General features: G+C 72.9%; 45 protein-coding genes, 1 tRNA gene and 3 pseudogenes (1 of these 49 only partly in view). 30 read left to right on the plus strand and 19 right to left on the minus strand.

Annotated elements, in window-relative coordinates; translation table 11 throughout:
• Window positions 1-627: 627 nt before the first annotated feature.
• On the plus strand, window positions 628-1989 hold the full coding sequence (locus ACFWWQ_RS07475; protein WP_384591664.1) for an esterase/lipase family protein: 1362 nt from the start codon (window positions 628-630) through the stop codon (window positions 1987-1989).
• A gap of 131 nt (window positions 1990-2120) precedes the next feature.
• Here the strand turns inward: ACFWWQ_RS07475 and ACFWWQ_RS07480 are convergent.
• A pseudogene (locus ACFWWQ_RS07480) lies at window positions 2121-2414 on the minus strand (glycosyltransferase family 2 protein); the annotation flags it as partial.
• A 57-nt stretch (window positions 2415-2471) separates the two neighbouring features.
• Between ACFWWQ_RS07480 and ACFWWQ_RS07485 the strand changes: the two are divergent.
• The 4 genes from ACFWWQ_RS07485 to ACFWWQ_RS07500 all read left to right on the plus strand — a co-directional run bounded on the left by ACFWWQ_RS07485 (window position 2472) and on the right by ACFWWQ_RS07500 (window position 5037).
• The gene (locus ACFWWQ_RS07485) at window positions 2472-3173 is read left to right on the plus strand and encodes a DUF3987 domain-containing protein (protein WP_384591667.1); all 702 of its coding nucleotides are present in this window, start codon (window positions 2472-2474) and stop codon (window positions 3171-3173) included.
• A gap of 249 nt (window positions 3174-3422) precedes the next feature.
• Window positions 3423-3599, plus strand: coding sequence for a helix-turn-helix transcriptional regulator (locus tag ACFWWQ_RS07490; RefSeq protein WP_384592194.1), 177 nt, complete (start codon window positions 3423-3425; stop codon window positions 3597-3599).
• Window positions 3600-3661: 62 nt separating this feature from the next.
• Window positions 3662-4177: a hypothetical protein gene (locus tag ACFWWQ_RS07495; RefSeq protein WP_384591670.1), complete on the plus strand. Its 516-nt coding sequence runs from the start codon at window positions 3662-3664 to the stop codon at window positions 4175-4177.
• Window positions 4147-5037: a tyrosine-type recombinase/integrase gene (locus ACFWWQ_RS07500; RefSeq protein WP_384591673.1), complete on the plus strand. Its 891-nt coding sequence runs from the start codon at window positions 4147-4149 to the stop codon at window positions 5035-5037. Before ACFWWQ_RS07495 ends, ACFWWQ_RS07500 begins: the two co-directional genes overlap by 31 nt.
• Before the next feature lie 140 nt (window positions 5038-5177).
• Here ACFWWQ_RS07500 and ACFWWQ_RS07505 read toward each other — a convergent pair.
• Together ACFWWQ_RS07505 and ACFWWQ_RS07510 are read right to left on the minus strand one after the other, a co-directional pair.
• Window positions 5178-5265, minus strand: a tRNA-Ser gene (locus tag ACFWWQ_RS07505).
• 43 nt (window positions 5266-5308) lie between these two features.
• Complete coding sequence (locus ACFWWQ_RS07510; protein ID WP_384591677.1) at window positions 5309-6994, minus strand: trypsin-like peptidase domain-containing protein; 1686 nt, start codon at window positions 6992-6994, stop codon at window positions 5309-5311.
• A 388-nt stretch (window positions 6995-7382) separates the two neighbouring features.
• On the opposite strand from ACFWWQ_RS07510, the gene ACFWWQ_RS07515 reads away from it, so the two are divergent.
• From ACFWWQ_RS07515 to ACFWWQ_RS07525, 3 genes are all read left to right on the plus strand, one after another.
• Entirely contained in the window at window positions 7383-8231 is an 849-nt protein-coding gene (locus ACFWWQ_RS07515; RefSeq protein WP_384591680.1) for a glycerophosphodiester phosphodiesterase, read from the plus strand.
• 53 nt (window positions 8232-8284) lie between these two features.
• A complete protein-coding gene (locus ACFWWQ_RS07520; RefSeq protein ID WP_384591683.1) occupies window positions 8285-9136 on the plus strand; it encodes an ATP-binding protein in 852 nt (283 codons plus the stop codon).
• Window positions 9137-9503: 367 nt separating this feature from the next.
• Window positions 9504-10472 carry a DUF5926 family protein gene (locus ACFWWQ_RS07525; protein WP_384591686.1) on the plus strand — a complete coding sequence of 323 codons (969 nt, stop codon included), beginning with the start codon at window positions 9504-9506 and terminating at the stop codon, window positions 10470-10472.
• Window positions 10473-11106: 634 nt separating this feature from the next.
• On the opposite strand, the gene ACFWWQ_RS07530 is transcribed toward ACFWWQ_RS07525, so the two are convergent.
• Window positions 11107-11811: a bifunctional DNA primase/polymerase gene (locus ACFWWQ_RS07530; RefSeq protein ID WP_384591689.1), complete on the minus strand. Its 705-nt coding sequence runs from the start codon at window positions 11809-11811 to the stop codon at window positions 11107-11109.
• Between the two features lie 872 nt (window positions 11812-12683).
• Here ACFWWQ_RS07530 and ACFWWQ_RS07535 point away from each other — a divergent pair.
• Together ACFWWQ_RS07535 and ACFWWQ_RS07540 are read left to right on the plus strand one after the other, a co-directional pair.
• The gene (locus ACFWWQ_RS07535; RefSeq protein WP_384592197.1) at window positions 12684-14219 is read left to right on the plus strand and encodes a SpoIIE family protein phosphatase; all 1536 of its coding nucleotides are present in this window, start codon (window positions 12684-12686) and stop codon (window positions 14217-14219) included.
• A 66-nt stretch (window positions 14220-14285) separates the two neighbouring features.
• A complete protein-coding gene (locus ACFWWQ_RS07540; RefSeq protein ID WP_384591692.1) occupies window positions 14286-15749 on the plus strand; it encodes an aminopeptidase P family protein in 1464 nt (487 codons plus the stop codon).
• Window positions 15750-15844: 95 nt separating this feature from the next.
• Here the strand turns inward: ACFWWQ_RS07540 and ACFWWQ_RS07545 are convergent, their stop codons facing one another.
• Window positions 15845-16123, minus strand: a complete 279-nt coding sequence (locus tag ACFWWQ_RS07545) for a DUF1876 domain-containing protein (RefSeq protein WP_384591695.1) — start codon at window positions 16121-16123, stop codon at window positions 15845-15847.
• A 100-nt stretch (window positions 16124-16223) separates the two neighbouring features.
• Window positions 16224-16901: a TetR/AcrR family transcriptional regulator gene (locus ACFWWQ_RS07550; RefSeq protein ID WP_384591698.1), complete on the minus strand. Its 678-nt coding sequence runs from the start codon at window positions 16899-16901 to the stop codon at window positions 16224-16226.
• A gap of 460 nt (window positions 16902-17361) precedes the next feature.
• Here ACFWWQ_RS07550 and ACFWWQ_RS07555 point away from each other — a divergent pair, with 460 nt between their 5' ends.
• The 3 genes from ACFWWQ_RS07555 (at window position 17362) to ACFWWQ_RS07565 (ending at window position 20348) form a co-directional block, all read left to right on the plus strand.
• A complete protein-coding gene (locus ACFWWQ_RS07555) occupies window positions 17362-18663 on the plus strand; it encodes a glycosyltransferase 87 family protein (RefSeq protein WP_384591701.1) in 1302 nt (433 codons plus the stop codon).
• A gap of 398 nt (window positions 18664-19061) precedes the next feature.
• Window positions 19062-19736 (plus strand): DUF4232 domain-containing protein, encoded by a 675-nt coding sequence (locus ACFWWQ_RS07560; RefSeq protein WP_384591704.1) that lies wholly within the window; start codon window positions 19062-19064, stop codon window positions 19734-19736.
• Between the two features lie 168 nt (window positions 19737-19904).
• Window positions 19905-20348 (plus strand): hypothetical protein, encoded by a 444-nt coding sequence (locus ACFWWQ_RS07565; protein WP_384591707.1) that lies wholly within the window; start codon window positions 19905-19907, stop codon window positions 20346-20348.
• Between the two features lie 187 nt (window positions 20349-20535).
• Here the strand turns inward: ACFWWQ_RS07565 and ACFWWQ_RS07570 are convergent, their stop codons facing one another.
• Entirely contained in the window at window positions 20536-20997 is a 462-nt protein-coding gene (locus tag ACFWWQ_RS07570; RefSeq protein WP_384591710.1) for an ATP-binding protein, read from the minus strand.
• Window positions 20998-21243: 246 nt separating this feature from the next.
• Between ACFWWQ_RS07570 and ACFWWQ_RS07575 the strand changes: the two genes are divergently transcribed.
• The 11 genes from ACFWWQ_RS07575 to ACFWWQ_RS07625 all read left to right on the plus strand — a co-directional run bounded on the left by ACFWWQ_RS07575 (window position 21244) and on the right by ACFWWQ_RS07625 (window position 35129).
• The gene (locus ACFWWQ_RS07575; RefSeq protein WP_384591713.1) at window positions 21244-22119 is read left to right on the plus strand and encodes a hypothetical protein; all 876 of its coding nucleotides are present in this window, start codon (window positions 21244-21246) and stop codon (window positions 22117-22119) included.
• A gap of 167 nt (window positions 22120-22286) precedes the next feature.
• Window positions 22287-23042 carry a YcnI family protein gene (locus ACFWWQ_RS07580; RefSeq protein ID WP_384591716.1) on the plus strand — a complete coding sequence of 252 codons (756 nt, stop codon included), beginning with the start codon at window positions 22287-22289 and terminating at the stop codon, window positions 23040-23042.
• A 77-nt stretch (window positions 23043-23119) separates the two neighbouring features.
• The gene (locus ACFWWQ_RS07585; protein ID WP_384591719.1) at window positions 23120-23767 is read left to right on the plus strand and encodes an SCO family protein; all 648 of its coding nucleotides are present in this window, start codon (window positions 23120-23122) and stop codon (window positions 23765-23767) included.
• On the plus strand, window positions 23767-24318 hold the full coding sequence (locus ACFWWQ_RS07590; RefSeq protein WP_384592200.1) for a copper chaperone PCu(A)C: 552 nt from the start codon (window positions 23767-23769) through the stop codon (window positions 24316-24318). The genes ACFWWQ_RS07585 and ACFWWQ_RS07590 overlap by 1 nt, the downstream gene beginning before the upstream one ends.
• A 150-nt stretch (window positions 24319-24468) precedes the next feature.
• Window positions 24469-26925: a FixH family protein gene (locus tag ACFWWQ_RS07595; protein WP_384591722.1), complete on the plus strand. Its 2457-nt coding sequence runs from the start codon at window positions 24469-24471 to the stop codon at window positions 26923-26925.
• On the plus strand, window positions 26925-28292 hold the full coding sequence (gene efeB, locus ACFWWQ_RS07600; protein WP_384591725.1) for an iron uptake transporter deferrochelatase/peroxidase subunit: 1368 nt from the start codon (window positions 26925-26927) through the stop codon (window positions 28290-28292). The genes ACFWWQ_RS07595 and efeB overlap by 1 nt, the downstream gene beginning before the upstream one ends.
• Before the next feature lie 143 nt (window positions 28293-28435).
• Complete coding sequence (gene pheA, locus ACFWWQ_RS07605; protein ID WP_384591728.1) at window positions 28436-29362, plus strand: prephenate dehydratase; 927 nt, start codon at window positions 28436-28438, stop codon at window positions 29360-29362.
• A gap of 742 nt (window positions 29363-30104) precedes the next feature.
• On the plus strand, window positions 30105-31394 hold the full coding sequence (gene serS, locus ACFWWQ_RS07610) for a serine--tRNA ligase (protein ID WP_384591731.1): 1290 nt from the start codon (window positions 30105-30107) through the stop codon (window positions 31392-31394).
• Window positions 31391-32224 (plus strand): HAD family hydrolase, encoded by an 834-nt coding sequence (locus ACFWWQ_RS07615; protein ID WP_384591734.1) that lies wholly within the window; start codon window positions 31391-31393, stop codon window positions 32222-32224. The genes serS and ACFWWQ_RS07615 overlap by 4 nt, the downstream gene beginning before the upstream one ends.
• Before the next feature lie 512 nt (window positions 32225-32736).
• Entirely contained in the window at window positions 32737-33447 is a 711-nt protein-coding gene (locus tag ACFWWQ_RS07620) for a FadR/GntR family transcriptional regulator (RefSeq protein WP_384591737.1), read from the plus strand.
• A 368-nt stretch (window positions 33448-33815) separates the two neighbouring features.
• On the plus strand, window positions 33816-35129 hold the full coding sequence (locus tag ACFWWQ_RS07625) for a CynX/NimT family MFS transporter (protein WP_384591739.1): 1314 nt from the start codon (window positions 33816-33818) through the stop codon (window positions 35127-35129).
• Window positions 35130-35293: 164 nt separating this feature from the next.
• Here the strand turns inward: ACFWWQ_RS07625 and ACFWWQ_RS07630 are convergent.
• From ACFWWQ_RS07630 to ACFWWQ_RS07655, 6 genes and pseudogenes are all read right to left on the minus strand, one after another.
• Window positions 35294-35752 (minus strand): annotated as a pseudogene (locus ACFWWQ_RS07630) (adenosylcobinamide amidohydrolase); the annotation flags it as partial.
• A 345-nt stretch (window positions 35753-36097) separates the two neighbouring features.
• Window positions 36098-36217 (minus strand): annotated as a pseudogene (locus ACFWWQ_RS07635) (adenosylcobinamide amidohydrolase); the annotation flags it as partial.
• A gap of 456 nt (window positions 36218-36673) precedes the next feature.
• The gene (locus ACFWWQ_RS07640) at window positions 36674-37441 is read right to left on the minus strand and encodes an ABC transporter permease (protein ID WP_384591742.1); all 768 of its coding nucleotides are present in this window, start codon (window positions 37439-37441) and stop codon (window positions 36674-36676) included.
• Between the two features lie 152 nt (window positions 37442-37593).
• Window positions 37594-38505, minus strand: a complete 912-nt coding sequence (locus ACFWWQ_RS07645; RefSeq protein WP_384591745.1) for an ABC transporter ATP-binding protein — start codon at window positions 38503-38505, stop codon at window positions 37594-37596.
• A gap of 55 nt (window positions 38506-38560) precedes the next feature.
• Window positions 38561-39517, minus strand: coding sequence for an ABC transporter permease subunit (locus ACFWWQ_RS07650; RefSeq protein WP_384591748.1), 957 nt, complete (start codon window positions 39515-39517; stop codon window positions 38561-38563).
• Window positions 39507-40610, minus strand: a complete 1104-nt coding sequence (locus ACFWWQ_RS07655) for an ABC transporter ATP-binding protein (protein ID WP_384591750.1) — start codon at window positions 40608-40610, stop codon at window positions 39507-39509. Before ACFWWQ_RS07655 ends, ACFWWQ_RS07650 begins: the two co-directional genes overlap by 11 nt.
• Window positions 40611-41004: 394 nt before the next feature.
• On the opposite strand from ACFWWQ_RS07655, the gene ACFWWQ_RS07660 reads away from it, so the two are divergent.
• The 3 genes from ACFWWQ_RS07660 (at window position 41005) to ACFWWQ_RS07670 (ending at window position 45470) form a co-directional block, all read left to right on the plus strand.
• Window positions 41005-41871 (plus strand): M24 family metallopeptidase, encoded by an 867-nt coding sequence (locus ACFWWQ_RS07660; RefSeq protein ID WP_384591753.1) that lies wholly within the window; start codon window positions 41005-41007, stop codon window positions 41869-41871.
• A gap of 56 nt (window positions 41872-41927) precedes the next feature.
• On the plus strand, window positions 41928-43766 hold the full coding sequence (locus tag ACFWWQ_RS07665) for an SDR family oxidoreductase (RefSeq protein WP_384592203.1): 1839 nt from the start codon (window positions 41928-41930) through the stop codon (window positions 43764-43766).
• Between the two features lie 504 nt (window positions 43767-44270).
• A complete protein-coding gene (locus tag ACFWWQ_RS07670; protein ID WP_384591756.1) occupies window positions 44271-45470 on the plus strand; it encodes a MerR family transcriptional regulator in 1200 nt (399 codons plus the stop codon).
• Between the two features lie 92 nt (window positions 45471-45562).
• On the opposite strand, the gene ACFWWQ_RS07675 is transcribed toward ACFWWQ_RS07670, so the two are convergent.
• Together ACFWWQ_RS07675 and ACFWWQ_RS07680 are read right to left on the minus strand one after the other, a co-directional pair.
• Window positions 45563-46882 (minus strand): carotenoid oxygenase family protein, encoded by a 1320-nt coding sequence (locus ACFWWQ_RS07675; protein ID WP_384591759.1) that lies wholly within the window; start codon window positions 46880-46882, stop codon window positions 45563-45565.
• 4 nt (window positions 46883-46886) lie between these two features.
• Complete coding sequence (locus tag ACFWWQ_RS07680; protein WP_384591761.1) at window positions 46887-47474, minus strand: hypothetical protein; 588 nt, start codon at window positions 47472-47474, stop codon at window positions 46887-46889.
• A 115-nt stretch (window positions 47475-47589) separates the two neighbouring features.
• Between ACFWWQ_RS07680 and ACFWWQ_RS07685 the strand changes: the two genes are divergently transcribed.
• Entirely contained in the window at window positions 47590-48207 is a 618-nt protein-coding gene (locus tag ACFWWQ_RS07685) for a PadR family transcriptional regulator (protein WP_384591765.1), read from the plus strand.
• 45 nt (window positions 48208-48252) lie between these two features.
• On the opposite strand, the gene ACFWWQ_RS07690 is transcribed toward ACFWWQ_RS07685, so the two are convergent.
• The gene (locus ACFWWQ_RS07690) at window positions 48253-48816 is read right to left on the minus strand and encodes a hypothetical protein (protein WP_384591768.1); all 564 of its coding nucleotides are present in this window, start codon (window positions 48814-48816) and stop codon (window positions 48253-48255) included.
• Window positions 48817-48930: 114 nt separating this feature from the next.
• Entirely contained in the window at window positions 48931-49830 is a 900-nt protein-coding gene (htpX, locus tag ACFWWQ_RS07695) for a zinc metalloprotease HtpX (protein WP_384591771.1), read from the minus strand.
• Between the two features lie 311 nt (window positions 49831-50141).
• Between htpX and ACFWWQ_RS07700 the strand changes: the two genes are divergently transcribed.
• Both ACFWWQ_RS07700 and ACFWWQ_RS07705 read left to right on the plus strand, forming a co-directional pair.
• The gene (locus ACFWWQ_RS07700) at window positions 50142-51056 is read left to right on the plus strand and encodes an LLM class flavin-dependent oxidoreductase (protein WP_384591774.1); all 915 of its coding nucleotides are present in this window, start codon (window positions 50142-50144) and stop codon (window positions 51054-51056) included.
• A 116-nt stretch (window positions 51057-51172) separates the two neighbouring features.
• Window positions 51173-52249 (plus strand): HAD hydrolase family protein, encoded by a 1077-nt coding sequence (locus ACFWWQ_RS07705; RefSeq protein WP_384591777.1) that lies wholly within the window; start codon window positions 51173-51175, stop codon window positions 52247-52249.
• Window positions 52250-52350: 101 nt separating this feature from the next.
• Here the strand turns inward: ACFWWQ_RS07705 and ACFWWQ_RS07710 are convergent, their stop codons facing one another.
• Together ACFWWQ_RS07710 and cydD are read right to left on the minus strand one after the other, a co-directional pair.
• Window positions 52351-54096 carry a GAF domain-containing sensor histidine kinase gene (locus tag ACFWWQ_RS07710; protein WP_384591780.1) on the minus strand — a complete coding sequence of 582 codons (1746 nt, stop codon included), beginning with the start codon at window positions 54094-54096 and terminating at the stop codon, window positions 52351-52353.
• A gap of 127 nt (window positions 54097-54223) precedes the next feature.
• Window positions 54224-56943: the 3' portion of a thiol reductant ABC exporter subunit CydD gene (gene cydD / locus ACFWWQ_RS07715; RefSeq protein ID WP_384591783.1), read on the minus strand. It continues 949 nt past the right edge of the window; only the last 2720 of its 3669 coding nucleotides appear in the window; its start codon lies beyond the right edge, outside the window; its stop codon occupies window positions 54224-54226.

Genomic DNA, 56943 nt, shown 5'->3' on the forward strand with positions numbered 1-56943 from the left:
GAGCTTCCTCGCCGGCCTCCACCTGCGCGCCTCGATGATCTGGGTTACAGACCTCATCCGGAGCACCCGGTGATCACGACTCGATACGCGCCCTAACAGCACACAACAGCCCTCATTCGCCCCTGAGCCTGCTCCACTGGTGCCACCGGCACCACTTCCAGCCTGCCTGGTCCTAGGGAACACGCCACCCGGGCTCGCCCGTGCGCTCCGTCCCAGGCCGACCAAGGAAATCGACCTCTCCTGTGCCACCGTGCACACCTACAGATGGATGGCCTCGCACCAGGCTTCCTGGGGCGCACACGAGGCACGCCCGTTCCCAGCCATCTCACCCAATTTCCCACCTGACGCAATATCAGCTTCTGGCACACGCTTCGCCCGAGTAGCCTCATCTCGCCATGCACCCGACATCTCAATTCTCCGAGGTGCCGAAGGCCATCGAGGGGGACGGCCACCTTAAGTGAACCCCGAAACCATCGAGGCCACGGTTAAAGTTCCCAGCGCTTTAGACCTCCATCCTGCCTTCACCTTTCGGGAATCCCACCTCCTCCCCGAATACATGAAAAGCACCCCAGGGAGATTCCTGCAACCGCAATCCACACTGTAGCCGAACCCAGGAACAGAGGAAACGTGAAACCGAATTCGCGATTAAACCGGATCCTACTCGCCACCTTAATGGCGATCGCAACATCCTTCGGGATTGCCCCCAATGCGATCTCCGCAGGAAAGGCAGCCGACAAGCTCTCCAACCGACCCGTCATCTTCGTCCACGGCTGGCACGCTGACTCCAAAATCTGGGGAACGGCAATCAGCAAAGCCCGAAGCTTCGGATACAAGGAAAACGAGCTATTCAAATTCGACTACCGTCACGAGAGTAATTGGGGTAACCATAATACCCCTATCGAATCCCTCGCCGACGAGCTCGACCAGTTCATCAAAACAAACGATCTAGTGAACAGTTCACCCGACGGGAAGATCGACATCGTCGCCCACTCGATGGGCGGATTAGTCGCCCGCGCCTACCTGATTCAGGGGGGCGAGGAGACCACGGCACACCTAGTCACTCTGGCGACCCCCAACCACGGCACTGCGCTGGGCAACCTCTGCCCCACCGGCGCCTGCGGCACCCAAGCAGCAGAAATGGCAGCTGGATCCGGCTTCCTCCGGTGGCTGAACCGTGTGCCGGAATCGTACGGGAACACTCGGTATGCGACCTTCCGGTCGAACGTCGGCGACGAACCCCTTGAGGCGGCACTTTCGCCCTACCCCTATGCGTGCGACAAGGTCGTCTACGGCGTGGACGATGACGGCGAACGATCAGCCAGGCACACCGGCAAGACCAGCATCCTCAAGGGTGCGGACAACTTCATCTCCCCCTGTATCGGTCACGATCAGATCCAGAATGACGACTGGACGATCAACACCGCGCTCCACCGGATCTCGGACTCTGACGGCGCCCACACACCCAAAGCCGCCCAAGTCCAGTGCGGGGACCTAACTGAGCGCTGGGGCAAGGGCCAATGGCCCCGACCGAACGGATGGGTCTCCGCTCATGCCCAATCGTGCGTGGTCGCGGCCGGAGAAAGGAACTCTCACACCAGGTCCGCTTACACCGAGCTTCAAATTCGCGGCTGTGGATACTACGACAGCCCGGCAGGCATAGCATGGTGGTATGCAGGCGTTGGCAACGTGAATTGCGATGTGAATGCCACGGGGATTCTGTGGCGCAACGGAACCTGGGGTGCACACAACCAGCCAAAAGTCAGCAAACACGAGCGCTGGCTACAGGTCCGCACCGACAGCGCTCCGGCCGATACAGGGTCCAAAGTGGCAGGGGAATGGACCTTTAGCGCCGGCGTTCACGCCCAGTATTCCAGCGAATGGGACGTAAAGGATTGCCCTTCCGAGACGCCGTCGATGATCGTAGGGCAACAGTCTAGTTCGAACACCCGGTTGCACGGGATATCTTTGCAGTGTCCCGCGCGATCCTAACCGAGCCAAGAGGCGCCACCAGGAATGCATACGAGCTTTACCGCACCGCCTCGGAAGCAATAGCAAGAGATACCGACAAAGGGGCTCACCGCGGCGGTGAGCCCCTTTGTCGGTATCGGAATCGCTACGCTTCAGCCTTCAAATCGCCAATTCCCCATAGCCGCCAATGCCCGAGCCCGCGCCTGCACCACCGCGAACCGGGCCTCCCGCTCCCGCTCATCGGCGTGCGCCGGCTGGCTCGTGACCTGTCCGGGCCACTTCCGGTAGAGCAGCCCGGTCTCCGCGGAGAACCAGCCCCGGGCAACGGCACTCAGCGCCAGCAGGAGGCCAGTGTCCTCCGACGCCGGCAGGGCCATCCAACCGCCCAGGGCCAGGAGCAGATCACGGCGAATGCACAGCGTCGCCGGATGCACCTGCGCGCGGAAGGCTCCAGCCTGCCCGGCGTCCTGCGGCAGGCATGGGGCGGCGACTCCCTCGGCTCGATGGTCCGCGACTCGCTCAAGGCGACCGATCCGCATATCGCGATCCTGGGACACATCACCCCGGAAGAGTTCCGGGCCAAGATGCAGGACTCCGAGATGGCCGGCGGCACGTACAACCGCTTCCTGCCGATCTTCTGCCACCGCAACCTGATCCTGCCCGGGTCGCGAGGCGCCAGCGCCGAGTTGATCACCAACCTGGCCAGCGGATGGCGCACGGTCCTCGCCGACGCCTCCCGCATCGATGAGGTCCAATTCAGCGACTCCGCATGGGAGTTGTACTGCGACCAGGTCTACCCGGCCCTGAGCGACGACTCGGCCGGTGGCGTCATCGCGCAGTTCACCGCCCGTGCCGCCCCGTACGTCCAGCGCGTCGCCATGGTCTACGCCCTGTGCGACCACACGGCCACCATCTCCGAAGCCCACCTGCGGGCCGCGTGGCAACTCCTCAACTACGCCCGCGCATCCGCCGTCCACCTCCTCGGCGGCACCACCGGCGACCCCAAGGTCAACAAACTCGCCGAAGCCGTCCGCACGGCCGGCCCCGACGGCCTCACCGCCGACCGCATCCGCCGCCTCTTCAAGAACACCACCCGCCCCGAACGCGACCGCCTCGTAGCCCAGTTGCTCGACCTCCCCGGCTACACCCGCTTCCAGAAGCCCACCGGCGGCCGCCCCACCACCATCGTGAAGTACGCGGGCTGAGAACGGTAAGGGCGGTAGCGGCGGTAAGCGTCCTGACCTGCGGAAACCGTGGAGCGAAAAGCGGTGCGGTCGGCGGTGCGGTAAGCCCGCCGCCCCCTCGGAGCGGCCTTACCGCACCGCTCACCGCCCCCATACCGCCCACTCGAAACCCCAGGTCAAACGGCTTACCGCCGCTACCACCCTTAACGCCCCCGCCTCACCGCGCTCTCCCCCTCGACGAGAGGAGCACCGCCCTTGCCCAAGGCCGAGATGCTCAAGCTCCCCGAAGCCCTCACCGAGCTCAACATGTCCCGCGCCGCGTTCTACCGCATGCGCGCCCGTGGCCTCGGCCCCCGAATCGTCAAGTTGCCGAACGGACAGCTCCGTATCCGCCGCGCCGACCTCGACACCTGGCTGGTCGACCACGAAGAAGCTCCCGCCGCCTGACCCCCGCTCTGTGGGCCCGGCCCGCATGGCCGGGCCCATTCCGTTGTCAGGAGAACAACTCAGTGCTGACATTCGAATTCACGGTCTACACCATCCGGGAAAGGGCGAACCGCCCCAAGCCATTTCAGCTTCGCTGGAAAGTGGGCCCGCGAACTCACTCAAAGAGCTACAAGACAAAGACGCTTGCCGACGGACGTCGCTCCCAGCTGATGGCAGCGGCACAGCACGGCGAACAGTTCGATGTCGAAACCGGGCTTCCGAAGTCCGAACTGGAGGCGTCAAAGCCCAAGCTGACCTGGCTCGACCATGCAACGGATTACGCCCGGATGAAATGGTCCGAAGCAGCATCAGCGAAGGGCCGGGCCACCCGCGCCGATGCGCTCGCGGCCGTCACCGCCGCTCTGGTGCAGGACATGCGAGGAGCACCCGCACCGGCCGTACTGCGCCGTGCACTGACCGGCTACGCGTTCAACTTCTCCGAGCACCGTCCGCCACCTCCCGACCACCTCGCCGCGGCGCTCACCTGGCTTTCGGAAAGTCTCTCCCCATGCCATCGCTGGAGGACGACTCCGAGGTGATCCGTATCGCCTTGAAGGCGTTGAGCACACGGCTCGACGGCAAGAAGGCCGCAGCGACGACCATCACGAACCGCCGTACGGTCTTCAACAACGCTCTCCGGTACGCCGTGGAACGAAAGCTGCTCACTGCCAATCCGCTACCGTCCATCGATTGGTCTCCGCCGCCGACGGACGACGAAATCGACTTGCGGTACGTCCCCAATCCACAGCAGGCGAAAACCCTGATCGACGACATCGGGACGCTCGGCCCCCGCGGTGAACATCTCCAGGCGTTCTTCGCATGCATCTACTACGCGGCTACCCGACCGGCTGAGGCCATGAATCTCCGGAAGTCCGACTGCACCCTTCCCGAAACCGGATGGGGTGTCCTGCTGCTCTCGGGTAGCGCGTCCCGAGTCGGAGCCGCCTGGACCGACGACGGCGAGTCCTACGAAGAACGCGGCCTGAAGCACCGGGCACGGTCCTCCGTCCGCGACGTGCCCATACCGCCGGAGCTGGTGAAAATCCTCCTCGCCCACATCGAGCGGTTCGGCGTGGCACCAGACGGCCGGCTGTTCCGGGCCTCAGAAGGCGGGGTTGTGCTCAGCAAGGAGTACTCGGAGCTCTGGCAGAAGGCACGGAAGGCGGCCCTCACCGAGACGCAGGTGCTGCACCACTTCGCCGAGGTGCCGTACACCGGCCGTAAGGCGGGCATCTCGTTCTGGATCGCTTCCGGCGTCGATCCGACCGAAGTCGCCCGCCGCGCTGGCCACAGCGTGGCCGTCCTGCACAAGTTCTACGCCAAGGTCCTGGACGGCAGACGGGAGCACGCCAACGCCCTGATCGAGCAGGCCATGCGTGCGGCCGAGGCCGCGGACTGAGCCGAATCCTGGTCCACGGCTGGTCCACACAGGCTGATCCCGCGCGGGACATCCGTGACGCAGGGTGAGACACCAAGCAGAAGGGAGGGGCTCCGGGTTTCCCCGAAAGCCCCTCCCACCTGCATGTTCACTGACCTCTGCGGAGGCTGTGGGATTTGAACCCACGGTGAGGGGTTACCTCACGACAGTTTTCAAGACTGTTCCCTTAGGCCGCTCGGGCAAGCCTCCCCGCGGCAGCGCCGGGGCGGTGCCGCGGGGTCAGGGTAGCGCGTCACTTGTCTCCTGTGCGTTGGCCCAGGGTGACTTCGGCGGTGTGCTCCTTGCCGCCACGCTGGAAGGTCAGGGTGATCTTGTCGCCGGGCTTGTGCTGCCAGATCTCGCTGATCAGGGTGGGGCCGCTGTCGATGACGGTGTCGTCGAGCTTGGTGATCGTGTCGCCGGGGCGCAGGCCCGCGCGGTCCGCCGGGCCGTTCGGGGTGACGGAGTCGGAGCCGCCGTTGCCGGTCTCGGCGATGGTCGCGCCATTGCCGGTGTCCTTCATCGAGACCTGGACGCCGATCTGCGGATAGACCGGCTGGCCCGTACGGATCAGGTCCTGGGCGACGCGGCGGGCCTGGTCGATGGGGATGGCGAAGCCCAGGCCGATGCTGCCGGACTGTTCGCCCTCGCCGCCCATGCCGCCGTTGCCGGCCGACTGGATCGCGGAGTTGATGCCGATGACGTTGCCCGCGGCGTCCATCAGGGGGCCACCCGAGTTGCCGGGGTTGATGGACGCGTCGGTCTGCAGGGCGCTCATGTACGAGGCGCTGGAGCCGCCACCGTCGCTGGAGGCCACCGGGCGGTTCTTGGCGCTGATGATGCCGGTGGTGACGGTGCCGGAAAGGCCGAAGGGCGCGCCGATGGCGATGGTGGCGTCGCCGACCTGCACCTCGGAGGACTTGCCGAGCGGCAGCGGGTTCAGCTTGGCGCCCGCGGCGTTCTTCAGCTTGATGACGGCGACGTCGTAGCCCTGGGCGCGGCCGACGACCTCGGCGGCGTACTTCTTGCCGTCGGAGAACGTCGCGGTGAGCTTGCCGCCGTCGGCGGCGCTGGCGACGACGTGGTTGTTGGTGAGGATGTGGCCCTGCTTGTCGTAGACGAAGCCGGTGCCGGTGCCGCCCTCGCCGGTCGCGCCCTGCGCCTCGATGGTGACGACGCTGGGCAGCGCCTTCTGCGCTATCCCGGCGACGGAGGTGGGCTTGCGGTTGAGCGCCCCGGCGTCGCCGGGCGCGGAGACCGTCGTCGAGGAGTGATCGTCGCGGCCCGCGGCCCAGAAGCCGATGCCGCCGCCGACGCCGCCCGCGACCAGCGCGGCGACCAGGACCGCGGCGACGAGACCGCCGTTGCGCCGCCGGGGCGGCTGCCCGTCCGGGGCGCCCCAGCCGTTGCCGCCGCCACCGCCGCCGTACGGGGGCTGCTGCGCGCCCCAGCCACCGCCGCTGCCGTACGCGGGCAGCTGGGTGGTCGGCTCGCCGCCGGGGGCGCCCGGAGCGCCGTACGCGCCGGGGGCGCCCGGGCCGGAGGCGCCGGGCGCGGCAGGCCCCGGCTCACCGGGGTGCCCGGCCGGGCCGTGTGGCGGTTCCTGCCCGGAGGCGACGGGCCCGGAGGGGATGGGCCCGGAGGGGATGGGCCCGGAGGGGATGGGCCCGGACGCGGCGGGTCCGGATGCCGCGCCACCGGGCGCCGCACCCCCCGTCGCCGCACCCCCGGGCGCCACGGATCCGGGCTCCCCACCCGGGGCACGCTCACCCGCCCCCGGGGCGAACCCGGGGGCCGGGGGCGCCGCGGGCGGGAGCGGGGTGCCCGGGGCGGCAGCCGGGGCGGCGGAGGCGGACGTGGGTGCGCCGTCCGACGCCCGGGGCGCCGTTTGCGGCTCGGCCTCCGGCGGGACGGAAGCGCCCTCGTTCTCGGTGCTCACAGCTCTCTCCTCGCTCACGACTGTGCCGGCCCGCGGCCCGCCCCTGGGAGGCCCGGTCGGCCGGGGCGCCTTCTGGCGCTCCGGGCGTCCGGGCCTCCGTAGTACGGGGCCGGGCTCCGGTGTCCGGACGTTTCCGGTCCTCGGTGCCGGGGACGCGCCTGTGGGACCGCGAACCGGGCTCCAGGATTCCGGATCCCGGCGGTCCGGGCGAGTCCCGGCCGGACGGGCGAACCTCTGCCTCAGCCTTTCCCACCGTGCGTCAGCGCACCGTAAGGCGAGGCTGTGACCGTCCCTTCATCCTTGATGCCGGGCCCCGACGGCGCATCCCCTGTAGCCGCCCCCGGTCAGCGCGGGGCGGCCCCGGGACGGCGAATGGCACGATAACGCGGTGACCTATGTACGCCCCGCCCAGGACGCCCGTCCGGGCCGTCCCGCCCCTTCCATCGTCGCCCACCGGGGCGCGTCCGAGGATGCCCCGGAGCACACGCTCGCCGCGTACCGGAAGGCCATCGAGGACGGCGCGGACGCCCTGGAGTGCGACGTCCGGCTCACCGCGGACGGCCACCTGGTGTGCGTGCACGACCGGCGGGTGAACCGCACGTCCAACGGACGCGGCGCCGTCTCCGCCCTGGAGCTGGCCGATCTCGCCACGCTCGACTTCGGCTCCTGGAAGGCCGGGGCGGACGAGCCGGAGGCGCCGGACCGGCGGTACGCGGACCCGGAGCGGACGGGCGTGCTGACCTTGGAGCGGCTGCTTGAGCTGGTCGCAGACGCGGACCGGCGCGTCGAGCTGGCCATCGAGACCAAACACCCCACCCGCTGGGCCGGACAGGTGGAGGAGCGGCTGGTCACCCTCCTCGGCCGCTTCGGGCACACCGCGCGGCCCGGGCGCCCGGTGGCGGAGCCGCCCGCGGTCCGGGTGATGAGCTTCTCGGCCCGTTCGCTGTACCGGGTGCGGGCCGCGGCGCCGGAGATCCCGTCGGTGTACCTGATGCAGTTCCTCACGCCGCGCTACCGCGACGGACGGCTGCCGCCCGGTGTCACCATCGCCGGCCCCGGTATCCGCATCCTCCGCGCCCACCCGGAGTACGTCGACCGCGCCCACCACGCCGGGCACCGCGTCCATGTGTGGACCGTCAACGAGCCCGAGGACGTCGCGCTCTGCCGCGATCTCGGCGTGGACGCGGTCATTACGAACCGCCCGAAACAGGTACGAAACCAGCTCGACCTCGGGTAGCCGCCCCCCTTGCGCGTGCGCCCGCGCCTGCGCCCTGTGGGCCCACATGTCGGATGCGTCACTGCTCGGTATGTGGCCGGTTTCCGGTCCAGTCCATTGGGGAATTCATCCCGTGGCGTGGGGCAAAGGAGGTCTCGGGGGTGGCGTTGATGGTGGCACAGGAGGTGCCGACGTCGTCGATCATGGCCGTACCCCATGGTCCGGCGGGCGTGGGTATGGCCAGGCGGCGCATGCGCGGCGAGCTGTCGGCAAGAGGAATTCCGGACACTGTTATCGATGATGCCGCGCTGGTGCTGTCCGAGCTGTTGAGCAACGCCTGCCGGCACGCCCGCCCGCTGGGCGCGAAGCATCTGCCGGACGCGGTCCGTGGCAGCGCCGGGCGTACGGGCAGCGCGTACGGGTCGTGTCACGAGGGCCGCGGCTACGGGCCGCGCCAGGAGGGCGCCGCATACGGGCCGGAGGACGACCGCGGGGGTACACCGCCCGAGGCGGTGCTCGCCTCCTGGCGGGTGGACGACCGGGAGCGGCTGACGGTCGCGGTCACCGACGGCGGCGGGCCGACCCGGCCCCGTCCGGCCACGCCCTCGGTCACCGCCCGCGGCGGCCGGGGCCTGGCCATCATCCGTTCGCTCTCCCGCGACTGGGGCGTGCGCGAGGTGATCGAGGGCGAGACCACGGTCTGGGCCGAGCTGTCGCTGCGGGACGCCTTCGCCGACCGCGTCGCACTGACGCCGGCGGCCACGACGCCCGCCGCCGTCCCCGCCCAGACGCCGGGCCCGGAGGCCGCCTACGCGGAATTCCCCGCTCCGGCCGCCCTGTCCGGCCTGCCGGGCCTGCCCGAGCTGGCGGGCCTCGCCGACCTCTCCGCCTTCCCGGATCTGGACGACCCGCTGCCGCCGCGCTGAGCGGCGGGCGGGAGGCGCCCCGGGGCCACGGGCCGCCGGACCTCGACGCCCCGCACCGCCTCGACGCGCACCCGGCCGCCCGGCCCCCGAGGGACGTACCGCCCGGCCCCGCGCACGTACCCCGCCCCCGGCGTGCGCCCCGCGCCACGCGCCCCCGGAACGCCCGCGCCCGCCCCGGGCCGATCCGCGCCCCTGCGCACCCCACGCCACAGCCGCCCCGTACCGCCCGAATCCGGCCACACCCCGCACCGTCCCTCGCGACCCGCGCCGTGGCGCGGGCTCGGCCGACGCGCCTGCGCGCGTACTCCTCTAGGCTCGCGCCGACACGCGTCCACACGCACCGGATCGACCAGGAGACACCGCCGCCATGGCCAAGAAGCGCCGCCCCCAGCCCCAGGCCGCCGCACGTTCCCCCCATGACGGGCCGGTGCCGGTCGTCGGTGCCCGGGAGCCCTGCCCGTGCGGTTCCGGCCGCCGCTACAAGGCTTGTCACGGCCGGAGCGCGGCGCAGGCCGTCACCGAGCTGGTGCGGCGTCCCTTCGAGGGGCTGCCCGGCGAGTGCGACTGGGTCGCGCTGCGCGAGCTGGTGCCCGCCGCGACCGCCCCGCTGACGCTCAAGGGCGGGCTGCCCGAGGGCGTGCCGTCGGTGACGTTGGCGACGGTGCTGCCGATGGCGTGGCCCGCGCTGCGCCGGGACGACGGTTCGGTCCTGATCGGGCTGCAGAACGACACCTCCTCGGGCGACCTCAGCCGCGACCTCGCGGACACCCTGCGGCGGGCGCTGGCCGCCGAGCCGGGCACCCCGGTGGCCGCCGGCCGGCCCGCCGCCGACGGCCCGCGCCTCCAGGACCTGCTGGACACCGAGGCGCCCTTCGCGCCGGAGGTGCACACCGGGTTCGAGTTCTGGGTGGAGAACGCGGAGCAGGCGACCGGCGAGGTCGCCGCGTCCCTGGAGCGGGCGAACGCCGCCGCCCTGCCCACCGCCCGGATCGCCGGTCTGGAAGGTGCCTACTGGTGCGAGGCGCCCGGCAAGAACCACCTGCGCTGGGTCACCGCGCACCCGGAGGAGCGGCTGCTGGACGCGCTCGCCCGGCTGCACGCCGCCGGGGAGTCGTCGCTCGGCGAGGACACCCGGCTGGTCGGCTCGTTCCGCGCCCACGGGCTCGTCGTCCCGGTGTGGGACCTGCCGTCGTCGATGAGCGCCGAGGACGTCACGGCGCCGGCGGTCGCGTTCGGTGAGCGGCTGGCGAAGGCGCTCGCCGACGAGACGCCGCTGACCTCGGAGGAGCGCCGGGCGCGTGGCGGTCTCACCAACCGTCAGGTCACGCTGAGCTGACAGTGACCACCCCGGGCGCCTCTGACGTGACTCCCATCACACCCCCTCTCCTTCCGGGTAAAGAGGCGTCCGGAATCCCGCGATCGAATTTGCGAACCGCCGATCTCTTGTTACGGTTCTAGGAGCCCGGTCGCTGGTGCATCCCCCGTCGCCAGCGACCGGGCGCTTCCATGTCCGCGGCCGGGTGTTCCGTCCCCGCCGCCCCGCGCCTCCCGCCGCCTTGATCGGCCGCCCGGCACCCCTCCCCCCAAAGCCCCGCCCCGTACGGCCCGTACGGCGCTTCCGCGGCCGCGCGGGCGCCCGAATCACCCCAAGGTGTCGCGGAGTTACCCCGTGCCGCAGACGGCGGCGTACGGCCGCGAGGCCGGCCGGGGCGGCAGGGGGCCGGACGTACGCCACAGGGCTGGGCGAACGGGACTCCAGCAAGCTGACAGAACGTCAGCTACCGCTCATACCGCAGGTTTTCCTGGCATACCGCTGCGCCATCCGGGTGATTTCCGTGGCGGGTCGCCGGGGCCGGGCCGTCCGGGGCCGTGGGGCCGCCGCGCGCCGTCCTCCTGACAGCTCTCCCCCGGGGCCGTGGGGGCGCGCGCACCGCACGCGCGCGCCCTTCAGAGGCCGCGGGCGCCCCGCCTCAGTAGGCGAGGCGGCTGCCGTCCGGGGTGCGGTTGCTCGCCGTGACCAGGGCGTCGACGACGGTGGCCACGTCGGGGAGCCAGGGGGCCGCGGAGGTAGCGGCGGGGGCGCGCTCCCAGCGGACCGCACCAGCGCCGGCCTGCGAGGGCGGCAGCACCAGATAGCCGCCGTCGCCGTGGAACCGCAGCGAGCTGGGCACCTCGTCCCGCGAGTGCAGCAGCTCGCCCAACTCCGCGAGGTCGTACGGCTCGACGAGCAGCGAGACGCGGGTGGGGGTGGCGACGACCGGGCCGAGGCGGACGCCGAAGTGGTCCAGGGCAGCCAGCGCCCGGGCACCGGCGGTGGCCGGGAGGCTCACCGCGCACGGCGCGCGGCCGCCGGTGGCGAGGACGACCGGGGCGTCGGGCCGGTTCGTCCACCACCAGCGGACCATCCGGGCATCGGTGGTCGCCGCGAGCAGTCCGGGCTCGAAGGGGTGCCCGCCCGGTACGACGCACCCGGCGTCGGGACAGCTGCACCGTGGAGCCGCGCGTTCACCGCGTCCGGACCGGGTGCCGGGTGGCCGGGCGCCGGAGCGGAGCCGTACGCCGGGCACCACCGGCCACTGCCATTCGGTGGCGCAGTGGAGCGCCGCGCCGACCAGGGCCGACTTCCCGGTGCGCCGGAACAGGTACTTGCGTCGCTTTCCGAGGATCTCGCGCATGAGCGCTCGTTCCTTTCGTTAACGCCGAGGGTTGCGTCCATCGCACTACATGCCGGTTCGTCCCGCTGCGCGGCGCATGGTCGTCCTGGTAGCCCGGCCCGGGGCCGGTCACGCCACGTGGAGCTTTGGTCGCCGCGTTGTCGAAGGGGCAGCGCATCACGCCGTACGCCGAGCGTGGAACGTGGCGGGAGGTGACGCGCCGGGGGCGCTTGCGGTGCGGTGGTGCGATCTCGCCACTTGTGGGTGCGTCGCGGTCGTCGTCCGTAATGACGCCCGTGCCTGCCGGTGGGTTCCGGTGCGGCCCCAACTGGCCCCGCATCTCTCGGAGTACGTACCCGCCATCGTGCATATGACGCGCTGCCGATCGCGGCCAGTCGACCCCAAATCACCTTATGCAGGGCCGTTTTCAGGCCATACGAAGAGTCCGAACGGGGGCCGCAAACCCTCGCGGAACAGTGCTGGACATCACATCTCCGGTCCGTGTAGATGTGGAGGCATGGAGAGCTGAGCGGCACGATATGGGGGTTTGCGATGCTATTCCGGGCAGCGAATGGGCGGCAGGGCCGCGCAACATCGCTCAACAAAAGGCTGCATTTCCCACCCCGATCGGCGCTGAGCTGGGGAAACGGCCGAACCGTCGGACGCCGCCGCTCGTGAGCGCCTCCCACGTCCCGAAAGTGGCCGGAATCGATCCTTCTTGTTCCGGACACGCGCAGACTGCCGCCGCCCCCGCGGCGCCCCCGGCCGTGGAGCACTCCCCCAGCGCCGACGCATCACCCGGACCGGACGCCCCCGAAGCTCCCGGCGCCGCCCGCCCGGCCGCCCCCGCCGAGGCCACGCCGCTCGACCGGATCGCCGTCGTCCAGGACCGGCTGGCGGGCTGGATCTCCGGGCTGACGACCCTCCATGACCTCACCGAACGGCTCGCGCGCACCCGGACTCCGGACGCGGCGCTCCATGAGGTGCTGCGGGCCGGTGCCGCCCTCGTCGGCGCTCCTCGGGGCCTGCTCGTCCTCGAACCGGCCGACGGGCTCGGGCCCGTCACCACCGTCGGCCTCGGCCTCGGCCACGCCGAGCTGGGCCAGCTCGAAACCGTCCCGCGCACCGCTCTGGCGTACGGCCGCCTCCTCGACGGCCTGCCGGAGCCGGAGCCCGCCACCGGGCCGGGCACCGCACCCGCCGCCCTGCCCGGCCCCACGCCCCCGGCGCACGACGAGCCCCCGCACGCCCCCGGCGCCGAAGCCGTCCCCGTACCCGACGGCCCGCCCGACGCCGTACCCGTACGCCCCGGCCCCGTGCCGGCCGCCGACAGCGAGCCCGCCCTCGGGCGCCCGGAGAACCCGGACGGCACGGAACTCCCCGCCGTCCCTGGCCACCCCGGTGTCGCCGAGCCCGATGTCCTCGGGACCCCGGGGCTCGATCCGCGGGTGCGGGAGGTCGCGGCCCGCCTCGGGTACGCGGCCAGCTACGCCGTGCCGCTGGACGCCGCGCCCGTGGGGCGGCTCGGGGTCGCCGTCTGGCTGTACGACGAACCGGCCGAGCCCGACGATCACCGCCGCCACCTGCTGGGCCTCTACCGCGCGTACGCCGCCGAGCATCTGGCCCGCGTCCTGGAGTTGCACCGGCAGCAGAAGGCCGCGGCGGCGCTCACCGAGGGGCTGCTGCCGCACCGGCTGCCCCGGGTGCCCGGTATCCGGCTGGCGGTGCGGCACGCCGCCGGGCCGCGCGGCGGCGGTGACTGGTTCGACGCGCTCCCGCTGCCGGACGGCGCCCTCGGGCTGGCCGTCGGCTCGGTGTCCGGGTCCGGGCCCGAGGCGGTCGCCGCGATGGGGCAGCTGCGGGCGTCGCTGCGCGCGTACGCGGTGATGGAGGGCGAGGATCCGGTCGCCGTCCTCTCCGATCTGGAGCTGCTGCTGCGGCTGACCGAGCCGGCCCGCTCCGCCACCTTGCTGTTCGCCTTCATGGAGGCGCCGGGCGGTGCGTCGTCCGGTGCGCCGGGCGGCCCGGTGGCGGGGGCCGGCGGAACGTTCCCCCGCACGCTCACCCTGGCCGGGGCCGGGCACTGTCCGCCGCTGCTCACCGGGGAGCACCGCACCGAGTTCGTCGAGACGTCGCTCTCCGCGCCACTGACGATGCTGGCGTGCTGGGAGGCGCCGAGCGTGGAGATCTCGCCGTCGCCCGGCGAGACGCTGCTGCTCTACAGCGACGGGCTGCTGCACCGCACCGGCGACTCCACCGACCGCGCCTTCGCCCGGCTGCGCGCGGCCGCCGCCGGGGCGCCCCGGGCCGTCCGGCAGGACCCCGAGGCCCTCGTCGACCACATCCTGGCCCGCCTGCTGCCCCAGGGGCTCGACGACCCGGCCTCCCCGGAGGACGTCGTCCTGCTCGCCGCCCACTTCGAGGCGTGAGCCCTCTGGACCCGTTTCGGTCCGCACATACGATGGAGCGCGGTTCAGTCTTTACAAGGAGGCACCGTGACGGACGAGCTCACCCCGGAGACCCCGGACGACGACGAGCAGCCGATCAAGCAGCGCAAGAACGGCCTGTACCCGGGCGTTTCGGATGAGCTCGCCGCGAGCATGCAGAGCGGCTGGGCCGACACCGAGCTGCGCGACCTGGAGCCGGTCGAGCAGGCGCCGAACGCCGCGCGCCGCCGCGCCGCGCTCTCCGCGCGCTTCCCCGGCGAGCGCCTGGTGATCCCGGCGGGCAATCTCAAGACCCGCTCGAACGACACCGAGTACGACTTCCGCGCGTCGACGGAGTACGTCTACCTCACCGGCGACCAGACCGAGGACAGCGTCCTGGTGCTGGAACCCCGCATCGGCGAGGACGGCCACGACGCGACGATCCACCGGCTGCCCCGCTCCAACCGTGAGAACGGCGAGTTCTGGCTCGACGGCATGGGCGAGCTGTGGGTCGGCCGCCGCCACAGCCTGGACGAGGCCGAGGCGCTGCTCGGCGTCCCCTGCAAGGACGTCCGCGAGCTGGCCGCCGCGCTGACCGAGGCGACCGGCCCGGTCCGCGTCGTCCGTGGCCACGACGCCGGTATCGAGGCGGCGCTGCGCGACAAGGTCACCGCCGAGCGGGACGAGGACCTGCGCGTCCACCTCTCCGAGGCGCGTGTGGTGAAGGACGACTTCGAGGTCGGCGAGCTGCAGAAGGCCGTCGACTCGACCGTCCGCGGCTTCGAGGACGTCGTGAAGGTCCTGGACAAGGCCGAGGCGACCTCCGAGCGGTACATCGAGGGCACCTTCTTCCTGCGCGCCCGCGTCGAGGGCAACGACGTCGGCTACGGCTCGATCTGCGCCGCCGGTCCGCACGCCACCACGCTGCACTGGGTCCGCAACAACGGCCCGGTCCGCTCCGGTGACCTGCTGCTGCTCGACGCCGGTGTGGAAACGCACAGCCTCTACACCGCGGACGTCACCCGCACCCTGCCGGTCAACGGCCGTTACACCGAGCTTCAGCGGAAGATCTACGACGCGGTGTACGAGGCCCAGGAGGCCGGTATCGCCGCGGTGAAGCCGGGTGCGAACTTCCGCGACTTCCACGACGCCTCGCAGCGCGTCCTGGCCGAGAAGCTGGTCGAGTGGGGCCTCGTCGAGGGCCCGGCCGAGAAGGTGCTGGAGCTGGGTCTCCAGCGCCGCTGGACGCTGCACGGCACGGGCCACATGCTCGGCCTCGACGTCCACGACTGCGCCGCGGCCCGCACCGAGGCGTACGTCAACGGCACGCTGGAGCCCGGCATGGTGCTGACCGTCGAGCCCGGTCTGTACTTCCAGGCGGACGATGTGACCGTCCCCGAGGAGTACCGCGGCATCGGCGTCCGGATCGAGGACGACATCCTCGTGACGGCGGACGGCAACCGGAACCTCTCCTCCGCGCTGCCGCGCCGTTCCGGGGACGTCGAGGCATGGATGGCCGAACTGCGCGGCTGACCTGCCCGTATCCATCCGTACACGCCACGGCCGGTGGCCCCGCACGTCGGGGGCCACCGGCCGTGGCGCGTGTACGGCCCGCGAGCCCGTGGGGTTCAGACCGCCAGCGGGTGCGACGTCCGTCCCGACGCCTGGTCGATCTCGCCGTGGGCCTTGGTCAGCAGCCGCATCGCCAGTTCGTTGAGGGCTCTGGCCGCCGCGACCTCCTCGCCGACGCGTGGCTGGTTGGAATCTGCCGGGTGACGGCTGGCGTAGCCGTGCGCCCGTACCTCCTGGCCGTCCGGTAGCCGGACCAGTGCCGCGGCGCGGGTGCGGTGGGTGTCCTCCTGGAACTCCATCTCGATGTGCCAGCCGACCACGGTGTTCACCGTCATGACGCTCACCTCCGGGGAGTCTCCTCTCCTTCCAGAGTGCCCCCGTCCGGCCTGCCCGTCAGTCCGTACGGCCTGCTCGTCAGTCCGTACGGCCTGGCCGTCAGTCCGTACGGGCCGGGCCTGACTCCGTACGGTCCGTGCGCTGCCGTCCGGCGACGGGCGTCGCGCCGCCCCCGCGGTACGCACCGGCCAACGTCGCCGCCCAGACCGCGGTGGCGGTCGACTCGGCGAGGTCCGCGTCGACGGGCCCGCGGGCGATGAGGATGCGGTAGTAGAAGGGCGCGCCGATCGCGGACATCACCGCTTCCGGGTCGGTGTCGGGGGGCACCTCGCCGCGCTCGATGGCGCGCCGCACCAGCGCTCCGGCGATCCGCAGCCGGTCGTGGAAGAAGTCGGCGAGCACGGTGTCGGCGCGGGAGCTGCGGGCGGCGGAGGAGACGACGGCTTCGACGAGGCGCCGCATCGGCGCGGCGGTGTAGAAGGTGCCGATGCGGCGGGCGAGCAGCCGCAGGTCCTCGGGGAGGCTGCCGGTGTCGGGGAGCGGGATGCCGGCGGACGCCTCGGTGAGCAGTTCGCAGACCAGTCCCTCGACGGAGCGCCAGCGCCGGTAGAGCGTCGCGAGGTGGACTCCGGAGCGCTGGGCGATGCGTTCCATGCTCAGCGCGGCGAATCCGCCCTCGCTCAACTCGGCCTGTACGGCGTCGAGTACGGCCGCGCGGGTGCGGGCGGTGCGTCCTCCGGGGCGGGTCTCTCCCGGCGGTTGCTGCGCGGGGGTCACAGGGGCTCCGTATTGCGGTGTGGGGTCATGCCACGTATGGTCCGGGAAACACTAACGCGAGCGATTTCGCGTTAGTGTGCGAGTGTCGTTCTTACAGGGACGGGGGCACGGCGGGGGATGCCCTCTCGCCCTGTGAGACGGCGCCACCCCCCTTCTCCGCTCGGCCTTTCCCGGGCGCTCCGGGCACCTTTCACGGCATGACGACTCTCACATGGCGTCCAGGCGCAGTCGCATGATGCAATCGGGCGGGCGTCAGGACCACAGGGCCGGATTGTGCGGCACTTTGTCCGATTCGCACGTACACACCATGCGTATACCTCTTGCGTATACCTGGCGTTTATAGTTGCGGTATGACCCTCCCTCTCCCCCCACTCGGCATGCGCATGACCTGCGCCCGCCGAGCTGCCCGGCCCGCCCCGTCCGTTCCCGGCCCCCGGGCCCGCCGAGAGGCAGGCCACTGATGGCTACGGACACCACGCACCCCGACGGCACGGCGGCGGCCCCCACCCGCCGCGGTGGCTGGCGCTGGGACTGGCCGGTCCTCGCGGGCTGCGCCATCGCGGGTCTCAGCGTCGGACTGGCCTCCCCGCCGAACACCTCGCAGCAGGCATGGGGCCTGTGCAGCGCCGCCGGTTACGCCATCGCCGCGATCATCGCCGCCTGCTCCGTCCGCCGCTGGGGGCGCCTGCCCGCGATCGTCTCCGTCGTCGGCGCCGGTCTGGTGCCGCTGCTCTATCTGACGGTGATCGACAAGGAGCAGATGGAGGTCGGTGTCATCCAGCGCGGTACGGCGCTGCTCCTGACGTCCGGGACGCCGTACAACGCGGACCCGCACACCGTCCCGCAGTTCAACCCGTACCTGCCCGGTATGTCGCTGTTCGGCATACCCGACGCGCTGTTCGGCGACAATCCGCTGACCAGCGCGCGCCTCTGGTCCCTCATCGGTTTCCTGGTGGTGGTCCTGTGGGCGGTCCGCGTCCTGACGAAGGACCGCGGCCCCGTCCCGCTCGCCACGCCCGGCGGCGTCACCCCGAGCACCGGCGCCCTGTGGCTCATCGCCTGCCCCGTTCTCATCCTGCCGCTCACCATCGGCGGCGTGGACCCGCCGGTCATCGGCCTGATCGTGCTGGCCCTGGCGTTCCTCCAGCGGGACCGGCCGGGCGCCGCGGGCCTGGCGCTCGGCGCCGCCTCCGCCCTGAAGTGGACGGCGTGGCCGGCGATCCCGGTGGCGCTGGCGCTGCTGTGGGTGACGAAGGGGAAGGGCGCCGCCGCCAAGTGCGCGGCCGGTTCGGTCGGCCTCGCGGCGCTGGCCGCGCTCCCCGCCGCGCTGATCGACTTCTCCGCGTTCCTCCAGAACGCGATCCTCTACCCGCTCGGCATGGGCGAGGCCAACTCCACGGCGCAGAGCCCGCTGCTCGGCCACCTGATCGTGCTGCTGATGCCGGAGAACGGTAAGACGGTGACGGTCGCGCTGATCGGCGTGAGCGCCATCGGCGTCGCGGTGTCGCTGCTGGTCCGCCCGCCGCGGACGGTCATCGCCGCCGCCGACCGCCTCGCCATCGGCCTCCTCCTGGCGATCGTCCTCTCCCCCGCGACCCGCCTCGGCTACGCGATCTACCCGGTCGTGCTGATCTTCTGGCCCCGCTTCGCGGCGGCACTGGCCCCGGCCACGGACCTGAAGATCCCGCGCCAGACGTCGGACGAGCCCGCGATGAGTACGGCTACGGATCCCGGTACGAGCGCCGAACCCGCCACGAGCTGACGCACCGCGTACGAAAGGGCCGGGCCCGGGGATCTGCCCCCGGGCCCGGCCCTTTTGCGTACGCCCGACTGCCGCTCGGAACCGCTCAGACCGTGAGCGTCCCGCCCTTGACCGCCGTCACGAACCGGCCCCACGCACGGGCCCCCACCACGCTGTAGCTGCTCTTCCGCCAGCGGGCACCGCTGAAGTCATTCCTGCTTGCCGAGCTTCGCGTCGTCGCGGCGCATTCGGCGGAGGGCGCGGTACGTGCGGGCGGAGGCGTCGGCCCCTGGTAAGTCCGGGTGACGCCTCGCACCTTCACGGCGCCTATCACCCGTACGTATTCCGCGGACATGACACGCTCGACGCCGAACGGCGCTCCCCCGCCATTCTTCTGCCGAGCCCCACGAGGACCACGTATGCCCTTCCGCCTCCGCCGCTCCCTCGCCCTGGCCGCCGTCGTCGGCGCGACCGTGTTCGCCACCACCGCCTGCGACTCCGGCGCGGACGACCCCGCCGCCGCCGTACAGCGCAGTGACGCCGGGTCACCTGCCGCCGGTTCGCCCGCCGTCAGTTCATCCGCCGTCAGTTCATCCGCCGCCGGGGCGCCGTCCGCGTCCGAGGACGGCCAGGCGCCCGCGTCACCCGACGCGGGCGGCGACGGCGATTCCGGCGAGGAGGCGGGCGACGCCTGCACCACCGACAAGGTGCAGCTGGAGTTCGCGGACGCCGGGGGCACCCGCCCGGCGGTCCTCCTCAAGGTCACCAACATCTCGGACGCCACCTGCACCGCCTACGGCTTCCCGTCCGTCGGCACCCCGGGCGCGCAGGCGCCCGTCGCCGCCGCTCCGCGCACCGACGCCCGCGCCACGGTCGGCCTGGACCCGGGCGAGACCGCGTACGCCGCCCTGCTCCTCCCCGAGAAGGGCGCGCACCCGCGCCATGCGACCTCGTTCACCCTCGGCCTGCGCGGCAAGGACGGCGACCCGTTCGACGCGACGGCCGCCCTGAAGGCGCCCGGCGAGGGCCTGACCGTCAACGATTCCTCCCGGGTCACGGCCTGGCAGGCGGACCAGGAGGACGCGCTCGACTGACGCCGCCGTCCCCCCGTACGGGTCGGTCAGGGCCCTACGGGGAGGTCACCGCCGTAGCGGCCCGGTCGCCGAAACCCGACTCGGCGAGGTTCGCCCGAACGGCGGCACCCGAGTGGTGGCCGCGGGCCGTGCCCGGGACGGTGGGCGTAACCGAACAGAGGAGCGGTCATGGCGCATACGGCGACTCCGCACAACCGCACGCAGCACGGCGGCGAACCGGATTCCACCACCCGCGCATGGGCGGTCGGCGGCACGGTGTTCGCGGGGATCATCCTGATCGTCGGCGGTGTCCTCGACATCCTCAAGGGCATCACCGCGCTCTCCTCCGACGCGATCTACACGACCGTCAACCAGTACGTGTACCGGTTCGATCTGAACACGTGGGGCTGGGTGCTGCTGGCGCTCGGCGTCGTCGCCGTCATCACCGGGCTCGGGCTGCTGACGGACGCGATGTGGGCGCGGATCCTGGGCGTGATGATGGCGTCCCTCAGCCTGATCGCCAACTTCATGTGGCTGCCCTACCAGCCCCTCTGGGCCATCGTCTCCATCGCCCTGGCCGCCTGGGTCATCTGGGCGCTCTGCGCCCACCGACCGCAGCATCCGACGCTCTGAGGTGGGGTTCTTGGCCTGAGGCTGCTCGCCCCGGGGCTGCTTTCGTACGGTGCCCGCCCGCGTTCCGCGTGGCGGGCACCGGTGCGTGTGTGTGGGGCGGGCATCAAGCAGACGCGATGGAGGAGGAGTTAGCGACGGCGAGGAAGCCGAGCCGGAGCCGGGAGCGCCACCGGCGGCGCCGGATGCGCTACGACGCCATGGGAAGCGCCGCCCCCTCGCGCCACTTGAGGATCTTGTCGAAGCTGACGACGGCGCCTCTTCGGCCGGTGCCGGTGGCGTAGCAGACGTGGTCGGTGAGGGCCTCGATGAGGAAGAGGCCGCGGCCGTCCTCGGCGTCGGCGGGGGCGGGGGGCGGGGTGAGCAGGGCCGGGTCGGCGGGGCGGGGGGCGCGGACGAAGCCGGGGCCGGAGTCGCTGACCTCGATGTGGCAGGTGTCGCCGTCGATGTACGCCGTGACGCGGTAGTCGGAACCGTCCTCGTCACCGCCGTGTTCGACGGCGTTCGCGCACGCCTCGGAGAGGGCGACCGACAGGTCGTAGCAGATGTCCGGATCGACCCCGGCAGTCTCCATCGCCCCCAGAAGCAGTCGCCGGGCAAGCGGCACGCTGGCCGGTTCCCGGCGCAGATGGAGTGACCACCACATGCTCATCGCTCCAGCCTCCTGGCCGCGGCTCGACATACCGTTACGTATTGCCGCCGTAGGAGCGACGTAAGCATGCGCGGGGCGGCACACCGCTCGTTCGGCGGATGCGGAGTACCGAGCGCGCCGTGTAAGTGCGCTCCGGTGTATGCGCCCCCGCGCGCCCCGGCGTCCCCCGGTGGGCCCCCCTCAGGCGCCCCCGCGCGTCGACCTGCCGTAGGCCGTCGGTGAGGCGGGTGGGATGATGGCGCCGCCATGACTGCCCCCGCCCGCCACGCGCGTGCCGCCGCCGATCTGCGGCTGCTGAGGGCCGCGGTGTTCACCGCGGTCTGCGTCGTGCTGTCCGCGGCCGGGCACATGGCCGGATCCCTCGCCTCCGTCCCGGTGTGGACGCTCGCCGCCGGGTGCGCCGTCGTCCTCGTCGTCACCGCGCCGCTGGCCGGACGGGAACGTTCCCTGCCCGGCATCGCCGCGGCGCTCACCGTCGGACAGCTCGCCCTGCACGCGCTGTTCGCCGCCGGGCAGCACTGCGCGGCACCGTCCGTGGCGGCCGACGGGCGGCTCGACGACGCCACCGTGATCGCCCTCGCCCGCCGCCTGACCTGCGGTCTCGACGGCGTACCACTCGGCGGCGACACGGCGCACCGCATCGTCGCGCAGAACGGTTTCGACCCGTCCGACCCGCGCACCGCAGAGGCGCTGGGCACCGGCGGCGCGCACGGCATGACCGGCATGGCCGGGATGGATCACCTCGCGGGCGCGCCGATGGCGCACTCCGTGCTGCCGTCGCTGCCGATGCTGCTCGGCCACCTCCTCGCCGCGCTGGCCGCCGGGTGGCTGCTGCGCCGCGGCGAGGCGGCGCTGTGGCGGCTGGTCCAGCTGTCCGCGCCGGTGGCGCACGAGGCCGCGGCGCAGGCGCTGGCCGGGGCGCTGCGCTCCGCGCTCGCGCTCGTCCGGGCCCTCCTCGCCGGACTCCCCGGCCACCGCACCGGCCCCTCGGCACCCCTCCCCCACGCGGCGGGCCCGTCCGGGCCGGAGGATCCCGCACTCCAGCACAGCGTCGTCCGGCGGGGCCCGCCCGCCGCGGCCCCGGGGCACGTCCGCACCGCCGGATACGCCCTCGCGGCCTGACACGCGCGCAGCACCCCGCCCACCGGGCCGGACTCCCGCGCCGTCACCGCCTGCGCCGAACCTTCCCATTTGACGCTTTTGACGCTTTGGGTGTCGACGCCGCTCCGTCGACGCCCGTGACGCTGATGTGGAGACATTTCGCCATGGCTTCTGAGATGACACCTGAGATGACATCTGAGACGACTTCGGACACGAACCCGGGCACGAACCCGGGCACGCCCTCGTCCGCGCCGGGCCGCGCCCGCCGGATCGCTCGGCGGCTGCCGGTGCTCGGCGGGCTCGCGGCGGGCGGTGTGCTGCTGCTGGCCGGGCCCGCGTTCGCGCACGTCAGCGTGCAGCCCGGCACCGCCGAGCAGGGCAGCTACGCGACGATCAACATCAAGGTGCCCAACGAACGTGACCACGCCTCGACGGTCAAGGTCGAGGTGGACCTGCCGTCCGACCACCCGCTGGCGTCCGTCATGCCGCAGCCGGTGCCGGGCTGGAAGGTCGAGGTCACCGAGGCCAAGCTGGCCAAGCCGCTGGAGATGCACGGCGAGAAGATCGACAAGGCGCCCTCGAAGATCACGTGGACGGCGGACGGCAAGGGCATCGCCCCGGGCCAGTTCCAGCAGTTCCCGCTCTCCGTCGGCCAGCTGCCCGACCACGCCGACCAGGTCGTCTTCAAGGCGCTCCAGACGTACGACAACAAGGAGGTCGTGCGCTGGATCGAACCGGCGAAGAAGGGCGCCCCGGAGCCGGAGAACCCGGCGCCGGTCCTCGCCCTCACCGCGCCCGCCGGTGACGCCAAGCCCGCCACCACCGCCGCCGCGGACGCCGCCGGCAGTGACACCACGGCCCGGGTCCTCGGCGTCGTCGGCATCGTCGTCGGCATCATCGGAGTCGGCGTCGGCGTATTCGCCGGACGCCGCCGCACCGCCTGACCGCCTGACCGCCTCCGGGCCGGCGTCCGCACGACGTCGGCCCGGCCCCCCGTTCACCGACCCCCGGACATATCGCTATGCGTGGAAAGACCCTGATCGCGGCCGTCCTCACGGCCGCCGCCGCCCTCACCCTGACCGCCTGCGGGCCCGACGACGGCGGCGACAAGCCCGTGGCGTCGGTCTCCGGCGCCACCGCCAAGCCGATCGTCACGCTCGACGACCCGATCGAGAAGCCGGACCTCACCCTCACCGACTCCGACGGCAAGCCGTACGACCTGCTGGCGAAGACCAAGGGCCACCCGACCCTCATCTACTTCGGCTACACCAACTGCCCCGACGTCTGCCCGCTGACGATGGCCAACATCGCCGTCGCCGTGAAGCAGCTGCCCAAGGCCGAACAGGACGATCTCCGGGTCCTGTTCATCACCTCCGACCCGGAGCGCGACACCCCGCAGGCCCTCAAGAAGTGGCTCGGCGGCATCAACAAGAACTTCACCGGCCTGACCGGGAAGTTCGCCGACATCCAGCGCGGCGCCCGCGACGTCAGCATCGGCATCGACAAGCCGGTGGTGAAGAAGAACGGCGACGTGATCTCCACACACGGCGCGCAGGTCCTGATGGCCTCCCCCAAGGACGACCGCATCCACTGGATGGGCATGCAGGACGCCACCGCCGACAACTACACCTCCGCACTCCCGAAGCTCATCAAGGGGCAGAACCCGTGATCCGCCGCACCCTCACCGCCACCGCCCTCGCCGCCGTCTGCGCCCTCGGCCTCGCCGGATGCGGCGGCTCCGGTACGTCAGCCACGTCCGGCAAGTCCGACGCCGCGGGCAGAGCCCCGCATCTGAAGGTCTCCGGCGCGTACATGCCGCAGCCGGTCACCGACAAGATGGCCGGGGCGTTCCTCACCGTCGAGAACACCGGCGGCGCCGACAAGCTCACCTCCGTCACCAGCGATCTCTCCGACGACGTCTCCCTGCACACCACCAAGGGCAACGCCATGGAACACGTCAGCTCCCTGCCTGTTCCGGCGGGCGGCGCGCTGAAGCTGGCCAGCGGCGGCGACCACGTGATGTTCATGGGCCTCAAGCACAAGCCCGCCGAGGGCGAGAAGGTCACCGTCGAGCTGCACTTCGCCAAGGCCGGCGCCATCACCGTCGAGGTACCGGTGAAGTCCGCGACGTACCGGCCCGGCACCGCCGCCACCGGCGGACACGACGCGGACTCCGGCCACTCCGGTCACGCGGACCACTCCGGGCACGTCCACAAGTAAGCCGCCCCGGGGCGCACCGGCCGGGCCGCCGCCCTCGGGCGCACCGGCCCGGCCGCCCTCGGGCCCGGGTACGACCGCTCCGTACCCGGGCCCCGCGCCCGCACCCGGGCCTCGCGCCCACGCACTCCACGAACACGAAGGGGAGCATTCATGACGACGCCCACCGGCACCGCCGCCGCCCGTCCCCGCCCCGGTGCCGCCCGGCTCCGGCGGCCGGTGGCCGCGCGCCTGCTGGCCGTCGCCGTCGCCCTGTGCGGTCTGCTGCTCGCCACCGCCGCACCGGCCCAGGCCCACGCGGCGCTGACCGGCAGCAACCCGGCCCAGGGCGCGGTGGTCGCGCACGCCCCCGAGCAGGTCACCCTCAGCTTCTCCGAGGGCGTCGCGATGGGCGACGACTCCGTACGCGTCCTCGACCCGCACGGCACCCGCGTCGACCGCGGCAAGCTCCGCGACCTGTGCAGCGGCGAAACCGTCAAATACGGCACCGGCCTGCCGCCCGGCCTGCCCCACGGCACCTACACCGTCGCCTGGCAGGCGGTCTCCGCCGACAGCCATCCGGTCTCCGGCGCGTTCACCTTCTCCATCGGCGCGCCGTCCGCCACCAAGGCACCGCTGCCGCAACAGGAAGCGGGCGGCGGCCTGGTCGGCGCGCTCTACGGCATCGCCCGCTACCTCGCCTACGCCGGGTTCGTCCTGCTCTTCGGGGGCGCCGCGTTCGTTCTGGCGTGCCGCCCCGCCGCCGCGGGCGTCCGCTCCGTACAACGCCTGACCGTCCACGGCGGCTGGGTCCTCCTCACCGCCGCCACCCTCGCCCTCCTCCTGCTCCGCGGCCCCTACACCGGCTCCGGCGACCTCGCCGACCTCACCGACCTCGACGCTCTCCGCGCCGTCCTGCCGACGAAGACCGGCATCGCGCTCACCTCCCGGCTGCTGCTCCTCGCGGGCGCGGCGCTGTTCGTCACGGTGCTCTTCGGGGCGTACGAGCGGACGCGGGCGGCCGCGGCGGACGGTGCGGGTCCGGGCTCGGAATCGGGCTCGGAATCGGGCTCGGAATCGGGCTCGGAATCGGGCTCGGAATCGGAATCGGACGATGCGGTACGGGCCCCGGGTGGCGCGGGCGGTACGGGTGACGCCCCGGGCGACGCGGCGCAGGTCCGGGGCGTCACCCCGGGCGGCCCGGCGCAGGCCCGGCTCCGGCGGCACACCGTCGGACTCGCCGTGGGCGGCACGCTCCTGGCCGCCGGGACCGCCGCGACCTGGTCGTTCGCCGAACACGCCTCCACCGGGCTGCAGCCGGGCCTCGCCATCCCCGTCGATCTGCTGCACCTGCTCGCCGTCGCCGCCTGGCTCGGCGGCCTCGCCGCCCTCGTCGTCTCCCTGTACTGGGGGCCGCCGGTGGAACGCGCCGCCGTCCGCCGCTTCTCCCGCCTCGCCTTCGCCTCGGTCCTCACCCTGGTGGCCACCGGCCTCTACCAGTCCTGGCGCCAGGTCGGCACCGTGCACGCCCTGACCAGCACCTCCTACGGGCAGCTGCTCATGCTCAAGGCGGGCCTGGTGATCCTGCTGGTGGGCCTCGCCGGGGTCTCCCGCCGCTGGACGGGGCGCCTGGCGGAGCGGGCAGCTACGGAGACGGGGGCGGGCGCCGAGGCCGGTGCGGCGGGAGTGGCGGAGGCCGAGGCCGCCGAGGCGGCCCGTACGGTTCCGGTTCCCGGCCAGGCGTCGGCGCCGGAGGTGGAGTCGGAGGTGGAGTCGGGCGCGGCTCCGGGCGCGGCTCCTAGCGCAGCTCCGGGCGCGGCTCCGGGGCCGGCCTCGGCTTCTGCCCCGGAGCGCACCGCGCCCGACGCGCTCCCCGCGCCCGCGCTCCGGGACGCCCCCGACACCGACCCCGAGGCGGCCGACCCCGACCCCGTACGGGAGCCCACCCCGGCCCCCTCGTCCCCCGGCGCCGAACGCCCCTCCTCCCCCGGACCCGACCCCGTAGGGGCGACCGAACAGACCCCGGACGCCACCCCGGAGACCGCGGCCCCCGACCCCGTAAGGGCCGCCCAACTCGCCCGGCAGCGGTCCGCGTTGAGCACCGCCCGGGTCAAGCGGCTGCGCGACGGCGACCCGCAGCGGATCGGGCTGCGCCGTTCGGTGCTGGCCGAGGCGGGCGTCGCCGTCGTCGTGCTCGCCGTCACGACCGTGCTGACCGGCACCGAACCGGCCCGCACCGAAGCCGCCCTCCAGGCCGCGTCCGCCGGGCGGTCCCCCGACGCCAACCAGCCCCAGGTGCTGACCATCCCGTTCGACACCGGCGGCCCGCACGGCAAGGGCACCGCCCGTATCGACCTCGACCCCGGCCGCGCCGGAGGCGGCAACCAGCTCCGGGTACGGATCTCCGACCCCTCCGGGGCCACCATGGACGTCCCCGAGATGAAGGTCTCCTTCACCCTGAGCACCCAGCACCTCGGACCGCTCCCGGTGGCCGCCACCCCCACCGACAAGGGCCACTGGCGCGCCACCGACGTCCAGTTGCCCGTCCCCGGCCGGTGGCAGCTCTCCCTCCTCGTCCGGACCTCCGACATCGACCAGGTGACCGAAACCAGGAACGTGAAGATCGACTGATGAGCACGAAGAAGCCGCACGGCAACCGCGAAGCGACCCCGGACGCGAAGGCCGTCCCCCCGCAGACCCCGCGCCCCGGAACGGTCCCGTCCGCATCGGCCGCCCCGGACGCGTCCCCCACCGACGCCGGGCCCACCGTGGAGCTGTCCCGCCGCCGCCTGCTCGGCACCGTCGGCGCCGCCGGAGCTGCCGGACTCGTCGTCGGCGGCGCCGGGGGCGTGATCGGCGCGTCCGCCGCCCGCGGCGACGCCCCCGCCCCGCTCACCACCGTCGGCACCACCCGCGTCCCCTTCCGCGCCGACCGCGCCGCCCACCAGGCGGGCATCACCACCCCGCTCCAGGCCAGCGGCCACCTCCTCGCCTTCGACCTCGCCCCCGACGCCGACCGCAAGGCCGCCGCCGCCCTGCTGCGCCGCTGGACCCGCACCGCCCAGGACCTGATGGAGGGACGCGCCCCCGCCCACGACACCGCCGTCGCCGCCGACGCCGGGCCCTCCTCCCTCACCGTCACCTTCGGCCTCGGCCACTCCTTCTTCGACCGCACCGGCCTGACGAAACAGCGCCCCGTCCCACTCGACCCGCTGCCCGACTTCTCCGCCGACGCCCTCGACGCCCGGCGCAGCAACGGCGACCTGTGGCTCCAGATCGGCGCCGACGACGCCCTCGTCGCCTTCCACGCCCTGCGCACCCTCCAGAAGGAAGCCGCCCCCACCGCCCGCCTGCGCTGGCAGATGAACGGCTTCAACCGCACCCCCGGCGCCACCGCCCGCCCCATGACCACCCGCAACCTCATGGGCCAGCTCGACGGCACCAACAACCCCAAGCCGTCCGACCCGGACTTCGACGCCCGCATCTTCGTCGGCCGCGACGCCGACGCCACCTGGATGCGCGGCGGCTCGTACGCCGTCGTCCGCCGCATCCGGATGCTCCTCGACGACTGGGAACAGCGCCCCCGCACCGACCAGGAGAAGATCATCGGGCGGCGCAAGGACACCGGCGCACCCCTGACCGGCGGCGACGAGACCACCCCCATGCGCCTCGACGCCAACCGCCCCGACGGCCTCCCCGTCATCCCCGCCAACGCCCACGCCCGCATCGCCGCCCCCGAGTCCAACCAGGGCGCCGCCCTGCTCCGCCGCCCGTTCTCGTACCACGACGGCTTCCGCGACGACGGCGCCCCCGACGCCGGGCTCCTCTTCATCTGCTGGCAGGCCGACCCGCTGCGCGCCTTCACCCAGATCCAGCGCAAACTCGACCGCGGCGACGCTCTCTCCCCCTTCCTCCGCCACGAGGCCAGCGGCCTGTACGCCGTCCCGCCCGCCCCGGAGTCCGGCGGATACGTGGCCCAGCCCCTGCTGGAGGGCTGAACCGGCCTCCGATATCCACAGGGTGGCGGCAGGCGGCGGCCGCCCTGTGGACACCGGCCCGGCCCACGCCACGGGCTCGGTATCGTGACGGCACAGGGAGATCGGCGGGGCGTCCCCCGCAAGAACGCGAGGGAGACACCCGCATGTCGGCCAGTCGCTACACCTATCTCGGCCCGGCGGGCACCTTCACGGAAGCCGCGCTGCGCACGCTCCCCGAGGCGGCCACCCGCGAGCTGGAGCCGATGGTCTCGGTACCCGCCGCCCTCGACGCCGTCCGCAGCGGCGAGGCGGCCGCCGCCCTCGTCCCCATCGAGAACTCCGTCGAGGGCGGCGTCACCACCACCCTCGACGAACTCGCCTCCGGCGAACCCCTGATGATCTATCGCGAGGTGCTGCTGCCGATCGCCTTCGCGCTGCTGGTCCGCCCCGGCACCGCCCTCGCCGACGTCAAGACCGTCACCGGCCACCCCGTCGCCCAGCCGCAGGTCCGCAAGTGGCTCGCCACCCAACTCCCGCACGCCGCCTGGGAGTCGGCTGCCTCCAACGCCGACGGCGCCCGCCTCGTCCAGGAGGGCCGCTACGACGGCGCGTTCGCCGGTGAGTTCGCCGCCGCCACCTACGGCCTGCAGCCGCTGGTCACCGACATCCACGACGCGCAGAACGCCGCCACCCGCTTCGTCCTCGTCGGCCGCCCGGCCCGCCCCGCCGCGCCGACCGGCGCCGACAAGACCTCGCTGGTCCTGTGGCTGCGCGCCGACCACCCCGGCGCGCTCCTCGAACTCCTCCAGGAGTACGCGGTCCGTGGCGTGAACATGATGCGCATCGAATCCCGGCCGACCGGCGAGGGCATCGGCCGGTACTGCTTCTCCGTCGACTGCGAGGGCCACATCACCGACCGGCGGGTCGGCGAGGTCCTGATGGGCCTCAAGCGGATCTGCCGCGGCGTCCGCTTCCTCGGCTCGTACCCCCGAGCCGACCAGGTCCCGGCCACCGTCCGCCCCGACATGACCGACGCCGCCTTCACCGACGCCGCCGACTGGCTCAACCGCTGCCAGGACGGGCGCCCTTAAGGGGCCGGATTCCTGGCGGGGGCAAGGCGGCCGGATCGGTGATTCCGGCCGGCGCCGGGAGGCCGTACGGGCCTCCGCCCGGCGCCCTCACCACGGGCGTTCCACCCTGCTGTGGACTATCCACAGAGTTATCCACAGGCGAGCTTCGGTGCCTGTGGGTAACCCCTCGCGGGATTCGGACAGAATCGACAAATCACTCTACCGATCCCAGACCCCACCACGCCGCCCCACATCGTCGCGACCCGCGCCGCGTCACCCCTTTTTCCGTGATCAGCCCTTTAGGGCTAGGTAACACCACACGAAAGAGTGCGTGAAGAAGGTTTGGAAGCCCCATCCGCCGCAGGTGATTCATCGCCCGGAGGGTGAAGTTCCGAGTTCCACAGATCTCACACACAGCCTGTGGATAAGAGTGCCCACACCCCCCATGCCTGTGGACAACTCAGCTTTTCCCCACAACCCGGACCCGGAAATCACCACCCCACGACGCACATCACCCGACGGACGCCACCCCGGGGACCTCTGCACCACCCCCGGAAAACTGCCACCACGCGACATACACGACACCCCGCCCTCCCCGGCCGGAATGCCGCCCGAATTCCCTCCACCATTCCCGCCCCATCGCCCCTCCCAAAGGCTCCGCACGGCCACCCCTCCCCGCGAAATAAACAGCCCAAAGCAGACATTGCGACATGCGCGGGAATATCGCGTCGAGCCCCGCCGCCCGCCCCGGTAGCCTGAGAGGGTGATTGACCTTCGCCTGCTCCGTGAGGACCCCGACCGTGTGCGCGCCTCCCAGCGCGCCCGTGGAGAGGACGTCGCACTCGTCGACGCGCTTCTCTCCGCCGACGAGCGGCGCAGGTCGTCCAGCGTCCGCTTCGACGAACTGCGCGCCGAACAGAAGGCGCTCGGCAAGCTGATCCCCAAGGCCACCGGCGACGAGAAGGCCGTCCTGCTGAAGAAGGCCGGCGAACTCTCCGCGGCCGTCAAGGCCGCCGACGCCGCGCAGGACGAAGCCAAGGAAGAGGCCCAGACCCTCCTCCGCCAGCTCGGCAACCTCGTCCACCCCGACGTCCCCGTCGGCGGCGAGGAGGACTTCACCGTCCTGGAGACCCACGGCACCATCCGCGACTTCGCCACCGAGGGCTTCGAGCCCAAGGACCACCTGGAGATCGGCGAACTCCTCGGCGCCATCGACGTCGAACGCGGCGCCAAGGTCTCCGGCTCGCGCTTCTACTACCTCACCGGCATCGGCGCCCTGCTGGAACTGGCCCTGGTCAACGCCGCCATCGCCCAGGCCACCGCCGCCGGATTCACCCCGATGCTCACCCCCGCGCTGGTCCGCCCCCGCGCCATGGAGGGCACCGGCTTCCTCGGCCAGGCCGCCGAGAACGTCTACCACCTGGAGAGGGACGACTACTACCTGGTCGGCACCTCCGAGGTCCCCCTCGCCGCGTACCACATGGACGAGATCCTCGAAGCGAACCAGCTCCCGCTGCGCTACGCAGGCTTCTCCCCCTGCTTCCGCCGCGAGGCCGGCACCTACGGCAAGGACACCCGCGGCATCTTCCGCGTCCACCAGTTCGACAAGGTCGAGATGTTCTCGTACGTCACACCGGACGACGCGGAGAACGAGCACCGGCGCCTCCTCGACTGGGAGAAGCAGTGGCTGACCGGCCTGGAGCTGCCGTTCCAGGTCATCGACGTCGCCACCGGTGACCTCGGCGCCTCCGCCTCGCGCAAGTTCGACTGCGAGGCATGGATCCCTACTCAGGGCAAGTACCGCGAGCTGACCTCCGCCTCGAACTGCAACGAGTTCCAGGCCCGCCGGCTCTCCGTCCGGATGCGCGAAACCGTCGACGGCAAGCCGAAGGTCCAGCCGCTCGCGACGCTCAACGGCACGCTCTGCGCCGTCCCCCGCACCATCGTCGCGATCTTCGAGAACCACCAGCAGGCCGACGGCTCCGTGCACGTCCCGGCGATGCTCCGCCCGTACCTGGGCGGCCGCGAGACCCTGGAGCCCACCTCCAAGTGACCGCCTCCGGACCGGCCCCCGCGCCCGCCCTGCCCTACCAGCTCATCGCGACGGACCTCGACGGGACGCTGCTGCGGGAAGACGGAACGATCTCCGACCGCACCCGCGCGGCCCTCGCCACGGCCACCGCGGCCGGCGCCGCCCACATCGTGGTGACCGGCCGCGCGGTGCCCTGGACCCGCCACATACTGGAAGGGCTCGACTACCGGGGCATCGCCGTCTGCGGGCAGGGGGCGCAGGTCTACCACGCGGGCGAGCGGCGCCTGCTGACCTCCGTGACCCTCGACCGCCAGCTCGCCGGTCTCGCCATCGCCAAGATCGAGACGGAGGCCGGCTCGCTGCGGCTGGCCGCCAGCCGCGACGGCATCGAGGGCGAAGTGCTGGTCGGCCCCGGCTACCGCTACAAGGAGGGCCCGCTCCCGGCCCTCCCGATCGAGGACCACGCCGAGCTGTGGACCGCCCCGGTCAACAAGGTCTACCTCCAGCACCCGACGCTGGACGACGACGCGCTGGCGCAGGTCGCCCGCGCGACCGCCGGTGACCTCGTCGGCGTGACGGTCTCCGGACCTGGCATCGTCGAACTCCTCCCCCTCGGCCTGACCAAGGTCACCGGCCTCTCCCTGGCGGCCCGCCGCTTGGGCGCCAAGGCCGACTCCACCATCGCCTTCGGCGACATGCCCAACGACCTCACCATGTTCGCCTGGGCCGCCCACGGCGTCGCCATGGCCAACGCCCACCCGGAACTCAAGGCCGTGGCCGACGAGGTCACCGCGTCGAACGAGGACGACGGGATCGCGGTGGTGCTGGAGCGGCTGTACGGGGCGTTGTAGCGCGGTGCCTCCGCCAGGAGCCGGGGCGCCTGCCCCTGGCGGGTCGGGGCACCTGCCCTGGGGTGGATGGTCCGTCTGCCCCGGGGTGGATGGTCCGTCGCGGCTTCGATTACTCTCCGTGAACGAGTGCGGGGATCGCATCGTTCCAATTACCGAGCGTTATTATTACAGAGAGTGATGCGGGGTGTCGAGGGTGACACCGACTCGGGGTGAGTGGGTCCGCACTCCGGGCCCGTGAGGCGCCCTGAGCATCCGGCACAGGTAGCGTCGCCTCCCTGCCCGGCACCCCTACCCCCTCCCGCCCCCTGCCGCCTGCTGCCTGCTGCCTGCTGCCTGCTCCTCGATCGCCTCGGAGTGCCCTCGAAGTGCCCGCGGAGTGCCCGGTCGCTTTCGTCGCGCCCAGCCCGCCCCCGAGCGGCCCCGCATCCATACCCCACGAACATTCCGTGTACGGTGAACGTACGAGTTGTAGGATGACTGGGCAACCGGGCAGGAAGGATGCGTGAGGGCGGATGGCGCTGCAGGCGGCGGGGCGGCGATCGTTGGTGGACACGGTCGTCGAGGCGTTGCGGGCCCAGCTCGTCGCCGGTGAGTGGAAGGTCGGGGAGCGGATTCCCACCGAGCACGCGCTTGCCGAGCAGCTTGAGGTGGGGCGTAACACCGTGCGGGAGGCGGTGCGGGTCCTGGTGCATGCCGGGATGCTGCGTTCCCGGCAGGGTGAGGGGACGTTCGTGGTGTCCGCCGCCGACCCGGGCGCGATCATGCGTGGGGTGCAGCGGGCCGGAATCCGGGACGTGCTGGAGGTACGGATCGCGCTGGAGGCGGAGGCCGCCCGGCTGGCGGCGGTCCGTCATCAGCCCGCCGACCTGGAGCGGATGCGGGCGGCGCTCGATGCGCAGGCCCACCTGGAGGACGAGGACGGGCAGCCCGCGCACGGCAACCTGGAGCTGTACGCGGATCACGACATCGCGTTCCACCGGGCCGTGGTCGAGGCGGCGCACAACACCGCGTTGACGGCGACGTACGGCTGGTTCAGCAGTTCCGTGCGGGAGGCGCTGGTCACCGCGTTGGACGACCACGCGATTCCGAAGATCGTGCACGGCGATCACCACGCGGTCATGGAGGCCATCGCCTCCGGTCACCCGGAGGCGGCGGAGCGGGCGACCCGGACGCTGCTGGACAAGCCGAAGCGTGCTCTGGAGACGCTGCTCGACGGGCGGTGACGAGCGGCGGCTGGGGGGGCGGGGCCGGTCGTTCCCCGGCTGTGAGGTGGTATTCCCCGGTGCCGGTCTGGTGGGAGCGGTCCGGGAACGTTGATCAGCGTCGGGCTGCCGGGCTGTCGGCCACGTGGCGCTGCCTTCCGGGCGCCACGTTCACCTGAGGCCGCTTCGTCCCCGCTGGTGTCCGCCTCCGTAGGGCCCTCGTCGTGCCGTTCGCCGTGATCCGTTTGCCGTACTCCGCTTGCCGCACTCCGCTTGCCGCACTCCGTTCGTTGGCGCCCAGCCGCCCGTGCCTTTCCGTTCCTCAGCTCCCTTCTCCAGCCCTCCTTTTCTTCCTTTTCTTCGAGTTCCGATGGGTGAGGTGTGTACGCATGTCCGGGATCAGATCCGAGGCCCCGTTGTCCGAGGCCCCGTTGTCCGAGGCCCCCTTGATCGATGCCGAGGAGGATCTGGCGGCGGCGCCGCAGGTCGTCGTGGCGCGGCGGCGGTTGCGGGCACATCCGGCGTTGTTGCTGGCCGGGATCGTGCTGGCGTCGTTGAACATGCGGGCGGCGCTGGCGGGGGTGTCGCCGCTGCTCGGTGAGATCGGCGGCCACTTCGGGCTGGCGGCGACGGCGAGCAGTCTGGTGACGGCGATTCCGCTGGTGTTCATGGGGCTCGGTTCGATCGTCGCGCCGAAGCTGGCGCGTCGGTGGGGTACGGAGACGGTGCTGTGCGGGGCGCTGGTGCTGCTGTGTGGGGGCATCGTGCTGCGGGTCGCGCCGCCGATCGTGGCGCTGTTCGCCGGGTGCGCGGTGGTGGGGACGGCGATAGCCCTGCTCAACGTGTTGATGCCCGGCCTGATCAAGCGGGATTTCCCGGAGAAGGCCGCCGGGATGACGGGGCTCTACACGACGGCGATGGTCCTGGGTGCGACGGTGTCGGCGGCGACCGCGGTGCCGTTGGAGGAGGCGCTCGGCAGCTGGCAGGGATCGCTGGCGTCGTGGGCGTTGCTGGCGGGGGTGGCGGCGCTGGCCTGGGTGCCGCAGGCAGTGATGTCCCGTAGGGGTACGCACCACGGGGAGGCGGCCGCGCGTGCTGCGCACGGCGTCGAGGACGGGCCGCGGTTGAGCCGGTCGGTGCTGGCGTGGCAGGTGACGCTGTTCATGGGATCGCAGTCGCTGATCGCGTACGTGACGATCGCGTGGATGCCGACGATCTTCACGGATCACGGCATGGGGAAGGGCGAGGCGGGGCTGGTCTTCGCGTTCAGCACGTTGGTGCAGATGGCGGGTTCGTTCGTGGTGCCGATGCTGGCGGGGCGGATGCGTCGGCAGCGGCTGCTGGGCGTGACGGTGTCGACGCTGATGGCGTGCGGCGTCGTGGGGCTGATGGTGGCGCCGGTCGCGGGGGCGTGGCTGTGGGCGGTGCTGCTGGGGCTCGGTCAGGGCGGTGCGCTGGGGCTGGCGCTGACGATGATGGTGCTGCGTTCCGGTGATGCGCATACGGCGGCCCGGGTGTCGGGGATGGCGCAGACCGGCGGGTATCTGCTGGCGGCGGTCGGCCCGTTGGCGCTGGGCGCGGTGCATCAGGTGACCGGTGGCTGGAGTGTGCCGCTGGTGCTGATGCTGGTGGTGTGTGCGGGGCTGGCACTGCTGGGGATGGGTGCTGGGCGGGATCGGCGGATTGGGGTTTCCGAGGTCTAGCGGGGGCGTAGTGGGAGCGGGGCGGTGGCCGGGGGCGCCGCCCCGCTTGGTGTTCGGGGGGCGCGGGCGGTGGCGGGTTCGCTTGCGGGCGGGGTGCGTTGGGGGCGTCCCTTACGGGGAGGGGTGCGGGTGCGTGTCCCGTACGGGTGCGAAGCGGCTAACTGTCAGGGGCACGGGTCCGGCGGGGTGGCGCGGAGGTGGGCGTCGCGGGCGACGGCTTCGTGGGTGGCGCGGTGGACGGCGCGGGCGAGGCGGGCGCCCCAGAGGGAGCGGGGACCGGCGAAATGTTCGGCGGGGGCGCCGGGCCTGGGGATGCGGGCGGCTATGCAGACGGCGTCGGTCGGGGTGCCGGAGGCGTCGTAGCCGTTGTCGCGGAGTGCCTGGACCTTTGCTTCGGTGGCGGTGGCGACGGCGTTGACGAGGGCGGCGTCGGTGAGGGCCACGGGCAGCGCGACGAGGATGTTGATCGTGCCGGGGCCGGGGTGGTGCGCGGCGTGCGGGGGCGGGACGGCTGCCCAGCCGGAGACGCCGACACCGGCGGTGACCAGGGCTTCGACGCCCTCGTCCGTGGTGTGGGTGGCGGTGGCGAGGATGTCGGCGGCGGTCATCAGCCCTACGCCGGGTGGGAGTTGGGGCGCGGGGAAGCCGGCGACGGGGTTCGTGCCTGGGCCCGTAGGGGCGGGGGCCGCGTCCGGGCCCGTCGGGGTGATGGCGTCCGTGAGGGGAGGCTCCGTTGGGCTCGGGATCGCGAGGAGCGCTTCCGTTGTGCCTGCGCCCGTACGGGGAGCCTCTACGGGGCCTGCGCCCGAAGGGGGAATGCCCGAGCCGCCCGTTCCCGTAGGGGAAATGTCCGGGTAGCCCGTTCCCGTGGAAGGAGTGGGCGGAGGGTAGGTGCCTGGTGCGGGCGCATCGCCAGGAGCCGTGGTGGTAGCGGGAGTGGGGGGTGCGGGAGGCCGGCGGAGGGCGAGGGCGGCTATGTCGGTGAGGTGGTGGTGGGGGTCGTGGCGGGTGTAGCCGTGGGGTACCTGGGCGTTGAGGAACCAGTGGCGTTCGCCGATGCCTCCGCCGAGGACGGCGCTGGAGATCATGCGCCAGCCCGGTCCGGCCCGCCAGAGGAGAGCCGGGAGAGTGGCGGGTGTGCCGGGGCCGGCGGGGCAGGGGTGGGGCAGGGTTTCGGTGGTGATCAGTGGGGTGGCGGCCGGTGCCGTGGTGGGCCCGGGAGGCGTCGGGGGTGTCACCCGGTCACCTTACGGAGGGCCCGTAGGGGTGGGAGGGCGCCTCCCGTGCGGAGGCCCTGCGTGGTGCCCCGCACCGTGGCTCCGGCTGTGGTTCGGGCTGCGGGTCCGGGTTCGTGCGCGGCTCCGGCTCCGGGTTCATGCGCGCCGCTCCGGCTCCGGCTCCGGCTCCGGCTCCGGCTCCGGCTCCGGCTCCGGCTCCGGCTCCGGCTCCGGCTCCGGCTCCGGCTCCGGCTCCGGCTCAACGATTGGCGGGGGCCCGGCCCGTACGACGGGACGGCGCCCCGGTCCCGCCCGGCCGTACGGCGATCACTCCTCCCCGGCGAGGGTGAGGGCGCGGAGGCGGCGGGTGGCGTACCAGGTGGCGGCGGCGGTGACGGCGATGAGGAGGACGGCGGCGGTGGGGAGGGCGACGTCGGAGGTGATGGTGGAGTCGGGGGCGAGGCGGCCGCCGAGGGCGAGGGCCCACTGCTGGATGCTGAGGGTGCGGGCGCCGGGGACGAGGTTGCCGAAGAGGGATTCCCAGACGAGGGCGTAGACCAGGCCGATGACGACGGCGTGGCGGGTGATGGTGCCGAGGAGCAGGAAGACGGCGGCGTAGGCGACGGAGGCGATGGCCGCGGCGACGGCGTAGGCGACGGCGATCTGCTGACTGTTGCCGTTGAGGATGAATCCGGCGACGAGGACGGGGACGGCGGAGAAAACGAGGGTGACGCCGGTGGCGACGGTGAGTTTGGTGAGGACGATGGTGCTGCGGCGGACGGGTTTGGCGAGGAGGTAGACGACGGAGCCGTCGTCGATCTCCGGGCCGATGGCGCCGGTTCCGGCGATGACGCCGATCAGAGGGACGAGGGTGGCGAGGGCGAAGCCGCCGAGGATTTCCTTGGCGGTGGTGTCGTCGGCGCCGGCGAGGGCGCGGACGGCGACGGCGATGACGAGGAGGAGGGCGGGCAGGGCGAAGAGGATCAGGGCGCGTCGACTGCCGAGGAGGGTGCGGTAGGTGAGGCGGGCGACGGTGGGGTGGAAGAGCGCGGGGGGCGGGGCCGCCGCGGGGGTGGGTGGGCTGGTGGTGGACATGTGCGGGTTCCTTCCGGGGCGGGCGGCGTCGGGCGGGGGTGGTGAGCGGGGCTCCCGTACGCCGTGCACCGTGCGGGTGCGGAGCGGGCGGCGGGCGGCGGTTCCTGGGGCCGAGGCGGGCGCGGGACGGGCGCCGGCCGCGTCGGCCCAGGTCAGGCCGTGACGAGGTAGGAGAAGACGGATTCCAGGGATTCGTCGGAGGGGGTGACCGTCAGGAGGCGGATGCCCCGGTCGTGGGCGACGCGGGGCAGGAGGGTGGTGAAGCGGGTGAAGTCGACGGCCTGGATGTGGAGGGCGCCTTCGGTGTGGTCGACCTGGATGCCCGCGGTGGAGGGGTCGGCGATGAGGGCGGCGGCGAGGGCGCGGTCGTCGTCGGAGCGGACGAGGTAGCGGTGCGGGCGGTCCGTCATCAGGCGGCGGATCTTGCGGAAGTCGCCGGAGGCGGCGTGGCGTCCGGCGACGACGACCTCGATGTGGGTGGCGAGTTGTTCGACCTCTTCGAGGATGTGGGAGGAGAAGAGGACGGTGCGGCCCTCGTCGCCCATGTGGCGCAGGAGTTCCATGAGGTGCATGCGCTGGCGGGGGTCCATGCCGTTGAACGGTTCGTCGAGCAGGAGGACCGACGGGTCATGGACGAGTGCGGAGGCCATTTTGACGCGTTGGCGCATGCCCTTGCTGTAGGTGGAGATCTTGCGGTCCTGGGCGTACGTCATGTCGACGGTGGCGAGGGCGGCGGCGGCCTGGGCGCGGCCGAGGCCGTGGAGTTCGGCGTTGGCGAGGACGAATTCGCGGCCTGTGAGGACGTCGTACATGGCTTCGCGTTCGGGGACGATGCCGAGGTGGCGGTAGCTGCGTGCGTTGCGCCAGACGGGGTCGCCGTCGAGGGTGACGGTGCCGTGGGAGGGGGCGAGGAAGCCGCCCATCATGTTGATGAGGGTGGATTTTCCGGCGCCGTTGGGGCCGAGGAGACCGGTGACGCCGGGGGCGATGGTCATGGTGATGTCGTTGACGGCGACGACGTTGCCGAACCAGCGGGAGACGTGGTCGATGCGGAGGGTGCTCATGGGCGCGGCTCCTCGTCGGTGCGGGTGACGGTGTGGGCGTGGCGTACGGCGTGGGTCACAGGCCGGCCTTGCGGTAGCGGCGCATGAGCAGGGCGAACGAGGCGGCGACGGTGGCCAGGGTGACGAGGAGGTAGAGGCCGCCCGCGGCGGTGGTGGGGGCGAGGTCCTGGGGGAAGGAGGTGGTGCCGCCGAGGAAGGTGGCCTGGACGCCGTCGATCAGGGTGATCGGGGAGAAGAGGCCGAGCCAGCCGACGGCGGATTCGTGGCCCTGGACGTAGGCGATGCCCTGGAGGGCGCTGACGGCCCCGTAGGGGAGGGTGAGGGTGGCGATGACGGCGGCGACACCGAAGCCGCGGCGTGGCGTGACGGCGGCGATGACCAGGCCGATTCCGGCGAAGAGGAGGGAGAGGAGGGCGACGGTGAGCAGGCCCTGGGCGAGGCCCTTGGTCTGGTCGGCGACGTCCAGCTTCGCGAGGAGGGCCCCGGCGTAGAGGATCACCAGCGGGGTGGCGGTGAGGAGGAAGAGGGCGGCGGCGAGGGCGGCGAATTTCGCGGTGACGTAGTCGACGCGCTCGATGGGGCGGGAGAAGTAGAGCGGTACGGACCGGAAGCGCAGGTCGCGGGAGACGGACTGGGGTGCCTGGGCGGCGAGGTAGAGGCCGATGACGGCCTGGAGGTAGATCGCGTAGCGGCTGTAGTCGAGGGGGAGGCTGTGGGCCTTGGTGACGACGGTGACCGCGACCATGATTCCGGCGGGCAGGCACATGACGCCGAGGAGGAGCATCGGCAGCACCTTGGATTTGGCGGAGCGGCCGAGTCCGTAGGCGCCGCGCAGGCTCTGGACGAAGAGTGATCTGCGGGCGTAGCCGCGGCCGAGGCGGGGGCCGTCGTAGTGGCGGTAGCCGATGTTGTGGATGACGTCGGGGGCGTGTGGCCCGTAGGGGGCGTCGGGGCCGGGGCGGTGGTCGCCGGGTGTGGCGGCGGGGGCCGTTGAGGTGCGGTCAGCGGGCATCGGGGGCGCCTCCCTTCGGGGCGGGGGTTACGGGTTCGGGGCGGGTGCCGGTCGGGGTTGCGGTACTGGTGGTGGCCTTGGCTTCGGTGGTGGCCGCGGTTCCGGGGGTGGCCTCGGTGTCCGCAGGGGCTCCGGTGGCGGGGGTGCGGAAGACCTCGGCGATGTGGTGGCGGCGAGGTTCCATGCGGACGAGGCCGAGGCCGAGGGCGGCGACCGTGTCGCGGACGAGGTCGTGGGGGTCCGCACCACTGGGCGCGCCGGTGGCCTCGATGTGGAGGAGGTGGCCGGCGGGGGTGGCCGGGGCGGCGCCGGGGACGTCGCGGGTGACGGTGGCTCCGGCGGCGGCGAGGGCCGTGTGGAGGGCCGCGGTGCCGTCGGGGTGCTCGTCGGTGTCGGTGACCTCGACGACGAGGGAGGTGGTGGCCCGGGTGAACTCGTCGGTGGCGGAGGAGCGCAGCAGCGTCCCGCCGTCGATGACGACGACGTGGTCGCAGGTGCGTTCCAGTTCGCCGAGGAGGTGGGAGGTCACCAGGACGGAGATGCCGAAGTCGGTGTGGACGCGGCGGATCAGGGCGAGCATGTCGTCCCGGCCGACGGGGTCGAGGCCGTTGGTCGGCTCGTCGAGGAAGACCAGCTCCGGGTCGTGGACGAGGGCCTGGGCGAGTTTGACCCGCTGTTTCATGCCGGTCGAGTAGCCGCCGATGGGGCGGTAACGCTCCTCGTAGAGGCCGACGTGGCGGAGGGTGTCCGCGGTGCGTTCACGGGCCGCGGTGGGTGGCAGGCCGGACATGCGGGCCATGTGGACGACGAATTCGGTGGCGGAGACATCCGGGGGCAGGCAGTCGTGTTCGGGCATGTAGCCGACGCGTTCGCGGATGGCGGCGCCGTGGGTGGTGACGTCCATGCCGAGGACGTGCGCGGTGCCCTCGGTGGCCGGGGCGAGGCCGAGGAGGATCTTGATCAGGGTGGATTTTCCGGCCCCGTTGGCGCCCACCAGGCCGGTCACACCGGGCGCGATGTCCACGGTCAGCCGGTCCAGGGCGGTCACCCGCGGGAACCGCTTGCTGAGGCTTTCGGTCAGGATGACGGTCACGCCTCGACGGTAGTGGCGCCCGCCACACGGATCGTCAACCCAGGCGACGGTCCAGCCCTACCCCTTCGGGACGACGCCCCTTAGGGGATGCCGTCCTCGGGGGGCATGGCGGAGGTGGACGGGGCGGGGTTCGGGGTGGTGAGACCGGGTGGGGCGGGCCTGGGTCTTGGGCCGGGTGCGGCTGCGGGGCCGGTGGGGGCGGGCCCAGGTCTCGGGCCCGGTGCGGGCGGTCCCGGTGCGGGAGGGGGCGGTGCGGGAGGGGGCGGGGGCCCGTGGTGGGTTCCGTGAGGGAACCCGCACGCCTCTTGACGTAGACGTCAGCCATTGTCACATTCATCAGTGTCAAGTTACGCGCACGTACCGCGATGCTCTGCTTACGGACGGACGGTTGACGATGCCTGCAGTGACCTCGCAGAATCCGGCGGCGACCGGGGCCCTCGGCGCGCGGCTGCGCGGCTTCCGCGAGGTCCAGCGCCTCGCCTACGCGTGCGCCGAGGCCGTCGCCGCGCAGCTCAAACCGGGCGTCACCGAGCGTGAGGCAGCGCGGATGCAGCGGGGGTGGCTGCGCGAGCGGGGGGTGCGGGACTGGTTCCACCTGCCCTTCGCATGGTTCGGGGACCGGACGGCGTTCGCCGGGTTCCGCGTCCCGCTGCAGTTCTTCCCGACGAGGCGGAGGCTGGAGCCGGGGATGCCGTTCATCCTCGACATGGCTCCGGTGCACCGCGGCTTCACCGCCGACATCGGCTACTCCGGCTGCCTGGGCCTCAACCCGGTGCACAACCGGCTGATGGCCGACCTGGAGACGCACCGCGAGCTGATCCTCCGGGAGGTGCGCGAGCGCCGTCCGCTGCGGGAGATCTACGAGGACGTCGAGCGCCTGATGGTGCGCCAGGGGCATACGAACCGGCACCGGGCCTATCCGTTCGGCGTCATCGCTCACAAGGTCGGCCAGGTCCGGGAACGGCGGTGGGCGCCGACGGTGTTCGGCTTCGGGACGCAGTCCCTGAAGGGGCTGGCGTCGGACGCGCGGCACGGGCACCGGGAGGGCTGGTCCCCGCTGTGGAGCCCGTACTCCTTCTCCGATCATCCGCCACAGCCGGGCCTGTGGGCCGTCGAACCCCACCTCGGCTTCCGGGGCACGGGCGCGAAGTTCGAGGAACTGCTCGTCGTGACGGACTCCAAGGACCCGCAGGAGAGCGCCTTCTGGCTGGATGACGATCTGCCGCATGTGCGGCGGTGGCGGGAGGAGAAGGCCGCGTGACGCAGCTTCCAGATCCGGTCGGTAACGAAGTCGAGGGAGAGGGCGAGGGCAAGGACATGGCGGACGCGGTGGAAGGGCGCGGGGCCGATGGCGCTCCCGGTGCGGCGGGCCCCGGAGGCGGTGGTGCGGCTGGGGCCGGGATTCCGGGGGCCCGGGAGCGGTGGGTGCGGACCGGAGGCATCGAACTGTGCGTCGCCGAGCTGGGCGATCCGGAGCGGCCCACGGTGCTGCTGGTGCACGGCTATCCGGACAGCAAGGAGGTCTGGTCCGATGTCGCGCAACGGCTCGCCGACCGCTTCCATGTGGTGCTCTACGACGTGCGGGGCTGCGGGCGCTCGACCGCGCCGCAGCCGCTGCGCGGCGGGTTCACGCTGGAGAAGCTGACCGATGACTTCCTCGCCGTCGCGGACACCGTCAGCCCGGACCGGCCGGTGCATCTGGTGGGGCACGACTGGGGCTCGGTGCAGTCCTGGGAGTTCGCGACGGTCCGGCGGACCGAGGGCCGGATCGCGTCGTTCACCTCGATGTCCGGGCCGTCCCTCGACCACTTCGGCCACTGGATCAAGCGGCGGCTGTCGCGCCCCACCCCACGCCGCGCCGTGCAGCTCCTGTCCCAGTCCCTGAAGTCCTGGTACGTCTACCTGCTGCACACCCCGGCCCTGCCGGAGATGGCCTGGAAGGGTCCGCTCGGCAAGCGCTGGCCGGCGCTCATGGAACGGTTCGAGAAGGTGCCGGGCGGCGCCTACCCGACGCCATCACTGCCCCGCGACGCGGCCCACGGCGCCTGGCTGTACCGCGACAACATCCGCTCCCGGCTGAGCCACCCCCGCGACGACGCCTTCGCGCACTGCCCCGTGCAGCTCATCACGCCGACCGGTGACGTGTTCCTGTCCGAGCGGCTCTACGACGACCTGGACCGGTGGGCCCCCCGGCTCACCCGCCGTACGCTCCCGGCCAAGCACTGGGTACCGCGCACCCGCCCCGATCAGCTGGCCGCCTGGATCACGGAGTTCGTTGCTGCTCAGGAAGAGGGCGACCCGGCGAAGGAGGTCGCGGCGTCCGGGGCGTACGCGGACCGGTTCGGCGGGCAGCTAGTGCTGGTGACCGGCGCGGCAAGCGGGATCGGCCGGGCGACGGCGTTCGCGTTCGCGGAGGCCGGGGCGCGGATCATCGCGGCGGACCGGGACGCGGAGGGCGCCGCGCGGACCGCGGACATGGCCCGGCTGATCGGCGCTCCGCAGGCGTACGGCGAGGTGGTCGACGTCGCGGACGCGGCGGCGATGGAGAAGCTCGCGGACCATGTCGAGGCCGCCTACGGCACGGTCGATGTGCTGGTGAACAACGCGGGCATCGGGCTGTCGGGCTCCTTCATGGAGACGTCGGTGGAGGACTGGCAAAAGGTCCTGGACGTCAATCTCTGGGGCGTCATCCACGGCTGCCGGACGTTCGGGAAGCGGATGGCGGAGCGCGGCCAGGGCGGGCACATCGTCAACACCGCGTCCGCCGCGGCGTTCCAGCCGTCGCGGGTCCTGCCCGCGTACAGCACGTCCAAGGCGGCGGTTCTGATGCTCAGCGAGTGCCTGCGCGCCGAGCTGGCGGGGCAGGGCATCGGGGTTTCGGCGATCTGCCCGGGGCTGGTCAACACCAACATCACCACCACCTCGCGGTTCACCGGGGTGTCGGCCGACGAGGAGAAAGCCCGCCAGACCAGGGCCACCCGCGCCTACGGGCTGCGCAACTATCCGCCGGAGAAGGTCGCGGACGCCGTCCTGCGTGCCGTGGCCCGCAACCAGGCGGTGGTCCCCGTCACCCCCGAGGCACGCGGCGCCCGGTTCCTCTCCCGGGTGGCACCGCGGGCACTGCGGGCCGTCGCCCGTATCGAACCTCCGCTGTGAGACGGGCCTGGGCAAGATGTAGCTGGTGGCGCCAGGGATGTCTCGTGGCGGAGGCCGGGCCAGCGGGACGGCGTTGAGCCGGGGCGGGCGTGTGGGGTGGCCTGAGCCGGATGGCCGTTGGACGGCGGCGCGCCGGGCGGCGGCCCATACCGGCGCGGGCCGGGCAGTGGCGCGGCAGGTGAGGGCGCGTCCCGATGCGGGCCTGGAGGGGGCGCGTCCCGGCACGGGGCAGGAGAGGGCCCGTCTCGGCACGGGGCAGACAGGACCGCGTCGCCGCGCATGCCGGGTCGGCACCTGCCGCGCCCCCGCAGGCCGGGCCCGTGGCGAGACCCGGGCTCGTCAGCCTGGCCCGGCCGCCGGCGCGGTGCGGGGCCGGGCGGGCCGCCCGTACCATCCCTCGCAGGACGGGGCGTTACACGGCCGTCGCCCCGTCGGCGCCGCCACGGTCGTACGCGCCGCGGCGGGTGCGGTAGGCGGCGCGGCCAACCTGTGAGGAGCACCGCCTTGACCGACCAGCCGCAGCCGGAGTACCGCATCGAGGACCTGGCCCGCCTCAGCGGCGCCACCGTCCGGACCATCCGCGCCTACCAGGACCGCGGCCTGTTGCCCCGCCCGGAGCGCCGGGGCCGCGCCAACGTCTACGGCGACGCCCACCTCGCACGACTGCGGCAGATCACCGACCTGCTGGAACGCGGCTACACCCTCGCCAGCATCAAGGAACTCCTGGAAGCCTGGGACGCCGGACAGGACCTCGGCGGGGTACTCGGGCTGGCTGCCGAGGTCGACGGGCCCTGGAGCGAGGAGCAAGCGTCCCGTATCAGCGTCGAGCAGCTGCACGACGCGTTCGGTGACACATCGGACGGGCCGGGGCTCGACGAAGCGGCGCTCGCCGAGGCCGTCGCACTGGGCGTACTGGAGCCCGTACCGGGTCGCACCGACGTGTACGCGGTGCCCAGCCCGCAGCAGTTGGCCGTCGCCGCCGAACTGCACTCCGCGGGCGTGCCGCTCAGCGCCGTCGCCACCCATCTGCGGGAGGTACGTGCGCAGGTCGAGCACTTCGCCTCCCGCTTCCTGGACTTCACCACCGAGCACGTCTTCCAGCCGTTCCTCGACCACCCGCCGACGGAAGCCGCGGCAGCCGAGGCGGCGGCGTTGATCCGGCGGCTGCGCCCGCTGGCCCGGCAGACCATCGACGCCGAACTCGCCCGCGCGATGCGCACACTCGCCACCCGCCATCTGCGCCGGCACCTCGCCGGTGCCCTCCCACCGGGCGCCACCCCCGGTACGCGCGGAACCGGCACCCCCGACGCCCTCGGGCCCGGCGTCGGGGCGGACGCCCACGAGCCGTTCGCCGCCGAACCGCGCCGGTACGGCGGCATGCTCCTGCGCCCCTCGCGCGAGGACGGTTCCGCGCCGCTCGCCGTGCCCGGCCCCGCCCCGGCCCCCCGTGCCGAGGCGGGCCGGGTGGCGGTCATGCTGCCCACCGACGCGGTGGCGGCCGTGCGGGAGCTCGTCGGCCCGGAGAACACGGCCGCGTTCATCGCGGCGGCCGCGCGGCGGGAGGTGCAGGCCCGCACCCTGGACTCCCTGGTCACGCCGGTGCTGCCCCACCCCCACGACGCGGGACCGGACGGGGCTGCACCGGCACCCGGGCCCGACGGGACCGGCGGCTCCGGCGAGACCCGCGGCAGTACCGGAGGCTGAGACCGTGGGCCCGGGCCGGCACCGAGGCCGCGCCCTCGCCACACTGTGCTGTTGTCAAAGAGCAAGCCGGAGGCGCCGTGGCGCCCGCACGGTCAACAGGCCGGGTCCGGCAGCCAGTTGCCGTGGAATCCGTAGGGGACGCGCCGGGGAAGGCGGACGGTGGCGACGGGGCCGGCGGCTATCTCCTCCGCGTCGAGGATCACGAGGTCGCTGGTGTCCGTCGCCGCGTCATGGACGTAGGTGAGCAGCCAGCCGGGGCCGCCGGGGGTGTCGTCGGCGGGCGCGAAGGCGGCCTCCCCGGGGGTGCGGCCGGGCCCGAAGTCGTACCGTTCGGACGCTCCGGTCTCCAGGTCGTAGCGGAGCAGCGCGCCGGGTACCGGGCCGGAGCCGGGGCCCTCGGCGGCTGTGGCGTGGCCGAAGCGGGTGGGGCGCCCGGCGAGGCGATCGTCGATCCGGGGGAACTCGCAGTCCCGGTCGTCGAGTTGCTCCTCGCGGACGGTGCCGGAGGACAGGTCGAGGGTCCATCGCCACAGGTGCGCCGGGGCTGGGCCACCGTAGGACGCGTACCGGGAGACGTGCAGGACGATGCGGTCGTCGCCGTCGTCGTGGGCGTTGAGCGCGTGGAAGACGTAGCAGGGGTCGATGGGCAGTCGGCGGACCGGGCCGAAGGGGTCGTCGCGCCGCAGGACGCAGAGGCGGGCGCCGTACTCCGGGTCCCAGCGGTAGGGCATGCCGGGGGTGGTGTGGTCGAAGACGACGGGGAGGTCCATGAAGACGACGTGGGCGTCGGTGAGATGGAAGTCGTGCATCATCGTGTGGCCCGGCACGTCGATCGGGCGGCTGAGCACCAACTCCCCGGCGGCGTCGGCGCGATGGTAGGTGAGGTACGGGGGCCGGAGCCCGCCATAGCCGAAGAAGTGCAGCTCGCCGGTGGTGGGACAGGTCTTCGGGTGGGCGGTCATCGCGGTGGTGAGACGGCCGCCGAAGTCGTACGGGCCGAGTGTGTCCAGCTCATGGCCCGGGCGGTGGTCCAGGACGTAGGGGAAGGACGACTCGACGAGGGCCAGGGTGCGTCCGGCGTGCCGGACGACGTGGGTGTTGGCGAGACCTGCGGTACGGTCGGCCCCTCCCCGGCCGTCGTAGAGCCGGGCGCCGTCGGTGAAGGTCTTGGTGCGCACCCAGCGGTTGCGGTAGGCGGTGGCGCGTCCGCCCTCCAGGCGTACGCCGTGGACCATGCCGTCGCCGAGGAACCAGTGTGCCGAGGCGGCGGCGTGCGGGTTGGGGCCGTTGCGCAGATACCAGCCGGTCAGCTCGGGCGGGATGGCGCCGGTGACCGGCAGGTCGTGGGCGGTGAGTTCGTCGAGCACCGGGGCGAAGTTGCCGGCCAGGTGCGGTGCGGGCGCGGTGGTCATGGCGTCAGGCTCCCTGGGTCTGTGCCGGGTGTTGCAGGACGGTGTCGCGGAGGTACCGGGCGCGGGCCCGCTCCGGGTAGGCGGCGGTGAAGCGGGCCGGGAGGACGAACCCGGCGATCTGCAGCGCGACGGAGAGGCCGGGGAGCCCGCTGTGGAAGGACAGTGCCGCCTGGGCGAGGGCGGTGAGGGTGAAGGAGAGCGCCCAGGCCGCGATGAGGACGGTGTTGATCCTCAGGAAGAGCGGGCTCGCGGCGATCTCGGGCGTCACCCGGCGGCGGGCTATGGCGAGGGTGAAGGGGGAGCGCGCGGCGATCGAGCCCCAGGCGACGAGCGCCAGCCAGCCCATGGACAGGGCCCCGGCGTACGCCTTGAGGCCGCTGTCCGGCCGGAGGAAGGCGAAGGTGGTGAGGGCCGTGAAGAAGAGGACCGTGCCGTAGTCGAGGAGGCGCTCGGAGGGCGCCCAGCCCGTGGTGCGGTCGGTGAGGAGGAACGCCGCCGCGAGTGCCAGTCCGGCCAGCGCGCCCCACTGCCACCCGACCGCGGAGACGACTCCGAAGGCCAGCCAGGGAAGGAATCCCCGTAGGTACTGCATGACTTCTCCCCCCGTCGGCGGGCCACGCCCGCACACATTTCTGTTTCGACATGTCGAATGTAGAAGGTCAATCTCTGACGTGTCAAGAGTGGAATGTGGGAGGTAGTGTGCGGGCATGAGCCTGAGACATGCCGTGCTGGGCCTGCTGTCCGAGTCCCCGGCCAGCGGCTACGACCTGATGAAGCTGTTCAACGCGTCGCTGGCCAACGTCTGGCCGGCCACGCAGAGCCAGGTCTACGGCGAGCTCGGCAAGTTGACCTCCGCGGGCCTGGCCGAGGTGTCCGCGCACGGCCCCCGCGGCCGCAAGGAGTACGCGATCACCGACGAGGGCCTGGCCGAGCTGCGGCACTGGCTCGCCGAGGTCCCGCCCAGCGGCCCGCACCGCGACGACAGCCTGCTGCGGGTCTTCTTCCTCGGCATCCTCACCCCGCTGGAGGCCCGTACGTTCCTCCTCGGGCGCGCGCAGGAGACCGCCCGGCTCCACACCGAGCTCCGCCGGATCGACGAAGAAACGGAGTGGGGCGACGACATGATCTCCGTCTACGGACGGCTCACCCTGGAGTACGGCCTGCGCATGACGGCGGCGCAGGAGGAGTGGGCCCGGTGGGCCGCGGAGCAGATCGACTCCGTCAAGGCCCGTGAGGCGGGTAACCGCGCCCGCAGCCGCCTCCGGAACGGCACCGGCACCGGCACCGGCACCAGGAACGGCGACGACCTCGCGCCCACGGAATAGCGCGCCACCGGGACGCGCCCCGGGCCGGGCCGTCGGCCGCGCGGCTCAGAGCCCGGGCGCTCCCCACACCGGGAACCACCGGGCGAGATCGCTCTCGATCCGCAGATCGTCGCCGAGCATCGCCTTGACCTGCAGTTCCAGCGGATTGTCGCGCTTCTCGGCGCCGTCCGCGGCGGGCGCGAAGGGGTAGAACGTGCCGCGCTTGTAGAGGTAGACGAGCGCCAGCCGCCGCCCCTGCTCATCCTCGAAACCCATCAGCGAGCAGAGCAGCTGCGGGCCGAACCCGGCGCCCTCCAAGGCGGAGTTCACCGCGTGCAGGTCGTTGACCAGCCCCGCGACGTCCTGCGGATCGTGCCGGGCCTGCATCCAGGTGTAGCCGTACGCGTCCTGGCTGAAGTCGACCGGCGCTCCCAGGAGGGCGCGGACCTCCGCCTGGATACGGGCGAACTCCCCGCCCTCGACGCTGGCGAAACAGACCGACCCGCGGCCGGTCGGCCTGAAGTCCGCCGCCGCTTCCAGCGTCACCGCCGCGGACGGCAGCGCGAAGAGCTGATCGAGGTCGGGGCGTACCGGCTTGCTGCGACCGAGAAGCGCGTCCAGAAATCCCATGGCGTCATTCTCCCCGCTCGCCCCGTGCCCCGCCCGGAGCACACCCGCCGGACACGACGAACGGCGTGCCTTCCGGAGCTCCGTGGGGACGTGCGCCCCGGGGCGCACGCGCCGTCACGGGCGCCCCAGCTGCGCCGAGATCCGCCCCAGTTGCTCCAGCCGCTGCTCCAGCGTCGGATGCGAGGACAGCAGCTGGTTGAAGGTCTCCTTGTTGAACGCCGGGGCGAAGAAGAAGGCATTGAACGGCTGCGACTTGCGCAGATCGTCGGTGGGGATCCGGGCGATCTGCCCGGTGACCTTCGTCAGCGCGGAGGCCAGCGCCGACGGGCGGCCGGTGAGAATCGCCGCGGCGCGGTCGGCGGACAGCTCGCGGTACCGGGACAGCAGCCGGGTCAGCAGGAAGCTGATCGCGTAGACGACCGCGCTGACCGCCGTGACGACGAGGACGGCGATCGCGGCGTTCTGGTCGCGGTTGCTGCGGCCGACGCCGCTCCACAGGGCGGCGCGGGTGATGATCCCGGCCAGCACCCCCAGGAACGACGCGATGGTCATCACGGCGACATCGCGGTGCGCGACATGCGACAGCTCATGGGCGAGCACGCCCTCCAGTTCCTCCGGCTCCAGCCGCCGCAGCAGGCCCGTCGTGGCGCACACCATGGAGTTCTTCTGGTTGCGCCCGGTGGCGAAGGCGTTCGGGACGTCCGTCTCGGCGATGGCGACCCGCGGCTTCGGCATGTCCGCCAGCGCGCACAGCCGGTCGACGGCACCATGCAGTTCGGGCGCCTGCTCCGGGGTGACCTCCCGCGCGCCCATGCTGAACGCGGCGATCCGGTCGCTGAACCAGAACTGCGCGACGAACATCCCGCCCGCCAGGAGCAGCACGATCACCCAGGCGCCCTTGAGCAGCACCACCAGCACACCGACGACCACCACGTACAGCAGCCCGATGAAGAACATCGTGGTGACCATCCGCGACGTCAGCCCGCGATCGGGGGCGAATCGGGTCCGTGCCATGACTTCCTCCACACGCCGCGCCTTCGCGCAGCGGCCGATCCCGGCGTACACGCCTTCCCGCGCGCCGGGCCCTGCTCACTGCGCCGCTCGCTTCCGATTCTCCCTCTTCCCGGCCGTACACGGCATAAATCCAGGTCAACGGGGGCGGCGGAACGGACACGGGGGGGGCGGTACGGGCCACACGCGCCCCGGCAGGCCCCCCGTGCCCCCGGGGCGGCGGGCCCTCGCCACCCGTATACGAGCCGACCGGACGTCCCGGCCCGTCCGTGGGCCGCCCCCGTACGCTGAGCCGCCCCCGTACGCTGAGAGGCATGAGTCTGCGTCTGAGCACCGTGATCCTCCCGTACCGCAGGTGGCACGAGGGAGGCCGCGCCACCTGGCAGCGGGCGGAGGAGCTGGGCTTTCACACGGCGTACACGTACGACCACCTGTCCTGGCGCGTACCGTTCCGCGACGGGCCGTGGTTCGGCGCCGTGCCGACGCTGACCGCCGCCGCGGGGGTCACGGAGCGGATGCGGCTGGGGACGCTCGTCACCTCGCCGAACTTCCGCCACCCCGTCACCCTGGCCAAGGAACTGATCTCGCTCGACGACATCTCCGGCGGCCGGATCACACTCGGCATCGGCGCGGGCGGCACCGGCTTCGACGCGAGCGCCCTCGCCCCCAGCGGCCGGGAGCCGTGGACGCCGCGCGAGCGGGCCGACCGCTTCGCCGAGTTCGTGCCCCTCCTCGACCGGCTGCTCACCGAGGACACCGTCACCTACGACGGCGCCTTCTACGCGGCGGGCGGCGCGCAGAACATCCCCGGCTGTGTGCAGCGCCCCCGCCTGCCCTTCGCCGTCGCCGCGACCGGCCCGCGCGGCCTCAAGCTCGCCGCGCGCCACGGGCAGGCATGGGTGACCACCGGCGACCCGAAGCTGTACGCGACGGGCACCCCCGAGCAGTCCGTCGACGCGCTCCGGGCCCAGCTGGACAAGCTCGGCAAGGCATGCGCCGACGCCGGACGCGACGCCACGGAACTGGACAAGATCCTCCTCACCGGCTTCACCCCGGACCGCGCCCGCCCCCTGGAGTCCGTCGCCGCCTTCGTCGACTTCGCGGGCCGCCACCGGGAGCTGGGCTTCACCGAGCTCGTCGTGCACTGGCCGATCCCGGGGACGGATTTCGCGGCGGATCAGGGGGTGTTCGAGGCGATCGCCACGGAGGCGATGGAGCAGCTGGGGTGACGGCGAGGCCGTCACCGGGGCCGACCGGCTCAGCTTCCCCGGAGCCCCCACCCCTACCTCGGAAAGCCCCCCGCCCCAGGGGTTCCCCCCGCCGCCCCGTGCGCGAAGATGGCCCGGTGACCTCTGCGACGCCTCCCCGAGCCTCTGTGACGGGCGCCCTGCCCCGGCTGATCGCGACCGATCTCGACGGGACGTTGCTGCACGACGACAAGACGGTCTCGGAGCGGACGATCGCCGCGCTCGCCGCCGCCGAACGGGCCGGGGTCGACGTCTTCTTCGTCACCGGGCGGCCGGCCCGGTGGATGGATGTGGTCAGCGCTCATGTCCACGGGCACGGTCTGGCGATCTGTGCGAACGGTGCGGCCGTCGTCGATCTGCACCGGGGGCGCCGGTTCGTCGAGGTCAGCCCGTTGCCGCTGGCGGCCGCGCGGGAGGTCGTGGAGGCACTGCGGTCCGCCGCGCCCGGCACGTCGTTCGCGGTCGAGCGGACCGGCGGAATCCACTACGAGCCGCACTATCCGCCGTTCCAGCGCGATCCGGCGGCCGTCACCGCCCCGGCGGAGAAGCTGCTCGCCGACGACTTCGACCCGCCGCCGGGGCCCGCCCCCACCACCCTGGGCGCGGGGGACGAGGTGATCGCCGCGCCCCTGGGAGCGAGGGATGCCGTCCCGGTGGGTGCTCCGGGCGCCGTCCCGGTGGGTGCTCAGGGCGCCGTCCCCATGGAAGCGCCGGACGCCGGTCCGCCCCGTACCGTGAGCGTCGTTCCGGGGGCCTCGGCGCCCGGGGTCGTCGCGGGTGAGATCCCCACGGCGGGCCCGGGGCAGCCCGTGCTCAAGCTGCTCGCGCACCACCACGAGTGGGAGCCGGACGCGTTCCTCGCGCTGGCGCGGCGGACCGCCGGGACGCTCGCCTCGATCACCCGGTCCAGCCCCACCGCCTTGCTGGAGATCAGCGGCCCCGGGGTGAGCAAGGCCGGGACGCTCGCCCGGTGTTGTGCGGAACGCGGTATCGCCCCGGAGGAGGTCACCGCCTTCGGGGACATGCCCAACGACATGGAGATGCTGGCCTGGGCGGGCATCTCGTACGCCATGGCCAACGCCCACCCCGACGTCCTCGCCGTCACCACCGGCCGTACCGCCTCCAACAACGAGGACGGTGTGGCGGCGGTGATCGAACGGCTGCTGGGCGCCTAGGATTCGCCGACGGCGGAGGCGGCGCACGCCAGCCGTTGCGCGCCCCCGCCCGGCCCGGCGCACGCCCCTGAGCCGCGCGCCGGTCACCGGAGGCGCCCGCCTCACAACGGTGCCTCCCACACCACCGTCGTCCCCCTGCCGTCCGGCCCGATCCCAGGGCCGTGCGTGCTCGATCCGCCCAGCGCCTCGGCGCGCTTGGCGAGGTTGCGAAGGCCGCTGCGGCGGCCGTCCGCGGGGATGCCGATGCCGTCGTCGGAGACGGTCAGCCGGACGCCGTCCGTGCCGTCGGGGAGCGTCACCGTCGCGTCGACGACGACCTCGATCCGCGCCGCCCGGGCGTGCCGGAACGCGTTCGACAGCGCCTCGCGGACCGCGGCGATGAGGTTCTTGCCGGTCAGCTCGCCGACCCGCGCGTCGACGGGGCCGATGAACGACGCCGACGGGCGGAAGCCCAGCGGGACGGCGGCCGTGCCGATCTCCCGCAGCACCCGGGTGCGCAGCCCGGACGGCGCCTCGGTGGGCTCCTGCTGGAGCGCGAAGATCGCCGTCCGGATCTCCTGGATCGTCACGTCCAGCTCGTCGACGGCCTTGGCCATGTTCTCCTTCACCTCGGGCACCACGGCCCGCCGCTGGGCGCTCTCCAGCAGCATCCCGGTGGCGAACAGCCGCTGGATGACCAGGTCGTGGAGGTCGCGGGCGATGCGGTCGCGGTCCTCGTAGACGGCGAGCCGGGCCCGGTCGCGCTGGGCGTCGGCGAGGACCAGGGCCAGCGCCGCCTGCGCGGCGAACTGCGTGGCCAGGGTGCGCTCCGCCGCGGTGAAGGGACGGGCGCCGCGCGCCCTGGGGGTGGCGAGGGTGCCCAGGACCCGGCCGTCGCTCTTGAGGGGCAGCATCATGCTCGGCCCGAACCGCGATGCCAGAGGGGTGACCATCCTCGGGTCGGTCGCCGAATCGTCGAGGAACAGCGGTTCCCCGGCCAGCAGTTGCTCCGCCACGGGGCTGTCCGGCGGGATCTGCGTCCCGATGATGCCGACCGGGTCGTCCGCCGACACCGCGACGATCTCCAGGCCGCCGTCCTCGTCGGGCAGCAGCACGATCCCGGCCGCCGAATCCGCCAGCCGTCGGGCCTGTTCGGCGACGACGGCGAGCGCGTCGTCGACGTCGCTGCCCTTGAGCAGTTCGGTGGTGACGGCGACGGAACCGTCGATCCAGTGCTCCCGCTGCCGGGTCGCGGCGTAGAGGCGGGCGTTGCCGATGGCGATGCCCGCCTCGGTGGCGAGGACCCGCACCATGTGCAGGTCCTCCTCGCTGAACTCGCCGCCGCCGCGCTTCTCCGTCAGGTAGAGGTTGCCGAAGATCTCGTGCTGGACGCGGATCGGCACCCCCAGGAACGTCCGCATCGGCGGGTGCCCCGGGGGGAAGCCGCACGAGCGGGGGTCCCGGGTGAGGTCGGCCAGCCGCACCGCCTGGGGGTCGTGGATGAGCGCGCCGAGCAGGCCCTTGTGGCCGTCGGGCAGCGCGCCGATGCGCCGCCGGTCCTCCGCGGTCACGCCGTACGTCACGAAGTCCGACAGGCCCTCGCGCGCCTCGTCGATGATGCCGATCGCGGCGTACCGGGCGTCGGCGAGTTCGGCGGCGGTCTGCACGATGCGGTCGAGGGTGACGTGCAGGTCGAGTCCGGCGCCGACGGTACGCATCGCCTCCATCAGCCGCGGTACCCGCGCGGTCAGCTCCGCGGAGAGCCCCTGAAGGCTGCGGGTCGCCTCGGTGGCGGCCTGCAACGCGTCGGTGTCCGCCCCCGGATGCCCGGTGTCCTGCGGTACGGAAGGCCCTTCGGTGGCTGCCATACCCAGAGCCTAATACGGGCTGGTTTGTGGGCGTTTGCGGTGCCGGATGGTGCCGGTAATCGGTGACCCGCGCCCGAGTCCGGTACGTCCCAGGCGGGCGCCCCCGGGTGGGCAGGGGCGCGTTCGCCTACCCGCGCGCCGCCCCCGCCACGGCCTCGCGCCCCTCCGGGCCCGGTACGGACCCGGCACCGTACACCGCGTCCACCGACCGTTCGCGCTCCAGCATCCGGCGGAACGGGCCGTCCGCCGCGGCCAGCTCCGCGTAACCGCCGTGCTGGACGGGGCGGCCGTCCGCCAGCACCACGATCTCGTCGACCGCATCGAGGCCGGTGAGCCGGTGGGTGATCAGGACCGTGGTGCGGCCCTCCGTCGCGGCCAGCAGATCGGCGGTGAGCGCGTCGGCGGTCGCCAGGTCCAGATGCTCGGCGGGCTCGTCCAGGACGAGGACGGGGAAGTCGGCCAGCAGCGCGCGGGCCAGCGCCAGCCGGCGGAGCTGGCCACCCGAAAGGCGGGCGCCGTGCTCGCCGACCATCGTGTCGAGCCCGTCGGGCAGGGACCGCACCCACGTGGCGAGCCGGGCCCGTTCCAGCGCCTCCCACAGGTCGTCGTCGCCGGTCACCTCCGGTGCGGCGAGCCGGAGGTTCTCCCGCAGCGAGCTGTCGAAGACGTGCGCGTCCTGCGCGCAGAGCCCGACGAGCCGCCGCACCGCGTCGCCGTCCAGGTCCGCGGCGTCCGTCCCGGCCAGTGTGTACGCGCCCGCCTCGCGGTCCAGGAACCGCAGCAGCACCTGCGCCAGCGTGGTCTTGCCGGAACCGGACGGCCCGACGACCGCGAGCCGCCGCCCGGCGTTCAACGTGAAACCGACCCCGTCCAGCGCCGGTGCCGCCTGCCCCTGGTGGCGCGCCGTCAGCCCCCGCACGATCAGCGGGAACGGCGCGTCCGGCGCGGTCTTCGGCGCCTTTGGCTCGCGGACCGGCGCGGGCGCGTCCAGCACCTCGAAGACCCGCTCGGCGGCGCGCCGGGTCCGCAGCCGGTACTGCGCGGCGAGCGGCAGCCCGGCCACCGCCTCGAAGGCGGCCAGCGGTGTCAGCACCACGACGGCGAGGGCGACGCCGTCCAGCCGCCCGGCGTGCACCGCCTGCACGCCCAGCAGCGCGGAGGCGGTGACGGTCAGCCCGCTCAGCAGCGCCGACAGTCCGGCGCCGGCACCTGCGGCCCGCGCGGAGCGGGACGCGATCCGGGTCAGCTCCCTGTCCGCGTCCTTCACCGACGCGGTACGGGAGGCGAGCGCGCCTGCGACGGTCAGCTCGGCGGTGCCGGTGAGCAGGTCGACGACGCGGGTGGCGAGGGTGCCGCGGGCCGGGGCCAGGCGGTGTTCGGCGCGCCGGGACAGCGCGGCCGACAGCAGCGGCACCCCGGCCCCGGCGAGCAGCAGCCCGGCGGCGAGCACAGCGCCCGCTTCCGGCAGCAGCCAGGCGGTGAAGCCGACGGCGCCCACGCCGGCCACCACGGCTGCCCCGACCGGGAGCAGCCAGCGCAGGAAGTGGTCCTGCACGGCGTCGACGTCGGCGACCAGCCGGGAGAGCAGATCGCCGCGGCGCCGCTCCCGCAGCCCGGCGGGCGCCAGCCGCTCCAGCCGCCGGTAGACCGCCACCCGTACGTCGGCGAGCATCCGGAACACCGCGTCGTGCGCCACCAGCCGCTCCGCGTAACGGAACACGGCGCGGCCGATGCCGAAGGCGCGGGTCGCGGTGACCGCCACCATCAGATAGAGCACCGGGGGCTGCTCCGAGGCCCGGGAGATCAGCCAGCCGGACGTCGCCATCAGGCCGATCGCGCTGCCCAGCGCGAGGCTGCCGAGCAGCAGCGCCAGCGCGAACCGTCCCCGGCGCACCCGCGCCATCCGCCGCAGCCGGGCGAGGGCGGAGCCGCCGGAGGGGTGCGGGTCCGGGCTGCCCGAGTCGTCCGGTGCCGCCGCGTCCCCGGAGGCGTCCGCCGGGGCCGCCGCCCGCGCCGCCGCGCCGGGCTCCCGCCGCAGGGCCGCCCCCTCGGCCTCCGCCGCATCGGCTTCCGGATCCGGTAGCCGCACCACCCGGTCCGCCACCGCCAGCAGCGCCGGGCGGTGGACGACGAGCAGCACCGTCCGTCCGGCGGCCAGGCGGCGGACCGCGTCGACGACGGCCGCCTCCGTCGTGCCGTCCAGGTTCGCGGTCGGCTCGTCCAGGAGCAGGACCGGCCGGTCGGCGAGGAATGCCCGGGCCAGTCCGATGCGCTGCCGCTGACCTGCGGAGAGACCCGCGCCGGACTCGCCGATACGGGTGGCGGCGCCGTCCGGGAGTGCGTCGACGAAGCCGAGCGCGCCCGCGTCCCGCAGTGCCCGGCGCAGCGCCGCGTCGTCGGCGTCCGGGCGCGCCAGCCGGACGTTCTCCGCGAGCGTCCCGGCAAAGAGGTGCGGCTGCTGCGGCACCCAGGCGATCCGGGCGCGCCAGGCGTCGGGGGCGAGGGTGGCGAGGTCGGTGCCGTCGACGAGGACCCGGCCGCCGGACGGCGCGGTGAAGCCGAGGACGACACTCAGCAGGGTGGACTTCCCGGCGCCGGACGGGCCGGTCAGGGCGACCGTCTCGCCCTCCCGCACCTCGAACGACGTCGCCGGGAGCGACGGGGTCCGGCGCCCCGGGTGGCGGACGACGAGGCCGTCGACGGTCAGCGCGGTACCGGCGGGCGGCGGAGCCGTCCCGGCGGGCGGCAACGGCGTCTCCAGGACGGCGAAGATCTCCTCGGCGGCCGCCAGGCCCTCCGCCGCCGCGTGGTACTGCGCGCCCACCTGCCGCAGCGGCAGATATGCCT

Origin of the sequence: Streptomyces sp. NPDC059080, assembly GCF_042739975.1 — a bacterium.
GTDB classification, from domain to species: domain Bacteria; phylum Actinomycetota; class Actinomycetes; order Streptomycetales; family Streptomycetaceae; genus Streptomyces; species Streptomyces benahoarensis.

Excerpts from the sequence above, each read along its gene's own strand:
- ACFWWQ_RS07555 (WP_384591701.1), top strand. The coding sequence starts at position 17,362 with ATGGCTACGGACACCACGCACCCCGACGGCACGGCGGCGGCCCCCACC.
- ACFWWQ_RS07485 (WP_384591667.1), top strand. The coding sequence starts at position 2,472 with ATGGTCCGCGACTCGCTCAAGGCGACCGATCCGCATATCGCGATCCTG.
- pheA (WP_384591728.1), top strand. The coding sequence starts at position 28,436 with ATGTCGGCCAGTCGCTACACCTATCTCGGCCCGGCGGGCACCTTCACG.
- ACFWWQ_RS07665 (WP_384592203.1), top strand. The coding sequence starts at position 41,928 with ATGGCGGACGCGGTGGAAGGGCGCGGGGCCGATGGCGCTCCCGGTGCG.
- ACFWWQ_RS07520 (WP_384591683.1), top strand. The coding sequence starts at position 8,285 with ATGCGTCACTGCTCGGTATGTGGCCGGTTTCCGGTCCAGTCCATTGGG.
- ACFWWQ_RS07490 (WP_384592194.1), top strand. The coding sequence starts at position 3,423 with ATGCTCAAGCTCCCCGAAGCCCTCACCGAGCTCAACATGTCCCGCGCC.
- ACFWWQ_RS07560 (WP_384591704.1), top strand. The coding sequence starts at position 19,062 with ATGCCCTTCCGCCTCCGCCGCTCCCTCGCCCTGGCCGCCGTCGTCGGC.
- ACFWWQ_RS07625 (WP_384591739.1), top strand. The coding sequence starts at position 33,816 with ATGTCCGGGATCAGATCCGAGGCCCCGTTGTCCGAGGCCCCGTTGTCC.
- htpX (WP_384591771.1), bottom strand. The coding sequence starts at position 49,830 with ATGGCACGGACCCGATTCGCCCCCGATCGCGGGCTGACGTCGCGGATG.
- ACFWWQ_RS07710 (WP_384591780.1), bottom strand. The coding sequence starts at position 54,096 with ATGGCAGCCACCGAAGGGCCTTCCGTACCGCAGGACACCGGGCATCCG.
- ACFWWQ_RS07685 (WP_384591765.1), top strand. The coding sequence starts at position 47,590 with ATGAGCCTGAGACATGCCGTGCTGGGCCTGCTGTCCGAGTCCCCGGCC.
- ACFWWQ_RS07640 (WP_384591742.1), bottom strand. The coding sequence starts at position 37,441 with ATGTCCACCACCAGCCCACCCACCCCCGCGGCGGCCCCGCCCCCCGCG.
- ACFWWQ_RS07680 (WP_384591761.1), bottom strand. The coding sequence starts at position 47,474 with ATGCAGTACCTACGGGGATTCCTTCCCTGGCTGGCCTTCGGAGTCGTC.
- ACFWWQ_RS07575 (WP_384591713.1), top strand. The coding sequence starts at position 21,244 with ATGACTGCCCCCGCCCGCCACGCGCGTGCCGCCGCCGATCTGCGGCTG.
- ACFWWQ_RS07530 (WP_384591689.1), bottom strand. The coding sequence starts at position 11,811 with ATGCGCGAGATCCTCGGAAAGCGACGCAAGTACCTGTTCCGGCGCACC.
- ACFWWQ_RS07645 (WP_384591745.1), bottom strand. The coding sequence starts at position 38,505 with ATGAGCACCCTCCGCATCGACCACGTCTCCCGCTGGTTCGGCAACGTC.
- ACFWWQ_RS07525 (WP_384591686.1), top strand. The coding sequence starts at position 9,504 with ATGGCCAAGAAGCGCCGCCCCCAGCCCCAGGCCGCCGCACGTTCCCCC.
- ACFWWQ_RS07690 (WP_384591768.1), bottom strand. The coding sequence starts at position 48,816 with ATGGGATTTCTGGACGCGCTTCTCGGTCGCAGCAAGCCGGTACGCCCC.
- ACFWWQ_RS07650 (WP_384591748.1), bottom strand. The coding sequence starts at position 39,517 with ATGCCCGCTGACCGCACCTCAACGGCCCCCGCCGCCACACCCGGCGAC.
- ACFWWQ_RS07660 (WP_384591753.1), top strand. The coding sequence starts at position 41,005 with ATGCCTGCAGTGACCTCGCAGAATCCGGCGGCGACCGGGGCCCTCGGC.
- ACFWWQ_RS07565 (WP_384591707.1), top strand. The coding sequence starts at position 19,905 with ATGGCGCATACGGCGACTCCGCACAACCGCACGCAGCACGGCGGCGAA.
- ACFWWQ_RS07700 (WP_384591774.1), top strand. The coding sequence starts at position 50,142 with ATGAGTCTGCGTCTGAGCACCGTGATCCTCCCGTACCGCAGGTGGCAC.
- ACFWWQ_RS07545 (WP_384591695.1), bottom strand. The coding sequence starts at position 16,123 with ATGACGGTGAACACCGTGGTCGGCTGGCACATCGAGATGGAGTTCCAG.
- ACFWWQ_RS07500 (WP_384591673.1), top strand. The coding sequence starts at position 4,147 with ATGCCATCGCTGGAGGACGACTCCGAGGTGATCCGTATCGCCTTGAAG.
- ACFWWQ_RS07620 (WP_384591737.1), top strand. The coding sequence starts at position 32,737 with ATGGCGCTGCAGGCGGCGGGGCGGCGATCGTTGGTGGACACGGTCGTC.
- ACFWWQ_RS07595 (WP_384591722.1), top strand. The coding sequence starts at position 24,469 with ATGACGACGCCCACCGGCACCGCCGCCGCCCGTCCCCGCCCCGGTGCC.
- ACFWWQ_RS07570 (WP_384591710.1), bottom strand. The coding sequence starts at position 20,997 with ATGAGCATGTGGTGGTCACTCCATCTGCGCCGGGAACCGGCCAGCGTG.
- ACFWWQ_RS07675 (WP_384591759.1), bottom strand. The coding sequence starts at position 46,882 with ATGACCACCGCGCCCGCACCGCACCTGGCCGGCAACTTCGCCCCGGTG.
- ACFWWQ_RS07580 (WP_384591716.1), top strand. The coding sequence starts at position 22,287 with ATGACATCTGAGACGACTTCGGACACGAACCCGGGCACGAACCCGGGC.
- efeB (WP_384591725.1), top strand. The coding sequence starts at position 26,925 with ATGAGCACGAAGAAGCCGCACGGCAACCGCGAAGCGACCCCGGACGCG.
- ACFWWQ_RS07585 (WP_384591719.1), top strand. The coding sequence starts at position 23,120 with ATGCGTGGAAAGACCCTGATCGCGGCCGTCCTCACGGCCGCCGCCGCC.